The sequence below is a fragment of the Candidatus Zixiibacteriota bacterium genome (assembly GCA_035380245.1).
Classification (GTDB): Bacteria; Zixibacteria; MSB-5A5; order GN15; family FEB-12; genus DAOSXA01.
On sequence record DAOSXA010000002.1, the window covers coordinates 288358 to 346028 of the forward strand.

Genomic DNA, 57671 nt, shown 5'->3' on the forward strand with positions numbered 1-57671 from the left:
CAACCGCTCATCCCGATTGAACTTGATGGCATCCCGCTGCTTATCCAGCGTTATGTAGAGAGACTGGTAAAAAGAATACTCTTCCTTCAGGGTCAGAATTAGCTGTCGCTCAAGCTGCGTTATTGCGTTTTTATCCATCGCGTCCATATAATTATGCCGAAGTTGTAAAACTGCCTGTCAGAGCCATCTCCGATTCGGGAACGGCCTTGATCTGTTCAGCCTTCGCGGCCTTACCCTGCTCGCTGAGACCTTGCCAGCCTTCTCGCAGGTTTTTCAGTACAGTTAAAATATCGTCAATTATCGCCAAATCTTTGGTCGCTTCCAGAACCATTGTTTGACAAATCACATACGAGTAGAGTTTTCCGAGATTGGCGGCAATCTCTCCACCCTTCTCAACGTCCAGAGTCGTGTACAAATGGACTATGAAACGCTTGGCCTTTTCCAGCGTATCCCGAAGATCGTTGTATTTCTCCTCGCGGATCAGGTCAGCCGCTTGTCCATAGGTTTTAATTGCGCCGTTATAAACCTGCAGAACCAATTCTATCTGCGATTTACCAATGGTGTCCATGGTCTGATAGGTTTTCAGCGATTTGTTCATCATAACTCCTATTAGTCCGAACTGTTGAATGACCAGTTGCTGTTGAGGGCATCGATCTGCGTCTCCAGGTATTCCTGTTCCGCATCCAACTCCGAAAGAATCGTTTCCATCTCGGTAAATTCGTTCGTGAGCGTTTCACGACGAATCTCAAGACGTTCATCGATCTCCTCGATCCGTTCTTCCTTATCTTCGATCTCCGTCTGGAGAGCCGCCACCTTGCGAGCAAACACACCATCGGTGGAATCGGTCAGGCTGTCGATGAGATCGTCAAGCTTGGCCGCGACTCCCTTGGTCGGAGTAATCGTTCCCTCCGCACCGTCGACCAGATCTTCTTCCGTTAACGTTATCAGAAGCTTCAAACCGGAAGTAGTCTCATTGCTGTCGAGAGCGGTCAGGTATTGTCCTACGCCCTCGCATTCTTCGCCGTTGATCGTCCCCTCCACGTCGAGTCCGGCATCGCTCGTGGCTGAAGACCAGCCGAGTATCGAATAAGCATCGTTGGACACGTTGTCCAGAATACACGATACCGTTGAATTGCTGCCGTACGTTCCGCTGGTGACCTTGATGTACCCCTGATTACCTCCGGTATCGACCCATTCGACCTCGATACCGCGACCGCCGATGTTTTCGTCGGCATCGATACCGGCCTGGATCTCGTCGATCAGGGCACTGATCGAGTTGTAGGTGCCTTCCGTAAGAGTGATCTCTTCCGAGTTCAATCCGTCGACCTTCAATCGGAAGGTGTTGTAGCTGCTGGTTATTTCAATCGGGCTGATCGAGGGAGTTGTAAGGACCGACCCCGTCATACTTCCCTGGGTCGCAGCCTGGGTGATATCCACTTCCATCGGTTCGCCGGTTTGAGTCAGCGCCGTCGAACTCATGAATTCGATTCCGGTTTTGCTGGATTCGCCCGACCCGACAAAAAGGTTGATCACATCCTCGAGATTGTTATTCAGAGCCTCCTGCAGCTTGGATGAATCATCGATTTCAAGGGTACCGTCGGACTGCGTGTGAATACCGATCGTATAGAGCTGGTTGTATTTCGACGTTATCCCTTCTATCGTCCCGGAGATGATGCTACGCAGGGACATCTGCATTGACCAGACCGATGTTTCGCCGAACAAAATACCGGTAGTTTCTTCATCTTCATCGTAGGTATTCTGATCGTCAATGAACTCTACCACTTCGTTGTAGGCATCGATAAAAGATTCAATCGTATCTTCAATGGTAGAGATATCCAGCTCGGACTGAACCGTCACGCTGTCGTCGGTTCCGGTAACCTTCTTCGTGGTCAGCGTCACCCCGTCGATGACATTCTTGAAGGTGTTCGTGGTTGAGGTAACCGTAATCGGAGAACCCGTTCCGCCTGCAGAACCGAGCGTGATTTTAGCATCGGTGGCTTCCTGCAAAAGGGGCGTGAAGGTGGAGACTGTAAACTCATCACCGGCCGTCATGATACCGTCACTGAAAGATAACGTCAAGCCGTCGGCGCCGTCACCGGTCAGAGTCACCTCGGTGTCGCCCGCGCTCACTTCGAAAGAACCGCTATTCGTACCGTCAGTCCAGTTGATCGTAATCGTGTCGGTGCCGATCGTTTGTTCGCCGGTCCCGCCCACGGTAAAAGTATAAGTCTTATTCTCGGAGCCCGTATAGGACGCACTGGCTCCGAGCGAAACTTCCGCCGTCGTCCCCGTACCGCTCGAATACGTTTCAGGCACATCGAAACTGCCCGTATCGAAATTCAGATCGAGACCGCCGCTAAGATCGCACGTGATATCTATCTTGTTCTTTCTGCCGGTATTATCACCCGACAGCACCAGACGATAAGCGTTGCTGTCGGTACCGTCGTTCACGAGTGTTGCCGAAATCCCCATGTCGGCATCGTTGATAGCGTTCTTTATATCGGCCAGACTGTTGTTGGTCGAGTCTACGGTAATGGTCGTAACCGCGCCATCACCGATTTGAAGTGTAATCGTTCCGGTTCCTAAATCGTTGGAAGTGACGTCGTCAAAACCCTGACTGGCGATTTGATGGTTGCGGGCCAGTGACAACACCTGAATATCATAGGAACCTGAAGTGGTCCCGCTGGTGCTGGTGGCCGTAAGATAATCATCATCCGTAACCGTTACACTGTAGTCGTTGAAAGTGGATGAACGCGAAAGGCTGGATACCTGGGTGCTGAGTGAAAGAAAATACGCTTCGAGCGTATTGTAGGCCGTGATAACACTAGTCTTGTATTCGACTTCACTTTCGAGAAGAACGGCGTTTCCGCGTTCCAACTCGATCATCTGATCAACTATCTCATCTGTGTCGAGACCTGACGATAGACCAACGATTGTTTGTGTGCCTGACATGATTACCTCCTGTATTAGGCGACATCAATGTCTCGCTGAGCCCATTGTTGTTTATTTACCCTTCGGGAGAGCTTTTAGCTCTCCCGAAGGTATTTGCTCGGAAAGCTTAAGAGCTTTCTTACTTATTAACCGAACAGTGACAGAACCACCTGCGGAACCTGGTTGGCCTGAGCGAGCATAGCCGTACCGGCCTGCATCAGGATCTGGTTCTTGGTGAATTCCGACATTTCGGAGGCCATATCGGTGTCACGGATCGACGACTCAGAAGAAGTCAGGTTCTGAGCGGCGATACGGAGGTTCCGGAGGTTGGATTCCAGAGTGTTCTTCTGGAAGCTACCGAGAGTACCACGAGTCGTGGACACTTCATTAATGGCCTGGTCAATAATAGCCTGCGCATCCTGAGCGCCTTCGGCGGTGGTTACGTCAATCTCGGACAGCGATGAGAACATGTTGCCCGCGATGTTCATACCAAGAGCCGTAGCGGCCATGTTGCGCAGCGAAATGTTAGCCGTCTGACCAACGTTACCACCGATCTGGAAGACCAGTGACTGGTCAGTGTTGCTGATCGTCTCGTTGCCGCCTTCAGAGGTCAGGCCGTAGTTGACCGTGATCCACTCACTGCGATCCGCAGAGTAAACCACCGCATCCACGCCGGCTGTGGCCTCAACCGCGGTACCGCCATCGAGCTGGACGGCGAACTTGGTCGCGGTCGTGGTGAGCAGCATATTGCCGGTGTCGATACCGTTGGCCGCCGAAGCCAGGATGACATCCAGCGTTCCCTGATCGGCTTCACCGTAATCGGCTGTCCACAGCGTCGCCGTACCGGTCTGACCGTACTCGACGGACGTAATGGTGTTGGCATAACCGTTGAAGTCGATAATGGCATCGGTACCGGCGTTGGCCTGAGTATCCGCAGTCAGACCAAGCACATTACCCAGATCTTCGGAGTTGTTGCCGGCTTCGGCCTCGAACTTGATCGAGTAGTCCGAACCCTCGTCGAGGGTGCTGAACTGCAGACGGTTGTTGTTGGAAACCGCAACCGAAATATCATTCTCGCCCGAACCGTTGGCAACGGTTCCGAAAATAGCAAGCAACTGGGTGTTGATCTCATCGGCCAGATCGGACATGGTCGTATAAGTGCCGTTGGTCACGTCGATCTGCTGAGAGGTCTGGGTGCCGTTGGCTGTGACTGTCGTAAAGGTCAGGTGAGCGTCGGAAGCGCCGCGGTTGGACTGCTGAGCGAAGTTCAGAGTGGACGCGGTAGCGTCGGTGGATGAAGCCTCAGCGCGCAACGAATACTGGGCGCCCTCGTCGGCATAGCTGAACGAGAACTTGGTACCGCCGCTGGAAGCGTCGTAAGAAGTACCCACCTCGATATTGGAGAGTTCACTATTGGCACCGATGGCGCTCTCCAGCTTGGTCTTCACCGTTGAGGCGGTATCGGACGCGCCAATGGAGATCGTGAATGACTGATTGCCGATCGGCGTGGAGCCATTTTCCTGCACGTTCAGGATGAAGGTGTAGGTACCGGTATTGCCGGCGCCGGCGGTGAACTGACCGGTGGCACTGACGGTCGCCTTAGTGGCAGCACCGTCGATGACCTGCAGACCGTTGCCCCAGGCATCCGTGATGGACATAGCCGAGCCGGTTTTGCTCGCTACATCGGAGGACTGCACGACGTCAAGGTTGTGAACACCTTCATCGAGGTTGTACGGATCACCGTCGGTGTTAGCGAGGGAGATACCGTAGGAAGTGGTGTTCAACTCAGCGGTGGCATCGGCGGTCTTGACCGCGGACAGCGAGTAGGTACCATCACGCAGGTTGGAGTTGGTCAGGGTCACGTCCGAAATGTTCGGGCTGGTGATCGTGGCCACGTTCTCCTTCGAACCGTCGAGCAGGTTCTTGGTACCGAACTGGGTGTTGGCAGCAATACGATTGATCGTGGCAATCGCGTTGCGAATTTCTGCCTGGTCGGCAGCGAGCTGGTCAGCGTCGTTGAAGCCTTCGTTCGCGGCGTGAATAGCCAGTTCTCTCATCGAAGTCAACAGCGAGTTGATTTCGGTCAGAGCACCTTCAGCCGTCTGAATCATGCTGACGCTACCTTCCGAGTTGCTGATCGCGCGCTCGAGACCGGCGATCTGCGCCCGGAACTGTTCAGAAATTACCAAACCGGCCGGATCGTCCGAGCCTTTGTTGATCCGGTAACCGGATGACAGCTTCTGCATCGAATCGTTAAGATCGGAAGTAGTGTTGATCAGGTTCCGATGCGCGTTCAAAGCCGCCAGGTTGTGATTAATGCGAAGTGACATGTGTCAATCCTCCTTGAATGGTCCGGGGTATCCTTACCCCATTTTGTCTATTGGATTTCCTTGTTTTCATCACAACGTCACTTCCGATGACAAACGTGCCAGAGTTACAGTCCCATCGTACCCCGGTTTGACGGTAGTTAACCTGCGTCTGATCCTCCTTTCCAGGAATCATCGTGTTTATCCATAAAATGGTTCAATCGCTTTCTTAAGGTCATAAATCGGCAGAACCTTTAACAACTTTATGGGGTAAATCCTATTGATTGTGAAAAAAGCAGGCAGTTGACCTTCCAGATCGAAGAGCTGCTCCGGAGATCAGATCTTCGCTGCTTTAGCTATTTCAGTCAATCTTTGTCGAGCAGGTGCGAAATCAGGATTGATTTGAAGTGCCCGGCGGTACCCCATAGCCGCGGAGTCATTGTGCCCCATAGCTTTATAACACTCCGCCAGCTTAAATAAAGCTTCGGTATCGTTTGGATTCGCTTGTAAAAAGCGCTCAAAATGTACTAAGGCGTGCTCCGGTTGACCGGTGATTATGTAAAGCTCACCCAACGCACTAACCGCTTGCAAATCATCCGGTTCTACAGCCAGATAAGACTCCAGCGCCGCTATCGCCTGTTCGGGTTGCCCTTGCCGGAATCGAGCCAGACCAAGATTACGCAAGCTGTGGGCTGGAGCTTCTTCGGTCTCAGTCGCCTGAAGGTAGCACGCCACCGCATGGTCGTAATCCTCGAGGCGATAGTGGCAGTTGCCCAGATCGTTAATCAGCGCTGCATCCGACCAGTTACGCTCCACGAGACTCTGGTAAAGATCCCGCGCCCGTGCGAAGTCTCCGGCTTCGAAACAGACCTCGGCCAGTCGGCGCGTCAATTGCGGTTGATTTTCATCAATGGATATGACCTGCTCTAGCATTTGTCGCGCCCGATCTAGGTCGCCGCTTTCTGCAAAAAACAGTCCCGCATTGGTCAGCACCGTGAGGTCGTTCGGTTCCAGCTCAACCGCCTTGAGATAGTACGTCTCAGCCTCAGCAAGATTGTTCTGCAATGCACATATATAACCGATACCGGCCGCCGCCATACCGGCAGGTTGGCGACTCGCCAACTGCGCCTCAAATTGGGCCCTGGCTTCCGGTAATTTGTTCTCCTTCAGATAGATATTCCCAAGTCGCAAGGCCGCCTGCAAGTATCCCGGTGTATGTTCGAGAGCCCGGCGATAGAACTCGGCCGCATCCTCACGCCGGCCCAGTGATTCCGCGGCCAGTCCCTGTCCATACAGGGCGCCGCCCCGGCTGTCCGGATGATAGAGAATCACCGGTAACGTTTCTCGATGTTCATTATAAGTCGCCTGAGTATCGAGGTACTTCTGATAAGCGACAATGGCCTGCTCGTAGTTTTTCTTACGGCTCTCGACATTTCCCAGAAGGAGCAGCGGATCGAGATAATCCGGCTTGAAACTGAGAGCTCTCAGAGCATACTCCTCGGCCTCCTCCAGGTCACCGGCAACGATCGCAATCCAGCCAACATGGTTCAAAGACATGACATGCAGACCGAGCTCGCGCGAAACATCAGGATCGTTCAGACGCACCGCCTTGAGCGCCGCCTCGCGGGCCCGCTGCATGAGGGCCGGATCGTTTTCATCAAGTCTCCCCCGCAACGCCTGGGTCACATTGAACCAGGCAAAACCGTTGTCGGGATTTTTGGTAATTTGCTCTTCGAGCAACGCCATCGTGCGTTCGAATTTGGCCTGCATCTTTTCCGGTGACAGATCGTACCCCAAATGCTCCAGGCTGATCGGCGCTCGCGTTATGTGAGAGCCCTCCGGCACCTGCAGGCTGTTGTGGACAATCCCCTCATACCGGAAGTCCAACTTACGCCGCCACAGTCTCACCGAATTGGCACAGGTGATACGATGATCGGAACGACCGTACAAATTGAATACATTAATAGAGATGATTTCATGCTCGTCGCTGTTGATCAGGTCGAGCAGCAGCGGGACTTCTTTTTGGTTAACCCGCTCATCGGCATCTATAATGAAAACCCAATCGCTTGTAGCCAACTCCAACGTATAATTACGATGCTTCGAGAAATTATTCTCCCACGGCTGATGAAACAGTTTTGCTCCATAAGACTCGGCAATGGCGCAGGTGTTGTCGGTGGAACCGGTATCGACGACGATAATCTCATCAACCCAGTCCCGCACCGACTCCAGCGCTCCCGGCAGAAGTTCTTCCTCGTTCTTGACCATCATGCACGCTGAAACAGTTGCTTTCTGTTTCAACACTTTTTGGGTCATTCGCAGCTCTTCTACCGCGCTACATAGCTGCGTACCCACCTCAGCCACTTGTCCAGCGGCTTCAATATCTTCTCCATCGCGATAAAGTTGAATCAACTCCAGGTAAATGCGCTGATCAGTCGGGTTTAAAAGAACGCAACGTTCCAGATATTCTCGGGCTTTTTCCTGCCGTCCGATTTGAAGCGAAGCGCGTCCGGCGGTTAAACAGGCTTCAAAGGTTCTCCGGCATGCCGCTTGCGACGGAGCTTCTTCCCATCCGGATAAAAACAACTCTGCTTGTTGCAGAGCATTGGCCCAGTCGCGCATTTTCCAATAAGCCTTGGCCAGCGCCAGATTGAGCGGCCCGGGGTATTTATCGTTGACATAAGCAGCAAAACGATCGATCACATCGCCGTATTTCTTGTCGTAAAGCCAGCCCTCGCACAGCATTGCTTTCAGGCGTCCAGACTGCTCCGACTTATCGTCAAGGGCTATAATTCGCTCGCTATAAGGATCGAGGAGGTCATTGATTTTTACCAGTTCATCATTGACCAGATATCGCTCCGCGCGATCTATTAGCTCTTCGATATCAAACGGGATATCGCCGGAAGTTTTCGGCGGTGATGTTTTACTGCGTGTTTTACTCATTGTCTCTTCCTATGGGACAGCTCATTCGAGAGAAGTGCCGCATCCCGGACTCCACCCGAGTCAAAGCTCTGTTCTTTTCTTCAGACCAGCGCCGGTTCTCGACGTCGAACAGGTTCGGGTTTCCGGTCCGGAATGGCCTCGACCAGAGAATGCTTGACTTCGTAACGAGAGTTCACCAGGACCAACTGCTTGGCGAAACCATTCTCGGTATTAATGAGAATCGGCCCCTGCAGGTTGGCGGTGATGTTCTCCATACGATCCGCAAGCGTCACGATGACATAAGTCTCGACGGCGCGAACATCGTCTATTTCCAACTCAGCGATTTCATTGGGATTCACCTCGATACGATAATCGGGGTAAAATACCGCCGGGTTGACCACGACAAATGCCACACCTTCGTTTTCCGTCGAATGGAGCCAGAGAAACGGACTCAACTCCTCTCTCTCGATCAGACAAAAACCGGTCAGGTGTTCGAAACCGAGGATCGGCCGTTTCATTGCTATCAGCTTGTCCTCGGGGATATCGAGCTGACCGAATTTGATGCTTTTAATCAGCATGTTTCCTATCCTTGCTGCTTCGTCAATCCAGGAAGTTCAGAAGCGACGGTTGTATGATTTTGGCAGCCGCAGCGAGCGACGCCTGATAATTGTTTTCTTGTGTTGCTAAAGTCGTTACCAGTTCAGCGAGATCGGCATCCTCGACTTCGGAAAGACGTTCCGTGTAAGCCAAATCGAGTTCGGACAACCTGGAATCGGTTATCTCCAATCTCTTGGCCTTGGCCCCGACAGAGGAGCGCGCTGTCAGGAGATTCTCAATCGCGGCATCGAAGTCGTCGAGGAGCCCCTGTATAGCTTCCTCGTCGTTATTACGCAATGCGTTTTCGAGCAACTTCACCGTGCCAATCGTATCGGATGCTCCGTACAGTTCGAGGCCCTTGGCGGTTTCCGTATCATCGCCGTCCTCGATCGTAAATGAACGAGTGGTATCGTTGTTCACGATTTGAATCCCGGTACCGGCATCGTTTATGGAAGCAGTTACATCCATACCCGTAGCGTGAACAGCATCTATGAAGTCCTGTACCGTGATTATCGAGGGGTCGCTCAGATCGATAGTCCGCATCCGCTCACCCTGCCAGATCACAATCTCGCCTAGTTCCATACCGTTGCCGTTGACCGCATCAGCCAGACGACTGTCGGCAGTGAGACACGGATCGAGATCGGTCCCGGAGATGGTGTTATAATACTCACCGGCGATACCCAGATCGGCTGCTGTCGTTCCGGATGTATCGGCAATTTCGATACTGATCGACGGAGACAAATCCTCACCGGTAAGAGTCGGATTGATGTTTCCTAAAATACCCAGATCGGCCGCCAGGGTATCGGTCGAACTGCTTTCGACGATACTCAATCCCAGCGGTGTGCCGTTGGTATCGGTAATTTCCAATGCTGTACCGGCAGCATTGATTTGCATCGAGACATTAGCCAGATCAGGATTAGGATTGGAGGCCATGGCAGCGTTGAACTTGCTTACGATATCGCCGATTGTGGTCGAGCCTGAAAGATCCACTTCGATATTACTTCCGGAGCCATCGGAGATATTGAGGGTTGCCGGATTCATATCGACACCCTCACGATTGCGCAGTACCGACAACGCCGTATCGGATGTGATCTGCCCGCTCGGATTGGCTTCGAACATGATGTTGTTACCGGTAACTCCGATCTGAGCCGTGATATCAGTGATACCGTCGGCCGCCAGTTGGGCATTGATGGCGTCGATAGTATCCTGCACGGTTGTTGCGCCGGCGGTGGCTAAATCGATCGTCGAGGTGATATTCAGATTCCGATCGGTGATAGTAATCGTTCCGGGAGTAGCTCCCGACGTAAGATCGACACCGCTGCCGCCATTGAGATCAGCCAACAACGTATCGGAGACTACGCCGATGTTATAATCCGAATTCTCGCCCAGGGTGGTCAATTGCTTGAAGAATACATCGGAACCAAGGAGATTTACGCTCATCCGCGAGTCGCTTTCGATCTGCAATTCGACCACGCCGTCATCTCCCAGATAGCGAGCCCCATTGCCCGTAGCGACAACGGCGTCCGATCCGGTGCGATAACCGGCGAAAATCGACCGACCACCGTACTCGTTGTTGGCCAGTTGCAATATCCTCTCATATATATCGAGGATTTCGTTGGCTTCGGATTCACGCACCGTCCCGTCGTCATCAGCCTGGGGATTAGCCATCGAAATAGCTATCTCTTTAGCGCTGGTTACCATGTCTTTCAGGTCGGCCAGAACGCTGTCGTAGGTTTCCAGAAGATTGATGCCCTCGCTTACTGTCGTACGATACTGAGCTATCTGCGACAGTTCGGCCCGGTAGTCGAGATCTCGCATGGTTCCGACCGGATCATCGGAAGCCTTGTTAATCCGCTTCCCTGACGACATCTGCGTTTCCATATCGAGAAATTTCGCCAGCGCTCGCTGCACGTTGAAGACCACCTGGCCGGTGATCATGTTGCTGCTTACCCGCATAACCGAAGTCCTCAACCGTTCGTGGGATGATCTTCGCCGTTTTGGTGCGGTGTACGGCGACGTCCACGATCGTCTTTCTTGTAATCAATCTCCGGAGGCTTCGCTTTTTCAGCGCCCGTCCCGGATAGTTTTCCCTTGAGCATGCTGACCATACCCATTAAATCATCCTTGATCGACTTTGAAGCACGTCGGTTTTCAGCCTGTATTTTCACATAGACTTCTTCCCGATGCACTACAACATTCATGGGGGCGTCAATACCCAGCCGGACCTGGCGTCCATGAACACCCAGGACCGAAACTTTGATATTGTCACCGATTGTTATCGATTCCCCCAACTTCCTTGTCAGAATTAGCACGTAACCCTCCGTGGTGTTACTTTTTTATCTTCTTCTTATTCTCAACGTCCAACTATGCCCATGCCGCTAATTACCGTGTCAAGCGCTTCATCCATAGTCGTTATGACCCGGGCTGCGGCATCGTAGGCATGCTGGAATTTCACTAAATTCGTCATTTCTTCATCAAGAGAGACTCCCTCAACCGATTGTCGAGCATTCTCAACCTGATTGACCAGTAATTCATAATTTGAGGTGAAGCTCTGGGCTTCATAGGTCATAACGCCCAGTGAGCCTATCATACTGTTGTAATAATCACTGATTGAGCTGGCGCCGTTGTCGAGGACACGAGCATCAGCCAGATCAGCTATTTCGAGCGCGACGCGGTTATCTCCTTCCTCACCGCTGGTTCCCGACATAATTAAAGACTCATCGAGCGTGATTGCTGTATTGATGCGGATATCGGAAGCATTCGTATAATTGGGATCGAAGAACGAAACCGCCGTCTGACCGCTGGATGCAGTTCCGGTTTCGTGCAGTGCGTTGACTTGGGTCACTACAGCTTCGGCCAGAAGATTGAGTTCTTCCAGTTGTTCCGGGATAATATCATCCCGAGAATCGATAATCCCCTTGAGTTTCCCGTTAGTATTGCGAACCTCGATATCCGTTCCTTCCCATACGAGAATATGGCGAGGATTTCCATCGACATTCTCGGTCTGAGCCTCGATATAATGTGGTTCGTTGCCGTCGACAATTGCCATCGATCCGACATAAACGATCATATCGCCGTTGCTGCTCTCGTGGGTGTTGACATCCAGGTAACCCGACAGCTCATCGATAACCAGATCGCGAGCATCACGAAGGTCATTGGCATCAACACCTCCGACTTCAGCCACCTTTATTTCATGATTCAGACTGGCGATATCGGACAACATGAGATTGATCTCACTCACCGTTGCCACCAGATCGGAATCGATACTGCTCTGGAGGCGAGTTAACTGAGACGACATGTCGTGAAAACTGTTGATCAGCGTATTGGCCTGCGATAGAATCTCCGTCCTGACCGAAGAACTATCCGGATTGGCTGCCAGATCGGACCAGGCCGACCAGAACTCATTCAACCGATCGGACAGTGTGTCATCAGCCGGTTCGGAATAGAGCGCTTCGATCTGACTTAAGGTCTTTTCCTTGTATGACCATTGCCCGAGCGACTTGTTTTCCTGCCGGTATTGATCACCGAGGAAAAGATCCTTTACCTGGCGGATATCAGTCGCGGTCACTCCGGTTCCGACGGAGTAATTAGCCGACGTATCCGGTGTGGTCGTAGTGGTGATCACCCGCTGGCGCGTATACCCTTCGGTATCCACGTTGGCGATGTTGTGACTAATTGTCTGAAGACTGACCTGATGGGTCAGCAGGGCTCGCTTACCCAGTTCCAGTCCTTGAAATAATCCAGACATTACGCACTCCTATCCACGACGACATTGTCGCCTATTGCGGCATTGGCTCCATCGCGGGCATAAGTGGGACGCGGTCCGTTGACTCGTGACAACATTTCCATCATGCGGGCGATTGACTCACGGGAACGGTTTATCAGAAGTGCATTCTGATTTCGCGTCCGTGTGATTTTATTGTGAAGTGAATAGACTAAATCACGCAGGCGGGTTAACTGGTCCGCCCGAGTGCTGTCGATCAGTTCGAGCAAGCGAGTGACGTTCAGATCACCCTCGATCGCATTAACGACCTTAATCCGTTCGATCTCTTCCTCGCGCTGCCGGTTTAGCAGTTGGCTCTCGATCGTTTTCTCGCGGAGTGTCTCGGTCAAAGCGCTGAGTCCGTCCCGGTCGTTTGCCACCAGCAACTCTTGTTGTCGCTGGAGTAACGACAAGAAGGTCTCGAATAACTCGACTTCTTTGGAGAGTATTTTAACCAGGCGATCTGTCATAACATCCCATATTCCGTGATCGGGTTCTTGTATTCTTTATGTCGGTATTCCGTTACTGCACTTTAGCTTCACTGTGGGAAACGCTTTTTCGTATAGCACGAAATTCCGTCATTACTTTTTCCACATATTCCTGTGTTTCGCGATACGGCGGCACACCGCCGTATTTCTTGACATTCTCCGGACCCGCATTGTAAGCGGCCAGAGCCTGCTCGGTATCGCCGAAGCGATCTATCATTTTTTTCAGATAACGACTGCCGCCGGCGATATTTTCCTTTGGATCAAAAACTTCGGTCACATCCATATCGGTTGCCGTGCTGTCGACCAACTGCATCAGTCCTTTAGCGCCGGCCTTTGAAACAGCCGAGGCATCGCCGTTTGACTCAGCTTTGATGACCGCCGTAATGAGGGCCGGGTCGATCTCGTTTTCACGCGCCGCCGACCGAATGTGGCGGCCGTATTGTGATATTATCTCGGCTGTATCGAGCGGCCCCGAAGTCGTTTGTGGAGTTATCGAGATACTTGTTGAACTAGATTCAGGCAGTCCTATCGGCTGCTCCTCTGATTCAACATCTCTGAATTCATCTTGATTGAGCTCGATCGGGATTGACTCACTGCCGTTCAAGGGATTCAGTTCCGTGTTATCACTTCCCACTCCGTATTCGGCTTCGATCAGCGGCAGCATGGAATTGTACAACATATCCCCGATAGATCGACTCCCCCCTCCAGCCATCTGACGGGCTACCTCCATATCGAACAAGTCGGTAAAAATGTCCTTGCCGTTGGAACTAGACAGCATCCCTTCATCTTCGAATGGAGAATCCGGGATCGTTTCGCGCATCGTTTTCAACATGTAATGCGTGAAAAACGCCTCAAACTCCTGGGTAGCCTTTTTCAGCCGTTCCTTTTCCGCCTCGAGCGTCTTCCCTTTCGATGCGCCCAGACGTTCGATAACGCTGTTGGAGACGGCCGCCCCGGCCGCTGTCGGATCCATTGGAGTCATTACATAATCACCAACTCCGAACGCAATGCGCCGGCCTGCTTAAGAGCCTGGAAAATTGCGATAATGTCGCGGGGAGTAGCGCCAATCTTGTTGAGTGCCGCAGCTATATCCTTCAGATAAACCGCCCCCTGCATATGTGTCACACGCGCCTTTTCGGCTTCGACATTGAGTCGCGATTGCTGTGTGATCACCGTCTGACCAGAACTGAACGGTTCCGGTTGCGAAATCAGAGGAGTCGATTGAATACTGACCGTAATCGTGCCGTGGGCAATCGCCACCGGCTCGATCGTCACATGCTGACCGGCGACAATGGTTCCGGTCTTTTCATTTATCACTACCCGGGCAGTGTTATCCGGGACGATTTCCAATTGACCGATATCCGAAATGAACTTGATTCGTGTCGACGGATAAGCTAGTGAATCCGGCACCATGATTCGCACGGTACCGGCATCAACGGGATAAGCCGCCAGGCCATAGGTTATGTTGATCCGCTCCGAAACTCGGTAAGCGGTGGTAAAATCAGGATTATGGAGAGCCAGGCGAATTTCCCGGCCGTTCTCCTCGGTTGACGTCAGCTCGTTGGTTACTTTCGCTCCGTCCGGCACCCGGCCGACCAGAGTGTAGTTATTCACAATTTTATTGGCGTCGTCGACCTTGACGTTGAATCCGCCGATGGAAACCGGTCCCTGCGCCAGGGCATAAACAGAACCGTCAATTCCCGCCATGGGCGTCATAAGAAGTGTCCCACCCTGAAGACTGGAGGCATCTCCGACCGACGATACGGTTACATCGAAACGCGCCCCCTGAGTCATATGACTGGATACTTTTCCGGTCACCATTACCGCCGCGACGTTTTTCACTTTGAGTTTGTCCGGATCGACCGTCAGCCCCATACGCTCCATCATATTGGTCAACGACTGAACCGTGAATTGAGCACCGGTCCCGTCCCCGGTTCCGTCCAGACCGATCACCAGACCGTAACCGATCAGGTCCTGCTCTTCCATGTTCTGGAACGAACAGACATCCTTTATTCTGACCTTGGTGGCGTTGACATCAGGCACGAGCAACAACATGATCGACAGGAGCACGATCAGGCCGGTTGGAGTAGCCAGCCGATTCAATAATGTAGCAATCATCGCAGCCCCCTTAAAACAACCAGTTGATCAATCGCGTCACCAGCCCCGGACGAGCGGCCGTGTTGGCAGCTCCTTTGCCGGTGTAAGCGATTTTGGCGTCGGCGATCAGATAGCTGTCCACCGTGTTGTCCGGATTAACGTCTCTCTGGCGGACTACCCCGGAGAGGTTGAGAATTTCTTCATCACCCGACACGCCTACGGTACGTGAGCCCTCGACGATCAGATCACCGTTGGGTTTCAAACCGACAACGGTAACGGTCATCTTGGCTTTGAGACTCCCGTTGCGCGAATGCTCGCCCTTGCCGTCATGAGTGAGCGAGGCATCGCCGTCGACACTGAACAATGGAATGAAATCCAGGGGGCCGACACCGGGACCGCCCGAGGTCGAAGCCTGCGTCGTTTTTTCGGTCTTGGTCTCCGCGGTTTGTGAAGCCTGACTCGCCTCATAAATGAGAACGGTCAATATATCGCCCACGCGGTTGGCCTTGATATCCGTAAACAAAGACTGCCCCTGGCCAAATCCCTGACCGCGCACTTCCAGTGCAAACGGCAGCAACAACAACACGAACAAAATAATCACCATCTTTTTGAAGCTCATCATGTGCTCCTTTGCATCCATCCTATGGCTCTACCGCCACGGCGCTGTGATCAACGACCCTGGCGACAATGATCTTATTGGAAGAAGTGTTCTTGACTTTGACATACTCTCCGGCGATACCGGTCTGCATGACCTTGCCGGGAGCGGTAATGCGACAAAGACCGTCGCTGTAAACGATTTGCACATCGGAACCGGGTTCCACATCGGGAATCTGCTCCACATCGCCGCTGGTCAGTATGTCGCCGACCCGTAAGTTGCGACGGGCGCGGCATCCCTGCAGTTCCTCCATCGACATAATCGTTTTCTCTTGAAGGTTGGTTACTTCCATACGTCGATGCATGAGATCGTCGGGCTCGAACAGATCGCTCCGGCCGACTTTGTCGGTCAACACCAGCACATCGGCGTACTTCTTTATCTTTAGTCGAATCTGACCCGACTCAATCTCTTGACCGTCAACCGTAACGATCGCCTTCACGGCAAACAATCCCAGTGGATCCTTCTGCGTCAAAGGTCGTACCGACAACTCATCGAGCGTTACTTCGGCCATACGCAAAGGATTGTTCAGGATTTCGATTTCATAGACGGTAGAATCGAGCTGGTACATCTGAGCGATATGTCTGACAACCGCTTCATCGGTGGTCATAGCCCCCACGACTGTCCCCATCAGGAGCAGTATCGATAAAAACGTTATTCGCCGCATGATACTCATCCTATCGCTTCAGGCTGTTGGCCAGCGAAGCCATATCGTCGGCTGTTTGAATCGCCTTCGAGTTCATTTCGTAGGCGCGTTGGGCTACGATCATATTGACCATCTCGTCGACCACCTGCACGTTGGACATTTCGAGATACCCCTGGTCAACCTGCCCTAGTCCGGACTGGGTCGGGATATCCGTTATCGGGTCTCCTGAGGCGCTGGTGGCCCGGTAGAGATTCCGCCCGAGGGCTTCCAGACCGGCCGGATTAGTGAATCGTGCCAGTTCTATCTGTCCCACGTCGGTTGCCGTATCACTGCCGTATTGGATCACCTGCACCGAACCATCAGTCCCCACCGCGATGCTGGTAGTGTCTTCGGGAATCGTTACTTCCGGTAAAAGGTAATAGCCGTCCGAATTGACCAATCGTCCATCGGAGGACATCTTAAACCCGCCGTCACGAGTGTAAACGGTAGTCCCGTCCGGATGCTGTATCTGGAAAAAGCCGTCGCCCGAAATAGCCAGATCGAGCGCGTTGCCGGTCGAGCTCAAATCTCCACCAGTGAACTCTCGGACCGTTGACACCGCTTTGGTGCCGTATCCGATCGATAACTCGTTGGGAACCCGGGAGCCAACCGCCGAGGTTACCCCGGCCGTCCGATACTTCTGATAGAGTACATCCTGAAACTCTACTCGGCTTTTCTTGAAACCGGACGTGTTGATGTTGGCCAGGTTGTTGGCAATGTTGTCAACGTTCATCTGCTGTCCGAGCATTCCCGAAGCAGCCGTGCGCATGGCCTTTATCATCGCAAACTCCTATTTGTAGCGATCATTTACTGGTTACCACCCACCCGATTGAAAAGGTCGTCAAGAGATTTGTCCTGGGACTGCACCGACGCGGCGTTAGCCTCGTAAGAGCGATAAGAGATAATCATATCTACCATCTCCCGGACAATATCCACGTTGGATTCCTCGACATATCCCTGACGAATCTGGGCATTCTCGACCGGCGTGGTCGTTACCCCGTCAGGCACCACGAAGGAACCATTCCCGACCTTTTCCAGTTGAGTAAGGTCTTCCACCGTTTGCGGAATAATTCGTCCGACAGCTTGTCCGTTGACCTGGATCTCGCCGTCAGCGGAGACATCTACCTGACCGGACCCGACTGTTATCGGTCCCCCTTCTCCCATCACCAGAGCTCCTCCCGGGAAAGCCAAAAAGCCGTCGCCGTCCACGGTGAAACTGCCGGAGCGAGTCAAAACGGTGCTGCCGTCTTCGAATTGAAGGGTGAAAAAGCCGTCGCCGTCGATTGCCATATCGAGCGACGCACCGGTCTTGTTGAATGTCCCCTGGGTGAAGTCGACATAGACTTCGTCGACCATGGGTTGTTCCCAATCAGTTATCTTAGCCGCCTGTCGTCTGGTGGCCTTGGACAACTCCTGGGTAAACACGCCGTCTTTTTTGTATCCGACGGTACCGACATTGGCCAGGTTGTTGGCCGAAGCTTCCTGCTTCCTTAGGTGCGGTATCATACCGGATGCGGATGTATAAAGTCCCTTTATCATACAAACCTCCGCTTTACCTATAGCGAAGACTGTGCCAAACGCTGGATCGCACAGCTAAGCGGCTGATATGCAGGACTTTACGCAACCGCCCGACAAGTCCGAAGGGACTCGGAACGGAAACATGATCGGTGCTTACCCGGAAAATTTTATCTAGCTGAGTGTCACGACATTAGTCTTGTGGCAGACCATACTTGGCGAGTGTTTTATTAATCAGTCGATCCATTGCCTCGTTAAAACGTTCTTCATCAAAATAGGTACCGGTTGTTTTTTGATAAAGCGGGCAATCGGTTTTATAACCGAAACACTTCAATTCTTCGGCCATGTAGCAAGCCTTGAGATAGGCACAGCGGACTAGTTTGCGGGAAGTTTGATTGGTATTCATAGACTGTCAGTCGGCACAATTCGGGTAAACTTGAATCGCCGCTCAATCTTTGAACAGAGACGTCTCTGCAGTGTATACCATACATGTGAAGCGGCTTGCAGGAGCACGGAAACAAGCAAGAAACCGGTTGCCAGATCGGCGCCGAGCAGCTATATTTGAAATGCTTGAAGATATAGACTGACAGTTACTTACAGCGTACACACTTAGCAGCGACGAAATTTCACAGATGTAGCACTGTTTTTGCTTGACCAGAGATCAAAGCAAAGGGAAAAGCATATGACCAAGTGCGTTAGACTAGTTACCACCATTCTGGCTTTATTCGTTATTTGTTGCGGGAGTTCAGCCCTGGCTCAAGGAACTGATCCCGGCACACCTGACACACTCAGGATCGAATCGATTACCGCCTATCAGGGTTCTCCGGCTGAAGTGCCCGTTTATTTCTATAACGATGAGAATCTGGGCGGTGTCGAGATAACCCTGGAATTCAATTCATCCGACATTTACATCGATTCCGTATCGTTTGTCGGTAGTCGTGTCGAGACCATGTCGTCGACCGGCTACACCGCCGGCGGCACTACGGTTACATTCTACGTGATTGGATTCTCCGATGTTATCGAACCGGGCTCGGGACTTCTGGCCACCCTGCACTGCGGTTACCCCTCCACTATCACGCCTCAGATCGTTTCCTTCGACACCACTACGATCATTTCGGGAGACGTAGAATACTCAACGACTTTTTCCGATGAATTGGCTCAGTATTACATCCCCGAGTTCGTGTCCGGACAGATCGACATTCAAGAATCAGGCTGTTGTATTGGCGATCGCGGGAATATCAACAATAGTGAAGACGACGTTCTGGACATATCCGATGTTGTTTACCTGGTCAATTATATGTTTCAACAGGGGCCTGCCCCGGTTTGTATGGATGAAGCCAACGTCAACGGCAGTGAATTACCGGAGCCTGATATTTCCGACCTCGTTTATCTTGCGTCTTATATGTTCAACCAGGGACCGCCGCCGGTGCCTTGTCATTAGTACCGACTGTCGCAGACAACAAATACATGAAACGGCTCGTCACAAGACGAGCCGTTTCTATTGTGGGAATAGGACTGGGTCAGAGAACTTATTCTTTACGCCGGAAACTCACTACCGCGGTTTCGTCGTCTTCTTTCGTCTCAAGTCGATGGACTTCCTTGTTGAACTTCTTCTGCTGGCGCTCCTTGAGTTTTTCGAACACCTTCTTTTCACGCGAGGCTTCTACCAGTTTCATCCGTTTTTCTTCTGCTTCATGATCGAGTGCCTGCAGAAGCTGTTTTCCCACGAGTTGATCGCGCTTGAGTTTCATCAAATACCTGGAATAAACCAGCATTTCCGCTACTGACATCTTGCCAATCAGGACATCACGCTGTTCATCGTAGGTTGTCAGCCGCTTCTTTTCGATATCGGTCAACTGATCCCGCTGGCGCATGACTTTTCGAACCGCCTCACCATGATCCTTCTGACGTTCCCGTTCGAGATGCTCTTTTACTTTCAGCAAGGCTTCCAAGCGATATTTGAACTTCTTCATTTACTTACTCTTTCCATCGACCAGGATTTCTCCCAGCCGCTTGACAGATTCCTCGTGGTCAACCTCTTCCATGATCGCCTGTCGAAACAATCCGTTCAACTCATCCATTTTGGTGATCGCTCGATCTATCCGTGGGTTTGATCCTTTGGCGTAGGCTCCGATATTGATCAGGTCTTCAGCCTCGCGATAAACCGACATTATCTCGCGTGCTTCAGCCGCCAGGGCAGCTTCTTCCGGCTTACTGATATCCTTCATCAATCGTGAGATAGAATCCAGGACATCCACCGCCGGATACTGATTCAACGAAGCCAGACGACGCGAAAGAGCAACATGGCCATCGAGAATCGAGCGGACGGCATCGGAGATCGGTTCGTTGAAATCATCTCCTTCCACCAACACCGTATAAAGACCGGTGATCGAGCCCTTGTCGTTCAAGCCGGCTCGTTCCAGAAGGTTCGGCAGGAGCGCAAACACCGAGGGTGTATACCCCTTGGTCGTTGGCGGTTCACCAATCGCAATGCCGATTTCGCGTTGCGCCATGGCGATTCGCGTCAGGGAATCCATCATCAACATGACGTCCATTCCCAGATCACGGAAGTATTCCGCTATCGTAGTCGCCAGCATGGCCCCCTTGATTCTTATCAGGGCCGGTTCATCCGAGGTTACCGCGACTACCACCGTATTTTTCATTCCTTCGGGCCCCAGGTCACGCTCGATAAACTCGCGCACCTCACGACCGCGCTCACCGATTAAAGCTACCACGTTGACATCGGCGCTCGAACCCCGGGCTATCATCCCCAGTGTGACCGATTTACCCACACCGCTGCCGGAGAAGATTCCCATACGCTGACCCTTCCCCACTGTACAGGTCAGATCAATCACCCTGATACCTGTCCTGACCGGTTCTGCGATACGGCGACGTTTCAACGGTGAAATCGGACGGCCGTTGATCGGTCGAGTCGCTGTCGTGGCAATCGGTCCGTGCCCGTCAATCGGCTGACCGAGCCCGCCTAGAATGCGCCCGATCAACTCCTTCCCTACCGGCAGGCGCAGTTGTTCGAAAGTTGAGGTAACGATGGCTCCCGGACTGATGCCGGAAATCGGCCCTAACGGCATCAGCAAAATGCGATCATCACGAAAACCGACCACTTCAGCCAGCACCCGCGTATCGGAATCGTAGTTTTCTATCTGGCACAGCCGGCCTATCGAAACCGCCGGTCCCGCCGACTCGATTACCAGCCCAATCACCTGCGTAACCTTACCGAAATGCTTGACCGTGCGAGTATTGGCGATTCGCTCGGAATACATGTCATAGGCGACATCGATCATTGTTCCGACTCGCTTCGGCTAATTACTTCTTCGATTACATCCATCTGCGATTCAAGCCGTGCATCCACGTCGCCGGTAGGTGTTTCGATGAAACAACCGCCGAACTTCACACGCGGATCAGCCTGGAAGGTAATTTCCTTAATTGTTGCATTCCCCTTGAGGAATTCGTTCAGATGCTGTTCCACCAGCGGCAGATGGTCGGGATTGACTTTGATTTTGAGACGGCTGCGATCGATAAGAGTGTCGATCACTCCGGATATCATCCCGATAGTGGTTTCGGGATCGACTTCCACGGCTTCGAACGTCACTTTGCGGCTGATTTGAATTACCAGATCGAAAATCTTCTGCTTGGCTTGTTGGAGCATACTTTCGCGTTGATTCACGGCAGCTTTGATCGCTGCTTCGAAATTCTGCACCACTTCACCGGATTTGGTCAGTCCCTCACTCTTACCGCGGCTGTAACCGTCCTGATACCCTTCCTCACGTCCTCTACGGAAGGCTCCATCTCGTTCACTGTCGATAAAACGACTGATCCGTTCGATCTCCTGGATCGGGATCAACTTGGCTCCGTGAATATCGGTGAGCACTTCGATCTCCGGCAGGATGTGGCGAAGCTGTTGCTCCGCCTTATCCTGACGCGAGAGATTGATCTGACTCTCACCGATCGAAACGCTGCTCTGCGCTTCGATAACATGACGCAGTACTCTAGACAATGATATCCTCTTTGCCGCCGCGGCCGGAGATGATAATCTGGCCTTCTTCTTCGAGTCGCCTGACGGCTTCGACAATTCTTCCCTGGGCCGCTTCGACATCGGACAGACGCGTCGGCCCCATGAACTCCATCTCTTCCTTGATCATGACCGACACACGTTCGGAAACGTTGCTGAAGATCTTGTCGCGGACCTCTTCGCTGGCCGCCTTGAGCGCCAGTGACAGATCCTTGGTCTCAACCTCCTTAAGCAGACGCTGGACGGAGCGGTCATCGAGAAGAACGATATCGTCAAAGACGAACATCATATTTTTGATCTCAGCCGCCAGATCGGGGTCTTCCGCTTCGAGCGACTGGAGAATGTTCTTTTCTGCGGAGCTGTCGATCAGATTGAGGATTTCGGCAATAGCCTTGGCGCCGCCGGAGATCGACATTTCTCCGGTTCCGGTGCGTTCGAAATGTCCTTCCAGGGTTTGTTCTATCTCGCGTAGAATCTCCGGAGCGATCTTTTCCATAGTCGCCACTCTCAGGGCAACTTCCGACTGCAACTCAGGACTTAATTCGGAAAGAACCGCCGCCGCATGTTGAGGATTCAGTTGCGTGATGATAAGCGAAATGGTTTGCGGATGCTCGTTTTGCAGGAAACCGGTCAACTGCTTGGCATCGATGTCCTTCAGTAATGAGAATCCGGTCGTGGTGATCGATGACTCAAGGCGCTTCATGATCTCCTGCGCCTTGTTCATCCCTACCGCCTTCTCCAGAATCGACTGGGCGAAATCGACACCACCCTGAGAAATGTACTGCCGAGCCATGAAGATCTGATGACATTCTTCCATCACCTTCTCTTCGATCTCGGGCGGGACATCGCGCAGATTGGCGATTTCAACCGTGATCTGTTCCAGGTCGGCTTCCGGCATACCCTGAAGCACCAGCGCCGAGACTTCCGATCCAAACGCCACCAGGGCAACCGCCGCCTTTTGCAGACTTGTCATGTCTTCATAGTTCATGAATCAAATCTCCTCAGTCGGCCATCATGGTCTTGATGACTCGGGCTATTTCCTCAGGCTGCTCCTTGGCCGCTTCCTGCATACGGTCGACCAATCTCGGCTGCCGTTTTCTCATATCGAATTTGTCTTCTATCGATTCCGCTTCGGTCTGCTCGGCTGACGGTTCCGGCGAAACTATCGTTCGCGGCGCCTGATTGGCAATACGACCGATACCGGCCCAGAATTTCTTGAGCTTCTTCCTCGCCCAAAGAAGAGCGATGGCCAGCAACAAGAAATAACCTACCTTGCGGGCAATGTCGTAATAGAACTCGCGGGTGTACATCGAATCGAGCGCCTGACGGTCTTGATCCAGATTTTGACGGTCGAAAGCGATGTTGACCATTTCGATCTGGTCATTACGTTCCTGGCTGAATCCCACCGCATTCTTAACGATCGATTGCAGTCGATCCAGTTCCTCGGGCGAACGCGGCTGGTAAACCATTTCTCCGCTTTCATCCGCAGCCGGCGTATAGACACCGTCGACCAAAACCGCGATGGACATCCGGTCTAGCGTTCCCATCGCGTCGATGACATGCTCAACCGTTTTGTTCAACTCGTAATTGGTAATGGTCGTTTCCGACTCGTCCTCCGAAGAACTTTCCTGATCCTCGGGGGCTTTGTCGGAATCGGCGCTGCTGGTCTTGGTGCGTTCTTCCGACCGTACTGACGGGTTGTTCGCATCGAACAACTCCGAGGTTCGTTCGAGTTGCTTGAAATTCAACTCGGCCGCGATTCGCACCACCGACTTGCCCGTACCGAGCACCTCGTCAAGCATCGACTGGGCTTTGCTGGCCAGGTGCTTCTCCACTTCCTGAGTCAGCTCCAACTGCGAGGCGCTGAGCCCGACCACCGGATCGGAATCGGTTCCTGACGAAAGCATATTACCACCGTAATCAACGATAGTGATATTATCCGGTGTCAGTCCCTCAACCGATGATGCTACCAGATGTGAAATCCCCGCTACCTGGTGTTTGGTTATTCCGCCGGGGCTTTTCAGTTTGAGCACCACGGAAGCGGTCGCCGCCTTTTGATCCTCACGGAACAACCGTTCCTTGGGCATCACGATATGCACCCGGGCCGCTTGAACCTCATCCAACTGCATGATCGTCTTGGTTAACTCGCCCTCCAAGGCCCTGCGAAAATTCAGGTTTTGCAGAAAGTCGGTCATGCCGAGGTTGTTCTTGTCAAAGATCGAATAACCCATCGAACCGTTGCGCGGGAGCCCTTCGGTTGCCAATGCGATACGAGTCTTGTAGACATCGGACGAAGGCACCTCAATCGTGCGTCCTCCGTTCGTCAACTGATACTCGATCTTGTTGTCGTTAAGCCAGGCGGCGATTTCTCCCGCTTCCTGTTCGTCCAGATCGGAGTACAGGCGGGTATAGGTCACGGTATTCAACCAGCCTACCAGAAAAACCACACCTACCAGCGTCCCGGCAATAACACCCAATAGCATCATTACCTGACTGGCGGACAATCGCCCGACAAAATCGGTTAAGTTCTTAAGAAGTTTTTTAGTCCCTTCCATACCAAATCCTATTTATTCCCGATCAGCGACCTGTCCATGGCCGCTAAAACCAGCCGCTAGCCTACATCGGCATTTGCGACAGTTCGTTATATGCGCTAACCAATTTATCCCGAATTTCCAGAAGCAGCTCCATGGCTACTCCCGCTTCCTCGGCCTTGATCATCACCTGATGCAGCTCTACCGGATCCCCGTTCAAGAACGCTTCCTGCATCTTGTTGGAATCCATTTGCAGATCGTTGACCGAATCGATCAGCTTCGACAATTCTTTGGCGAAGCCGCCGCCGTCCGTTATCTCGGAACCGCTGCCGGTCTTCTGCGTCGGGTTTAATTTCTCGATCAGACCGGGAACGACCCGGTTGATATTGATTGCGCCCGGTTTCATGGTTAGGCCTTTACGTCAATCCAGGCGCCTACACTATTGGAAGCGCCGGAATCATCGGCCGTCTCGGTCACAAAACGCTCATGCCCGCGGAATCGCGAGAAGAGCAAATCGAGCGCCTGGCGCTCTTCGACCGAAAGGAACTCATCATAGGAACCTTTTTCAGCCTTTACAGCTATGCGAGAACTGCCGGTGGAGTCCGACGCATCGATCGCAACCTTGTCGGTCGTTTGCGTTGTCTCCGTTGCCGTCTGCTGCTGCTGGGCCGCCGGATTATCCCGGCGTATCAGTTCCTGGTAAGACTGAATGCCAAGAGGGTTGATCTTCATCTTTCTGTCCTATTCCTATTAGATATCCAAAGCATCTTTTGCCATATTCTTCGCCGCCGAAATCGCTACCGTATTGGCTTCATAAGCCCTTGAGGCGGCCATCATGTCCACCATCTCGGTTACGATTTCGACATCCGGCATCTGAACGTAGCCGTCCTCATCGGCGTCCGGATGCGACGGATCATAGACCAGTCTGAATTTTGCATCGGGGTCGACGACCGCGTCTCCCTCGACTGTAGGCAAATCCACGCCATCGGTTGAACGATAGCCATGACTGGTCATGTGGCGGTCGGAAGTACGCGCCAGTTTGACTGAAGCGGTGTTGAGCATTGAATTGAAAGTACCCTTAACCTCATCCTGTTCCACTACCACCCTTTGGCGACGGTAGGGACCACCTTCGGGCGTTCGCGTCGTTTCCGCGTTGGCCATATTTTCGGCCACCACGTTCATCTTTTTGCGCTGAACCGAAAGGCCCTGCGATGAGATTTCAATCGCTCCAAGTATTCCCGACATAACCTATACCCAGTCTACGGTGTCTCGATTGCCTTCCTAAGGCTATCGAATTTATCCTTGAGCAAACGCGCTCCGACGGTGTAGATCAACTCATTCTGAGCCAGACCGGAGATTTCCTTGTCGGCATCGACTGAGTTCATTTCTCCGTCGGTCACTTTGGCTTCGTTGACTTCCGGAGCCTTGCTCGCATGATTTCCCAGCGGTATGTGATTCTCGTGAGTCATGGTTCCACTTAGCTCATCCGAGGATTCGGTTACACGGCGGAACTCCTCAAAAAAGTTGATATCCTTACTCTGATAGCCGGGCGTTGAGGCATTGGCAATGTTCCCGCTAATCAATTTGTGGCGAAACGAAGCCACATCCATGAACTTGCCGAGGTTGCTCACTCCGGACTTTTGAAACATGAAATCAGCAATTTTATCAGCCATACAGAATCACTCATCCACAGTTTTTCTCGCTCGAACCTATTGCAAGGTCCGTGCCAAACACTTCCCCAATGCGATAACATACTGGTTTACAAGATATTACGAGCAACAGAAAGCACCCGAGCTATGTTTATTGGCTCGCTGCGAAGGCTCCTGTTTCCAATGCGATGGGAAAAGATTACTCACCTGATGCGAGATTATAGATATTTGCGGTCGGTTCCTTCATGGATAACTCCATAGTAAGAATGACCACATCCACTCGCCGGTTAACCGCTCGATTTTCAATTGAATTGTTGGGACGAATCGGTCGGTACTCACCATACCCCAGGGCCGATACGCGCCAGGGATCGATACCGTAGTTCTCGATGAAGAACTTAACCACTTCCGTCGCGCGTGAGGACGACAATTCCCAGTTCGACGGAAACCGTACCGTATGGATATCGCGATCGTCGGTGTGCCCCTCCACCCGGACATGGTTGGGAATATCGACAATTTCTTCTGCGACCATATCAAGAATATCGAGAGCCCGCCCTTGCAAATCGGCCGAACCCTCTTCGAACAAGGCCGACTCCATTATATGTACCACCAGACCGCGTTCGGTAATCTCGGTCTTGAGTTCCTGATCACGACCGAGCTTATCGAAACGTTTCTCAATTTTGTTCTGAATCATCCGCAGGTTGCCCAGCTTAAGCAAGCCGTGTCCTTTGCTGGGATCCGGTTCGTCGAATTTGGATACGACATTGTCGCCGCCCCGCAGAACGCCGTTGAGCGCCTCGGCCATTTTGCCGAATTTCTTGGCGTCAACCGCGGACATTGAATACATAACGATAAAAAACGCCAGCAACAACGTGATCATATCGGCATAGGTCAGCAGCCAGCGCTCCTGGTTTTCTTTGGGATCAGCTTTGGAACGGTGTCGGGGCATCTTACAGCTCGTTGCGTCGTTTTTGCGGAGCCACGAACGAGATCAGTCTGGTGCGGATATTTCTCGGCGTTTCACCGGACTGTAACGCGATTACACCTTCCATTATCAGCTCCAGGTGAGTCACTTCTTCTTCATGGCGAAGTTTCAGCTTGTCTGAAATCGGCAAAAAGAACAGGTTAGCCAGACCTACACCCCAGAGCGTGGCAATAAACGCGCTGGCTATCGAAGCGGCCATGCGGTCGGCTTCGGTGGCATTGGCCAGGGTATGAACCAGCCCCAGAACTGTTCCGAGGATACCCATCGTGGGGGCAAATCCGCCGGCTTTGTTGAACAAATAGATCCCGACCTTATGACGTTCTTCTTTATAGGCGATCTCCGTTTCGAGAATCTCCCGCAACGCCGTCACCTCCGTGCCGTCAATCACCAACTGCATCGCTTTTTTGAAAAACTTGTCACGCATACCGCGCGTTAGCGTCTCGAGACCAAGAATGCCGTCGCGACGGGCTTTCTCGGCCAGATGAACGATCAGGTCGATAGTGCGGTTGGCATCGAAGCGCCGACGAAAAGCCGCAATCCTCAGATAAGTCGGAATCTTAAGAACGGCTGTCATCGAGGTTGTGATCGTCGTCGCCCCGAGTGTTCCGCCGACCACTATTAATATAGGGGCGGTTAAAAAGATGGCATCAAGCGAGCCGCCTTCCAGCACAAAAGCGCCGGTAATAGCTCCTATAGCGGTGATGATGCCGAGAATCGTAGCTAGATCCATGCTATCCGTTCCTTAATGCGAACATGTTCCATAACGTTGGGCAGATTTCTGCCTCATGTAAGGAGTTATCGGCAGGGCTTTAGCTTTTTGAAGCGGAAATGATCAAAAAACGAACAGAATTTTCGTATCACATTCCATGAAAAAACCCCGGACAAGCCGGGGTCGTTTTCTATGCGATGACCGCAACGGTCATTTGAAGGCATCCTTCATATTATATTCCGCCAGTTTGTTGCGGATAGTGCGCGTAGTAATCCCGAGTGCTTCGGCCGCTCGTGTTTTGTTGCCGTTATACTTCTCGAGCGTCTTGAGAATCAGATACTTACTGCCTTCTTCGAGCTTCATCGGCACTTTCAGGGCCGGAACGTCATCGGCAATCGGACCAAGCGCCAGATCGGCCGGGAAGTCATCATCGGTTAACATGTTGGTTTTCGAGGTAACCACCGCCCGCTCCACCAGATTTTCCAGTTCGCGGACATTACCGGGCCAATGGTAACTCATGAACAAACGCAGGGCATCCGGTTCGATTCCCCGAATCTCCTTGTCGTTCTCAGTGTTGTATTTATCGATGAAATGCTGTACCAGCAGCGGGATATCCTCAGCTCGCTCTTCGAGCGGACAAAGATGGATCGGGATTACGTTCAGACGATAGAAAAGATCCTCACGGAATTTGCCCGCAGCGATATACTCTTTGAGGTTGCGATTGGAAGTGGCAATCAGGCGCACATCAACCTGGATCGTTTCACTCGAGCCAACCCGTTCGAACTCGCGCTCCTGAATAACGCGCAACAACTTGGATTGCAGATTCAAGGGCATCTCGGAGATTTCATCGAGCAACAATGTCCCGCCGTCGGCCAGTTCAAAACGACCTCGACGCGTCTTCTTGGCATCGGTAAAAGCTCCCTTTTCAAATCCGAAAAGCTCTGCCTCAACCAGATTCTCCGGCAAAGCGGCACAGTTAAGCTTGATAAAGGGTGCTTCGGACCGATTGGAGGTCTGGTGAATCGCCCGTGCCACCAATTCCTTTCCGGTACCGGAAGGACCGGTAATCATAACCGTCGAGCGAGCCGAGGCAACCGATTCGATCAGGTCAAACACCTCTTTCATCACTTTTGACTTACCGACGATATTCTGATACTTGGAAGCTAAATCACGACGCAACGAGGCATTTTCCGAGCGGAGAGTGAGTGTCTCGGTGATGCGATTCATCATATTTTCGAGCGGCTCGGGCATAACCGGCTTGAGCAGGAAATCATACGCCCCAAGCTTGATTGCCCTGACTGCGGTCTCGATCGTTCCGAACGCGGTCATCATAACCACGGCCGTTTCGGGAGAACGCTCCTTGATTGCCTCAATCACCTCCAGACCGTCCATTCCATCCATTTTATAGTCAGTCAGGACTATGTCCGTCGGGCGTTGTTCGAACTCCTCAATGGCCTCTTCCCCGGAATAGACACCGCGACAGTCGTAATCTGCCCGCTGCAGCGTTTCGATGAGGAAGTCATGCACCAGCCTGTCGTCGTCTACCACCAACACTGAGTATTTCATTTAGTTTGCTCCATGCTTACTGAATCGCATCGGGCCGGCAGCAACAGGTGAAAAGCTGCCCCTCCCAACGGTCCGTCGTCGACAAAAACCTCGCCTCCATGAGCTTTGACAACTTTCCAGACAACGGCCAATCCCAGGCCGTTGCCGCCTTTTCTAATCGAGAAAAAGGGCGAGAATACTCGCTCCCGGTATTCGCGTTTTATTCCCGGGCCGGAATCGTGAACAATCACCTCGACTACGGTTTCGTCGTTGTCAAGCAGCAGCCGCTCACCTAGCTCACGGCGTGCTTCGATCACCGACCAGCGTTTGACTTCCAGACCCACAACGCCTTCCCCTTTGATCGCCTGGACTGCGTTTTGAAGAAGATTAATCACAGCCTGCTTGATCAGAATGGGATCAAATTGCAACGACAACGACTCATTATTAACTGAACGATCGACCTCAAAACTGACATCACCGATTTTCCCTCGATTTTCAGCGGTATACCGATCAACCGTATCCACCAGGAATTTTCGCATATCGAGGTAAGTCTTATTAATTTCTTCGAAACGTGTATAATTTAAAAGGGTCGACACCGTTTTATTCAGTGTCTCTACCCCCTTCACTATCTTGGTCGCGGTTTTGTGACGGCTATCCTCCTCATCCAGATCCCGCTGGAGCAACGCCGCAAATCCGGCTATCCCGTTTAGAGGATTGCGGACCTCATGGGCAATCGTGGCCGCCATTTCACCCAGCGCCGCCAGGGTATTCAGGCGCGCCAGCTCACTCTCCATTCGCTTTACCCGAGTCAGGTCGTGAAGGACCTCAACCGCACCCGACAACTGACCCTCAGCATCACGCATGAGAGTCGTTGAAACCGATAGATGCACCGACCGACCGTTCGTCAGCACCACCTGCCGCTCGACAGAATCTACCGTCTCACCCGTTTCAGTTGCTCGTAAGGCGCTGGCTTTGGGGGCATTTCCCAGGGGAATAGTCTTGCGGTATGACTTCCCCAGCACTGCCGCCTGTCCTATTTGCAGAATCGCAGCCGCGGCCGGATTAAAATGAGTGATACAACCGTCACGATCAACTGCGATCACACCGGCCGACAACGAGTTAAGAATTCCATTCAGAAACTCCGTGGCAACCAGGTTGCGCTCGCTCAATTCCACCAGGCGTTGATTAGCGCGTGCCAACTGCTCGTTTTGAGCACTAAACTCATCCTTGAGTTCAATATACTGACGCTGGAGTGAGTTGATTACTCGATTGAAAGCAGCATAGGAATCTGTAAAACGGGAAATATCTTCCGTGTTCTCGGGGCGTGTTAACGTTACTTTTTTTGTGTTGTCCATCTACCTTCCCAACCTCTTATCAGGGGGCACGAAGCGCACTTATGGGAAAGCAATCAACAAAAACTTGATCAGAAGTAAGAGAGTAATTCGTCCGCGATCTCATCAATGGGAACAATATGATCAGCTAGACCGGCGTTGATCGCCGCTTTTGGCATGCCATAAACCACGCAGGTAGCCTCGTTTTGTGCTATTACGATGCCTCCCTTGTTTTTGACATCCTTAAGACCATCCAGACCATTACTCCCCATTCCGGTCAGGATAGCGGCCATCGTAAACTTACCGTAGCGCTCGGCTACCGACTTTAAGGTATTGTCAATACATGGCTTATAGATCGCTGATGGCGGATAATCGCTGACTACTACATGTTGCCCCGTACTGGAGCGTGCCAGCGCCATCTGCTTACCACCGGGTGCTATCAGGACTGTTCCCGGACTTACCGGATCGCCGCTGATTGCCAGCCGAACCGTTACCTTTGAAACCCGGTCCAACCGATCAGCCAGCGGCTGAGAAAAAGCAGCCGGCATGTGTTGAACGACAATTACTCCCACCGGAAGATTCCGCGGCAACCGGGCAATCACGGCTTCCAGAGCTGGCGGGCCACCGGTAGATGCGCCAATAACTATCACGTTGATATGATGATAGCGGTGCTGGTGTCTCCTGCGAGGTTTCCATTCCGGCGCTGCCGCTTGTCCTGAAATCAGTTTTGCCGACTCGTCGTGTGCTTTCTTCAATTGCAGTATCTGACGACTGCGATACATTGCCATCAGGAGGCTTTTACGACGGCCGATATCCTTAATTTTGGCCAGTAATTCATCCTTAATTTTGACAATGTCAATGCTGACAAACGACTGCCCTTTAGCAATATAGTCTATTGCCCCCATCGCCAGGGCATCCAGGGTGGCGCCGGCGCCTTCCGTAGTCATGGAAGAAACCATTAATACCGGAGTAGGATTGTGTTGCATGATTTGTCGAAGAGCGGCGATACCGTCCATGCGTGGCATCTCCACATCCATCGTGACCAGGTCAGGCTTCAGACGTTTGGTTTTCTCCACTGCCTCTTCCCCGTCACGGGCCGTGCCGATCACCTTAATCGCCGGATCGGATTCCAGCATTATCGTTAAGGCCTTCCGCATGAAAGCGGAGTCATCGACTACGAGAACACTTACTTGTCCGGCTGTTTGTTGCATGTTTTCAGGCTGGAACGTGTGAGGTTTGCTTTTTAACGAGATTGAACAGCCCCACCAAATCAACGATCAAGCGAACTCGGCCATCCCCCATAATGGTGGCGCCGGTTATCCCGGAGTCATTCCCGATGAGATCACCCATCGACTTGATTACGACCTCTTCCTGTCCCTGAAAGCGGTCTATCATAATTCCCATCTTTTTATCGGCTAATCCGACCACTACCACATACGGCTTCTCAGTGAGTACGTTGTTTGAAGATACTTTGCCGTAAACCGAGGCGAGGTTGACAATCGGGATTACTTCATCGCGAAGCCTCAATACCGGTCGACGGTTCATCTGGTGCACGGCGGATGCTTCCATCCGGATCGTTTCAATCACCGATGCCAGCGGCAATACATACACTTCCCCGTCAGTCTCCACCAGCAATCCCCTGATAATCGCCAGTGTCAGCGGCAGTTTTATTGTCATCGTGGTTCCCACGAACGGCTCTGACTGAAGCTCGATAATCCCGTTCAGCTTCTCGATATTGGTCCGCACCACATCCATCCCTACCCCTCGTCCGGATATCCCGGTGACGGCTCTGGCGGTAGAGAATCCCGCTTGAAACACGAAATCGAATACCTGTCGCTCGGTGAGTTTCTCCGACTCGATCGGATCGATCATACCGCGCTCTATCGCTTTCAGACGTACCGCCTCGTGATTTATCCCCCGCCCGTCATCTCGCACGGTCACGACGATGTTGGAACCTTCTTGTCGGGCATCGAGCCAGATATTCCCGACTTCGGATTTCCCATGCTTCAAGCGCATCTCGGGTGATTCGATACCATGATCGCAGGCATTACGAATGACATGCATCAGCGGATCACTGATTTCCTCGATGACGGTTTTATCCAGCTCCGTCTCCTGTCCCGAGATATGAAGATCGATTTGCTTTCCGACTTCCCTTGAAAGGTCACGCACCTGGCGCGGGAAACGAGCGAATACCCGACCGATCGGCAACATACGCATCTTCATGACCGCCATCTGTATTTCAGTAGTCAGGAAACTGACTGTGGTCGAGGCTTGCCCTACGGCTTCGAGACGATGTTGATTTGGCATCTCAACCGAAGCCTGTGAAACGCTCTGTACCAGGCTGTTTCGTCCGAGAACCAGTTCTCCGATCAGGTTTATCAGATGATCCAGACGATCGACATCCACCCGTATGGTATGATCGGCAGATTTACTGCGCCCGGCTGTTTCTTCTTTCGACTGCCTGGCTTCTTCTACATCCGATTCGGATTGGACCGTTTCGGCAACTGCCGCGTCATTCGGTTCGACCGGATCGGGCTCCGATCTTTCGCTCTGGTAAATCGCATCCAGACGTTTCAGGATATTATCCTGGTCAGGAGGAGAAAGCGATTCGTCTCTTATCGAATCGAGCGTGACCTTAAGTAAATCAAGCCCTTCAAGCAGAGTATCCATTATTATGGGAGTAAGACTCAGGCTATGCTTGCGCAACCGATTCAGAACATCTTCCATTTTGTGGGTTAGCCCGGTAACGGCTTCAAGACCAAGAAAACTGGAAGTGCCTTTGATAGTATGAACTGCGCGGAATATCTCGTTAAGCAGATCGGGATTATCGGGTGATGCTTCGAGGTCAACGAACCTGCTGTCCAGCGTTTCGGCCAATTCATCCGCTTCGATCAGGAAATCACCGATAATTTCCTGCATTTGCTCCATGTCAAGATCGGTATTGTTTCCCATACGCCCGCTGTCCCGGCGCTACGATTCGTCCTTGGGTGAGAACAGGTTGTCGATATCCTCCTGTGCGGTGCGCTTGGTCACCAGATCGGCATTGGGATCGAACACTCGTTCGCGGTGGCGATCATTATCCTCACCCTGGTCATCGTAACCCTGCATCACCGTTAGAATACGGCGCAACTTGTTCTCGATATCTTCAAGCAACCAGGCGGCATGGTTCATTTGTTGAGCGGTAATATCCTGAAACTGGAGGTTGTCGACCAACGTGTAAGTATCATCGAGATTATGATTGGCATGTTCGATGAGTCTGTCAATCAGATCTCGGAAATGGGTCATATCTTTTCCTTCGATCTGTGGTCTCAAATGACTTAGCCCATCGATCGTAGCCTCTTCGCGTGCTTGAATCTGTTCGATCATATCCAACATTCGCTGGGTCGCGGCTTCCGTCTGTTCGTTGATCTTGTCCAGTTGTCTGGTTGCTTTGGGGACTTTGGCCTGACTTTCAGCCAACGGTCGCTGGATATCACGAAACTGACCAACCACGTTGTTAATCGACTTGGCCAGTTCGAACACCTCGTTTTGTATCTGGTTCTGCAGATTACTGGAATCCGACATCTTTATCTCCTTACCTGCCCTAAGCCTCAGTCGGCCAGGATCTGCTCTATTTTTTGTTTCAGGGTATCCGGCGTGAACGGTTTTACGATATAGTTGTTCACTCCGGCTTTCAGGGCCTGCACGATGTCATCCTTGACCGAACGCGTCGTCACCATCAGGATCGGCAAGGTTTTATACTCTTCGGTTGCACGAAGCGTATGAACAAAAGTCAGGCCGTCCATTTCCGGCATATTCCAGTCGGTAATAATAAAATCGTAATTATCTATCTTCATCTTGGCCAGGGCATCCTTGCCGTCGGTGGCTTCTTTGATATCGTTGTAGCCGGCTCGTCTGAGCGTGTTGATAATTATGCGCCGCATCGTCGGGCTGTCATCCACGGCTAGTATTTTTATATCGTGCACCATACCTCCTATTGTGCTTCATCTGCCTGCTTCAGGAATTTGGACACTTCCTCCAGGAGCAACGAGCTCTTGAATGGTTTGACCAGATAAGATGTCGCTCCGACTTCCATGCCGCGATCGATATCCGAGTCCTCGGATTCCGAACTGAGAATGATAATCGGTGTTTCCCGATGCATTTCATTGGCGCGAAGAGTGGAGATTAGGCCGTAGCCGTCAAGGTTCGGCATATTGAGATCGGTTATGACGAGATCAACCCGCCCCCCCTGATTCGAGAGCTTCTCGACCGCATCCATTCCATCACAGGCAGTGATAACCTCGTACCCACTTTGTTTGAGCGAAAACGCTACGAACTTCACCAAAGTAGGAGAGTCATCGACAATCATGATTGTCTGTGACATCGCATTTCGTCCTGTATCTGCGTTGTTCATTTTGTTCCTGCTGTTACCGGCTTGACTTTACTCAAGAGGTCCAAGGCGCGAGAGGCTCCGCTGGTTGTCCCGATCGAGGTTGTCGTATTCATGCCTCTCAAACCATTGGAACGATTTTCGACCTTCAGGTTTTCTTTGTGGTAAACCAACGAGTTTTTCAGATAGACCAGCTTGAATGCCTTCGTCAAACCGTGTAAGGTCTCCGAATGGCCTATATAGAAATGACCGCCGGGGCGTAATGAATTGTAAAAGCCTCTGACGATTTGACTTTTCATCTGATCCGAGAAATAGATCATCACATTCCGACAGAAGATAATATCGATATCGGAATGCCTGGCAACCTGACGCTGGTCGGCGAGATTGATATGCGAGAATCTGACCATCGAGCGCACCTCGGGCTTGATCAGATACACTTCACTGTTTTCCTTGCGAGTGAAATGCTTTGCCAACACATTGGGCTTGACATAACGTAAAGTCTGACCGGTATATTCCCCCACTCGGGCTTTCTTGAGAACCTGTTCGGAAATATCATTGGCAATTATTTCGAACTGCAGGTTGTTCCTGGGGCCGAGTTTGTCCAGAATAAGCATCGCCAGCGTATATGGTTCTTCACCCGTAGAACAACCGGCCGACCATATTTTAATCGGTCGCTTAAAGCGACTACCTTCAGCTTGTTTTACCAATTGCGGCAGCAGCTCTTCTGAGAACGAGCGAAGTTGGGGTTCGTTACGGAAGAAATAGGTCTCGTTGGTCGTCACCAAATTGATCAACTGACCGAACTCGGTATTAGACGAGTCATACTTAACGGCGTAGAAATAATCACGATAAGTCTTGATATTCAACTCGGACATACGCGTGATCAAACGGTTCTTGAGCAAATACATTTTGCTCTCGGCGAAATAGATGCCGCACCGCTGATGAATGAAATCGCGAATCATCACGAATTCTTCCGGCGTCATATCCGGGGTCATATCGGGATTATTCAGCATTGCCGTTACTCCGCAACATTTCCCTGCAATCTGTCTTAAAGACCGTCATTACGTATCCCAACACTCCTGTCAATCAACTCTAAGATCATCCCCGACCGGATGACGTGATACCGACGGATTAATCGTACGCTGATAACGCCGCACTCCGCGCTGAACAGCTCCAATCAATTCCTGGAGATCGAATGGTTTTGTTAATAGATCACATGCTCCATGACGCATCGCTTCCACTACCCCATCCAGAGTCGGACAACCTGAAAGAAGGATAACCGATGACTCCGGGCAGTATTCCTGTAAGCGGACAAGGAGCTCAGTATTGCTCATCCCCGGAAGGTCGACATCGATCATTATGACCGACCAGCCGTCGGTAGCCGTCCGTTCGAGCACATGCCCGCAATTGGCAGCCGTCTCGGCATGATAACCGGACTCGATCAAAGCCTCGAGTACATTATCGCAGACCTCAGGATTGGCGTCAGCCACCAGAATGCGATCGGCTTCTGTGATATTGTTGCTTTTCACTGCTGCGGTACGTCCTTGTCAATATGCGATTTAATGATCCTGAACAGCTCATTGATATTGAACGGCTTGGTAACATAATCAGAGATCTTGCTTCGTAACGCGGCAACGGCCGACTCCACCGATGGAAATCCCGTCATGATAACCACCGGCATGTCCGGATGCTCTTCTCGAACCAGACGAGCCAGATCAAGTCCGTCCATTTGAGGCATTCTGAGATCGGTCAAAACCAGATCTATTTCCTTTTCCTTGAGTATCCCGAGCGCTTTCTCTCCGGTGTCGGCAATGGCGATTTGCCAACCCTGTCCCGCGAAGAAATCGTAAAGCAGATCGCGGATCAGAAGCTCATCGTCCACCACCAGAATCGAGGGTTGCTCGTGCATCATCGTCCTCCTAGTTCCGCGAGGGCCAGTTCGGCTGCCTGCGCCACATCCTTGTTCTTATCGCTGGTCATGTCCTGTATCTGGAGACGATACTCGGCGGCCGTCATGGCAGCCAGCGCCTTGACCGCTGCTATACGCAGGACATCTTCTCGAACTGAAAGCATGGGAGCGATTAAATCGGCATACTCCCGTTGACCCAGTTCACCGATACAATTCACGGTGTGATACCGGACCCAGATGTCGTCATCATCCAGCATGAAACGGATATCAGGAACAGCCGCCGTACCTTTGATAGAGATCAAGGCTGAAACGGCGGCCTTGCGGACGGATGAATCCTCGTCCGAAAGCGACACCAGGAGGGGTTTTTCATCGATAATCTGCCCGATACGACCCAGCGAGCGGATAGCCAGCTTACGCACGGTCGCATCAGGATGATTGAGAGCTTCCGAAAGCGGGGCCACTACCGATGAATCGCCGATCATTCCTAAAGCCTTCACGGCCAGGCGCTGCCTCTCCAATCCGGCGCTATGTAATTCCTGGGTGAATCTATCTACCGCTTTCATGCCGCCGACGACTATTAGCGCCCCCATCACCGCCTCTCGCACGTCCGGGTACGGATCCGCGAGCCCTTCGAAAAGGAAATCAACGTCCTCTTCTCGACAAAGCCAACCAAGAGCCGCATAGGCTGCTCGACGAACATGTCCGTTGTCGTCCCGAGTCATGCGACGCAGATGACCAACAGCCTCTTCCCATCCGGAGATTCCCATAATATGAGCTATCCGCTGCTTGATACCCGGATTGTCGATATTGATATATTTAACCAATCCCCGGGCTACACCGGGATCGATATTCTGACGCAGGACATCCAGAATCAGCAGTTTCGTCTCGTCATCGGTGGTTTCAAACCGGTCGAGAAGACAACCGACCGCTATCGGTCCGGCATCTTCCAGGATATCCATGATACGTCGTCGTTCCGTGTCGCCGACAACCGGCAGGACATCGACGAGCGAATAGAGTACATCCCGGCCGTACCAGTGCTTCAGACGCGTCAGCGTGAAATCGGTAATCCTTTTATTGCCGGCGCGAATTCCCTCAAAGAGAAAATCCTTGAATCTATCCAACGGCAAATCGTAGTCGATACGGCCGCGGTTAGCCAGCGCTATATTGATCACTGACATCATAGCCGTCTCGGCAATGGTTCGGTCCCGGTTATCGAGAAACGGCATTAACCTCTCGATTGCAGCGACATTCCCGATATACCCAATCGCCTCCAGGGCAGCGAAAACCACCATCGGATCATCAGCCTGCAAATGCTCATAGAGATGCTCCAGGGTTTGTTCACCTCCGCACTTCCCGAGCGCTTCGATCAACGGCAGGAGGGCATCATCGCCCCGACTCATAGCCGCCTGCAACGCAGGAACGGCCTCGGCATTGCCTATCTCACCGAGCGCCTCGGCCGCGGAGCAAACCACGTTGAGATTCTCATCATCGAGCATTCCACAAAGCGTCAGGACTGCTCGTGGATCCTTGATCATACCCAGCACATCAGCCACGAATTTCCGTACATCCGCATCGGCGTTCCGACACTCCTCCACCAGCGGTATGACGGCATCATCGCCGATTTTAACCAGGATCTCAGCCGCCAGATTGCGTGCCCCGATTTCGTCATGACCAAGGAATCGGATGAGCAGCCGACAGGCCAGCTCCCCTTTCCTCTCGGTTAGCTGATGAGCCGCCAGTTCACGAATTCCAAGATCGGGATCTTCGATAGCCAGGACCAACCCGGCCACCGCTTCATCCTCACTGAAATTGCCCAGCTCACGCACGGCCTCCTCCCGCTCGTAGAAGTCGGGAGACTGCAACTGCGAAAGCAACTCGCTGATCTTATCAACGACCGTAGTTATCATCACTCGATAGCCCCGTTCCAGCCGGGACATCTATCCCTAACCGGCCTGCACTGTTTGATATGAGTTGACCGCTTCTTCTTCGGTGTTGAAAATCTCGAAGATGTGCGACAACTGCGTTATATCAAAAATCTCCTGGACATAGGAAGCCAGATCAGAGAGCGTCAACCGCCCTTTACGCAAACGGACTTCCTTCATGATCGATACAAGCGCCCCCAAACCGGAGCTGTTGATAAACTCCACCCGGGACAGGTTGAGATGGATCGAGGTTCGTTCTTTTTCGAACAGATTCTTGATCTCTTCTTTCAGCGTAGCACCACTGGCGAGGTCAAGACGACCACGTAGTTCCATGACACTCACTTCACCGGATTCTTTGGTAACGATCTCCATTACATCCTCCGTCTCTCATCGTTTATTCGCATATTTCTTTCATTTTCTCACTTATATCCAAACTCACCGATACAATGAGTCCGCCATGTTCAGCTTCGGCGAACTCAACGTTACTGGCACAATGGCATACGATATCGATCCCACGGCCTCCTTCGGACATCGAATCGGCCTGTGGACGCCGTTGGATACGTTCAAGGCCGCCATGCCCTTGATCAATTATATCGGCCGTAATGCGCTCCTCATTAATAGCGAACCTGACTTCAATCTTGCGATTTGCATCTGATTTGTTGCCGTGGATCACGGCATTGGTGAACACTTCCGAGACAATTAAGAGGAACCGCCGCGTAGTGGTATCGTCGACTCCGGCTGCCTCCAGGCGTTCGGTAAGAACCTGGACAAGCTCTCGCTCAGCTTCTAAAGTTGATGGATATGTGAATCGCTCTATCACGGAATCACTCAACCTTCGTCAACAGAATAGTGAAATCATCATGGCTGTCCTCCGTCGAGCCTTCCTGAAACTTATCAACCCATTCTTTAACTCTCAGGCAGAACTCCTTGGGCGCCAACATGCCTTCGACTACGAATACTTGCTCCGCCCGCTCTCGGCCGAATAAATTGCCGTCGGAATCTTCAGCTTCAGTCAACCCATCGGTAAACAAGAAAAGCCTGTCACCCGGTCTGAGCGGCCTCCGTCCCTGGACAAATTTAAGCCCTTCAAACTGCCCCACGATCGGTCCCCCCTCGGCTAATTGCACCACTGTACGATCCTGCGAATCCCAGAATAGGCCAGGCAAATGTCCGGCATTGCAAAAATCCAGATAGCCCTGTTCGAAATCGAACTTGGCAAAGAAAAGAGTCGCAAACATTTCCCGCTCACGAACGATTTCTCGAACCAGCAGATCATTGAGGGTTGCCGCCAGATCCGAGACCGAGATGTCGGGACGGTGATATAGCGTCGACTTGATAATACCCGAAGCGGCCGACATGATCAGAGCCGCCGGGACGCCTTTGTTTGAGACATCACCGATCACCACCAGGTACTGCCGCTCGGCGATCTTGATTACATCGTAAAAATCACCACCGACTTCACGCGCCGGGAAATAGGCCGCTCCGATCTCCAGACCCGGTAACTTCTCGAATCCGCGCGGCAGAATCGTTTCTTGAATTTGCCCGGCTATCGCCATTTCCTGCTTGATCTTCTGTTGCTTCAGGCGCTCTTTCATCAGCCGCGAATTATCGATTGCCACAGCTAAGAAATCTAGCAACATCTCCAGGCCGGAGCGATCGGCAACGGTGAATCCACCCTCTCCTCTCTTGTTGATAATCATTATCACCCCCAGGGATGCTTTCTGGGTGCGGATGGGCAGACAAATAATCTCATTGATCCGGGTGCCGTTATCGTCGACGATCCCGACCTCGTTTAAAACCACTATCTCTTTATTGGCATGGCAATAAGTAGGAAGATCCTGCTGATCGACATATTTGAGACTTCGGGCAAAAGTCTCATCGACCCCCCAGGCTACTTCCATGGTTAACTCCCCGTTCTTTTCGAGCATGATCAGGCCGACTTCACCCTGGACCAGACGAACCGCCATATCCATAACGAGAGGCAGGACGGTATTCAGATCGAGCACCGAAGTAATCGCGGCTCCCATCGTGGCCAGGTCGGCGAGTTGATTACGAGTGATTTCAAGTTCTCGTTCCAACTCGCGGCAGGTCACGGATGTATTGGTCGTAATTCCGTCCATATCGGTATTTATCGGCCGACCAGGCCGATTTCTTACCGATTTCACCGGATACGGCGATTGTAAACAGTGGGATTATCTACGGAATTTGAGTCGGATCGGCACGCCGGCAAAGCCGTAAGTCTGCCGCAATTGGTTGGTCAGATAGCCGATATATGATTTATCGATAAGCTCCGGGTGATTTACGAAAAACACGAAAGTTGGGGGTTCTATCTCACTCTGAGTAAGATACCTGATTTTAATATATTTCCCACGGCGTGCCGGCGGGTGTTTACGTTCGATTGTCCGCTCCAAAAACTCGTTCAGATCAGGCGTTGAGATACGTTTACGGTTCTCTTCGTACACCTGCCGCACCAGCGTCAACACTTTCGGCACACGTTGGCCGGTCAGCGCTGAAATGTAGATAACGGGTAAAAAAGCAACACGGGCCAGCACATCGGTTATTTCTCGGGTGAATCCATCGGCCGTATTGCTGTCCTTCTCAATCAGATCCCACTTGTTCACCGCCAGCACGGCCGGGCGACGAGCCGTTACGACCTGTTCGAGCACTTTTTGATCCTGAGCGGTTACACCGTCCTTGGCATCGATCAACACGATCGCGACATTGCAGTTATCGATCGCTTTGGAAGCCCGAAGCGTGGTGTAAAACTCGATATCTTCATATACTCGGAATTTTTTACGCAATCCGGCGGTATCGACCAAAATATACTTCTGACCGTCATGTTCGAACGGCGTATCGACCGAATCCCTGGTCGTACCCGCCACAGGTGACACGATATGCCGCTCCCGACCGATCAGTTTATTGATAAACGATGACTTGCCCACATTGGGACGACCAACCAGGGCAACTCGGATAACATCCGCTTCCTCGGTCGGCTCCGCTTCCGGCTCCGGCAACAAAGCCACAAGCGCATCGAGTAACTCGCCCATCCCGCGTCCGGCTGTTACCGAGACAGCCATCGGCTCCCCCATCCCTAACTTGAGAAATTCGAAGCGATCGCGTTCGAATTCTTCGTTATCGGATTTGTTAGCCGTCAACAGGCAACTCTTCCCGGATCGATTCAAAGACCGGGCAATAGCCAGATCGGTCGGGTCCACTCCGACCTGAGCATCGACCACGAACAACACGACATCGGACTCTTCAATGGCGATATTGGCGTGGTTGACAATCTGCGACTCCATCGCATCGGGACGAGCGTCCACTATTCCCCCGGTGTCGACCAGTCGAAATTGCCGTCCCGCCCATTCGGCAACGGCGTAGTTGCGATCACGCGTCACGCCCGGTTGTTCCGCCACTACCGCAAGTCGCTTTTGAAGAATACGGTTGAACAGCGATGATTTGCCGACATTGGGTCGGCCCACAATGGCAACTGTCGGGATGCTCATGAATACACCTCAAGCAGAGTATCGACCAAATCGTAACTCCCCACCAGCACCGGACGGTTCACCTGGCGGGCAAATTCATCAAGAGAGAGATCATCCAGAAAAAGATCGTCATGGTTCAGACAATTGGGTGGAAGAACCACGGTGTCCTGTTTCCGGGTATTTTTCTTAATTGCCTTGACCAGATCCTGTCCGGTAAGAAGGCCCGAAACTGTTACCGATTGACCCCAGAAATCGTTTGCCACCGGTCGAACAACAACCTCCAGCCCGAGCTTATCTCGCAGAAACGGCTCGATCTGCCCTTTCATAAAACTTCCGGCCGATTGCCCTGTCAGCAACACCGCCCGCTTACCGGATTTTATCTTTTTCAACGTATTACGACGACGGTTGAAGTCGGTTATGAATTGCCGCGCCATCCCCACGCCGTTCTCGAACTGCGGCATCTCTTCATAGGATGACAACGACGGTAATTGCCTTCCAGCGACAATATAGAACTCATCCGCCGCCCAGACAAACCGACTACCGATCTTTTTGATGTTTACTCGCTGCATCTTCTCGATGAACTCCACCACTTCGCTGGCCTCCTCAGGGGTATGTAACCGGAGCTTGGGAAGATGTTCGCGATAGCGAGTCAGACCAACCGGTACTACCGCCAGCGATGAAACTCCCGGAAACAGCGGTGTCAGATCCTCAATCGTTTTCTTTAACGCCGGGCCGTTGTTCAGATCGGGACACAACACTACCTGGGTATGGACGGTGATGCCGTTTTCTACCAGAAACCGTAAATGAGGCAGAATCGGAGTCAGTTTCTCGTTACGCAGCATACAGCGACGCAGACGATCGTCGGTGGTATGAACTGAAATATAGATAGGAGAGAGCCGTTGTTCTACAATTCGTTGAAGGTCTTCCTCGGTGATATTTGACAGCGTAATGAAATTCCCATGAGTGAAGGAGAGCCGAAAATCTTCATCTTTTACATATAATGCCCGACGCATCCCCTTCGGCTGTTGATGGATAAAGCAAAATACGCAGTTACATTTACAACGCTTGATCTTATCATCTTCGAACGTGATTCCGAGAGAACCGGGATAAAGCTCGTTGAAACTATAATCGAGACGATGGCCGTGGGCGTCATCGAACACCAGTTCGAGTCGTTCATCGGACGACTTGAACTGAAAGTCCAGATTATCAACCACCTCTCGCCCGTTGATTGCAATCAGCCGGTATCCCGGACGAATCTGCCCGAACAACGGAGAGTCGGGGTCTACGGCTCTAATCTTCAGCATTTTCTACCCATAAAAAAGAGCGGGCGATGGGGCTCGAACCCACGACGTCCAGCTTGGGAAGCTGACATTCTACCACTGAATTACGCCCGCTTGAATCTCTGTTCAGCGCCGTAAAGGTAGTCTTCGCCCGGTCGCTTGTCAAGAACGACAATTTGGGACGGGGATCATAAGCCGGATTTTGGCCAACGTCCGGTGCCAATTAGGCTGTAGGCGGGCCCCCTTCGAATCCACCCTTGACATACCCCGGTAATTGCAGGTCGAAATCCCCTTGTCGCCGAAGGCGACACGCGAAGCGAGGTTTCGACAATACGAATCGTTGTTATCGTCACAGATCGGGGTCCGGATTGAGCGAGGGCATCGCTCCCCCGCCCGGTTAGTCCTTCTTCTTGGGATAAGTAACTCGAGCTACGATAATCGAGACTTCGTAGAGCAAATAGACCGGTCCGGCCAGCAGAAGCTGTGTGAACACATCCGGGGGAGTTAGAATAGCCCCAATAATCAAAATGCCGACAATTGCATAGCGTCTGGCTTTAGCCAGCGCCTGCGGTGAGACAATTCCCATCTTCGCCAGTACATAGGCTGCCACCGGCAATTCGAATCCCAGTCCGAAAGCAACCAGCAACATCCCGGCAAAACTGATATAGCTGCTGACGGTAATAATCGGACTGAGCAAATCATCACCGAAACCGATCAGGAACTTCAGAGCAATCGGGAGTACCCCGTAATAGCAGAAAGCAGCTCCTACGATAAAAAGCACCGTCGAGCTGAACACCAGAGGCAGAATCATCGCTTTCTCCCGCTTGTACAGGCCGGGCGAAACAAAAGCCCAGAGCTGATAGAAAATAATCGGGAGAGCAGCAAAAAGACCGACGATTAGCGAAACCTTCAGATAGGCGTAAAACGAACCGGTCACCTCGGTGAAATGCAATTTAACATTGCCCAGCGGAGCGATTATGAAGCGGAATAATTCGTTGGAGAAATAGAACGACGCCATAGCCATTACGATAATGGCCGCCAGTGATTTAAGAATACGCCAACGCAATTCCTCGAGATGATCCAGGAAGGGCATTCCGGATCCTGACGATTCCTCGTTATTCTTTTTCTCCACAGGATAAGTCATAGTCCATAAGAAAGACCAAACCTCACCGGAAAGTCAATATGAGATTATCTCGTTGCACGTTATGGGCGTCCACGACTTCGCCGCAAAGCCTTTCAATGACCGATACTTCCGTCCCGTTAAACGTAGGTCGGCGTTCCGGAATGAGCGTGGGCAGCGTCCTGCTCACGCAGAAACCCGACACGATCCGTTTCGTTGATAATGTCCCTGATTTACGTCTTTGCGAAGAGCACAGCGACGAAGCAATCTCTCCCCTACTCCAGCAGCTTTTTCATTTCATCGAGGAATTCAGATTTGTCTTTGAACTTGCGGTAAACGGAAGCAAAACGTACATAGGCGATCTCATCCAGCTCGCGAAGTTGTTCCATGACGATCTCGCCGATCTGCTTGGAAGTCACCTCACTCCCTGAGAGGGTGTGCAAAGCCGCCTCGACCTGTTCGGTAATCGACTCCATTTGCTTGGATGAAACCGGCCGTTTGTTGCAGGCCAGCTTGATCCCATGGAGGATCTTGCGGCGGTCAAACGCCTCGCGGCGGCCGTCACTTTTAAGTACGGACAGCGAAACCTGCTCGACATACTCGTAGGTGGTGAATCGTTCGTTACATTTGAGGCATTGCCGACGACGCCTGACGGCATGGCCATCCTGAGAGGGACGACTGTCAACCACCCGATCCTCTTCATGTCCACAATGCGGGCATTTCATAGGGTGTCGTTACTCCCTACTCCACCTCTCGCTCGATCCATTCGAGGTATTCTTCAAGCCCCTCGGTGATGGTTATCGCGACACATTCCGGCAACTCGTACGGATGGTTCTCGGCGACATATTCCTCCAGCGCCTCCATCCGGTCTGCCGAGGTCTTGCACAACAGCAACGCCTCGGAGTCGGTCAGCACCTCTCCCTCCCAGCGATAAAACGACTCCATCTTCGGAATGATGTTCACGCAGGCTGCCAGTCGTTCCTCGACCAGCGCCCGGGCGAACTTCGAAGCCTCGTCGCGCGGGATAGAGATATAGACGATACGGGTATGGTCGTTCACTTGCTCACCTCTCGTTTGAGACGTTTTTCGATCGACGCGATCTTGCCGGTCAGGCGGCCTTTGACCCCTTTGCGGTCATCGATCGTAATACTGATATATATACGGCTGTGATTGCGCCGCAACGCCAGCCGGGCTTTGTTGATCGTTGCCATGACGGGTTCCCAGGCCCCCTCAATCGTGGTCGACATCGGCCCTAACTTATACGGCAACCCGCTGCGGTCGATAATGTCGATCACCTTTGCCACATCGGCTGAAGCCGAGCCGGTCGCACTCGTCTTGGTGGTCGGAAACATCGTAATTTGAAACAGCATCGTTCGTTCTCCTCCTTTCGGGAGTGAATCGTACGGCGGCAATATAGAGCGTCCCCTTGCTCGGGGCAAGCGACAGTGACGAGAAAAGGTGACTGTTCCGACGAATTCGTCCGGTGGCCCACCCGTCCACGGGTGGGATTAAAATCATATCTACTTGTACAACCGCGGCGCCTTTCATATATGACTCCGGTAAATAACTCGCGAATAATCCAACCATGTTGGTGGGCGGCAGACGTCTCGTCTGCCCCTGCAGCACCACCTCCCGGAATACGTCCTTCCCGGCAGACTTTGTGTCTTATCCTTTGCAACCGCGGAATCTGTCCTCTCTGAATCCTGCAAAATAACTCGCGAAGAATCCAACCGCGTTGGTGGGCGGCAGACGTCTCGTCTGCCCCTGCAGCACCACCTCCCGGAATACGTCCTTCCCGGCAGACTTTGTGTCTTATCCTTTGCAACCGCGGAATCTGTCCTCTCTGAATCCTGCAAAATAACTCGCGAAGAATCCAACCGTGTTGGTGGGCGGCAGACGTCTCGTCTGCCCCTCCAGCACCACCTCCCGGAATACGTCCTTCCCCGCGAAAGAGGTTGTTGAGAAACCTCATCTGCGACTGAGACAAGCCCTCCTGCTACTATATGTTAGAGCTCTTCAACACGTACCCCAAACATACCCTGTTTATTGTAGGTCGGCGTTCCGGAGTGAGTGTGGGCAACACCCCGCGAACGAAGAAACCCGATGCTTGCAAATCATCCGAGGACATAAAAATGGCGTCAGGCAGAAATACCTGACGCCATACAACCTAGATATTTAAACCCGAACGGTCGGGATCCTACGCCTGTCGTTCCGGATAAAGCGGGAATCGCGAACAAAGCGTAGCGACTTCTTCGGCAATCTTTGCCAGTTCCTCATCATTGCGACGATTGGCAATAGCCCGATCGATGAAATCAGCGATCTTATTCATCTCGGTCGCCCCCATACCGCGCGTCGTAATCGCCGGTGTTCCGATACGAATCCCCGAGGTCACAAACGGTTTCTCCGGATCGAACGGCACCGTATTTTTATTGACCGTCATCCCGGCCTTATCGAGCGCAATCTCGACCTTCTTGCCGGTGACTTTCGGAACATCGACAAACGACATCAGCATCAAATGAGTGTCGGTGCCGCCCGAAACGAGACGATGCCCCTTCGCCTTGAGCGCTTCAGCCAGCGTCGCGGCATTGGCTACGATCCGCTTCTGATAAGCCTTGAACTCATCGGTCAGAGCCTCTTTAAAGGCAACGGCCTTGGCCGCGATCACATGCATCAAAGGCCCGCCTTGAATGCCCGGCATAACCGTACGATCCAGATCGGCGGCGTATTTTTCTTTGCACATCACCACTCCGCCACGCGGTCCGCGCAACGTTTTATGGGTGGTCGATGTTACGAAATCGGCAAACGGCACCGGCGAAGGATGCACTCCCGCCGCGACCAGACCGGCGATGTGAGCGATATCGACCATCATGTACGCCTCGACCTCATCGCAGATCGCTCGAATTTTCTCGAAATCAATAAAGCGCGGGTAAGCTGAAGCTCCCGAAACGATCATCTTGGGACGCACCTTCTTGGCTTCTTCCATAAGCACGTCGTAATCGATCATTTCAGTCTCTTTGTCGACCATGTAACCGGTAAATTTGTAAAGTTTACCTGAGAAATTGAGTGGGTGTCCGTGGGTGAGATGTCCGCCGCAGGTCAGATCCAGCCCCATTACCTTATCACCCGGTTCCAGCACTGTGAAATAAGCGGCCATGTTGGCCTGCGATCCGGAGTGCGGTTGCACATTTGCATGTTCACAGTTGAAGAGCTGTTTGAGACGGTCGCGGGCGAGGTCCTCGGCTACATCGACGAACTCACATCCACCGTAGTAACGTTTTCCGGGGTATCCCTCCGCATACTTGTTGGTCATGACACCGCCCATTGCTTCCAGAATCGCTTCAGAAACGAAGTTTTCCGACGCAATGAGCTCGAGTTTCGTGGCCTGACGGCCGGCTTCCCGGATAATCGCGTTGTAGATTTCCGGGTCGGTATTCTTTAGATATGACATATCGTTCTCTCCGGTTTGTTCAGAACCTTTCGGCTAATGTACACATTTCATTCTGAACGGTCAACCGAAGAGAACGATTGCCAGTGGGGTATTAACCTTCGTTTGGATTGGCTTGTTCGACCGCCGGTACTGCTAACTTGGCTTTCAACCAAAGCTCCTGCTTTTCCGGCATCTCGCGACCACCGCCGCCACCGGGACCGCCGCCGCCTGGGCCACCGCCCATGCCGCCGCCGCTACCGCCACCGGGCGGGCCACCACCCATGCCGCCGCCGCTGCCGCCACCGGGGGGGCCACCGCCCATGCCGCCGCCGCTACCACCACCGGGGCCGCCGCCACCGGGGCCGCTACCTTGTTCCACGTCGCCCCACATGAGACCGACTGCGAATTTATCACCTAAAGTGCCTCCCAGGCCGTAATCCCTCACGTCCGCTTCCTTGATCGGAATCGAGAACTCATAGGCGATCAAGCCGTGCGATGTATCAATCGCCACCGCCGGTCCTTCTCCGCCGTCAACGGGAATCTCCTTTTCCTCCACCCGGTCTTTTATATAGCAGGTGAACTGCATTTTAGCGCTGCCCCGATCATCCACCTTACGGTCCATGCCGCCTCGGAATCCCTCGTTGGGGCCGCCCATCATCTGTGGTCGCATTCCTCCTTTAACACAGAGCTTGAAATCCTTTTTCTTCTTCCCTTGTCCGTTGAGATAAACATTCAAGCCGCTCATGCTCATGAAACCGGCTACTTCCTGTTTGCCGGTACGAACGAGAATATACAGTCGATTGGAATCGTTGGTCATACCAACCGACACCTCCTCGTCCTTGTAGTAGGTCATAGGAACATCCGACCAATCGGAAGTATTGCCGTCAATCTTGATTTTAGTCGGAGCCCAGAGGAGATCGGGATCTCCTGCTCGGCTGTCGGACACTGTCAGCAACAGCGGCGCCATTATCACAATTGCCGCTATAAGAACCTTTGTTCTTTTGTCCACGCTTGGTAACTCCTGTTGCGGTTAGCTTACCGATAGACTATTTTCCGAGACAACTGCCCGGACGGATATTATGACAAGCTGCTTGTCGTGACGGATTAATCTTTTCCGGGGCTTTTCTGAATAATACAAACCATATCAAGAGATAGAGAGGTTCCTGATGAGGTTTTTTGTCTCCATTGCGATCATTTTTGCGATCACCACAAACGTTGCCGCAAGCGATCCCCCCGCCTATCAACCTTACGGCTTCCAGATGCCGTTTCTGAGCGCTCGTCAGTTCGTTTGCGCTCTCAGCTACACTCAAAACGACACCGAAACCCACCTGAATCGATCTGATCCCGATACTAATCAAGAATACGACTACAGCCTTGGCTATTTCCTCTTTGACGGTGCCCTGGCGCTGACCGATAAGTTCCTGGTAGGAACGAAGCTATGGTTTTACCCCGGTCAGACATATCAGAAATACTACTATCGGGACTATTACCAACGTACGCAAACCGACCTTAACGCCACCATGGCCCCGGAGATAACAATTGCCTTCCGACCACAACCCGGACTGGAAATATCCGGATCTTATTTATACGAAATTCATAAATTGGACTACATATATCCTGAAGATACGGAGTTTCAATCCAGCTATCAGATTGGCCAAAAACAGACCACTCATGAATTTCGTATTGGTATCACTTATTTCGGCTCGCTGTAGAACCAGATTCCACCGAAAATGCCCACGCTCAAAAAATACGAACGGCGTCGGAAAAATCCGACGCCGCTACGGTATTTGACTGACAGAATAACTTACTGCTCAACAGCCATCATCTTATCGATCCGCCGCTGGTGTCGCCCGCCTTCGAATTCGGTCGTTAGAAACTTTTCCAAAATCTCTTCCAACTGGTTTTCCGGAGTATATTTCTGCGACAGGGTAAGGACATTGGCATCATTGTGGGACCGCGTTAAAAAGGCCATCTCTGGGTTAAGCGCCAGTCCCGCCCGGATCCCCTTCACCTTGTTGGCTACCATGTTCATTCCGTTGCCGGTCCAGCAGATTGTTACGGCGCGGTCGGCCTCACCCCGAGCAACCATGCGAGCAGCAGCAAGACCGAAATCGGGATAGTCGCAGGAGTCCTTGGTATAGGTGCCGACATCAATGACTTCATGCCCCATACGTTCAAGTATTCCTTTAACTTCCTCCTTGAACTCCAAGCCGGCATGATCGCTGGCAACTGCTATCTTCATAATGCTCAAGCTCCCTTATATTTCGGAACGATTGTTAACCAACCATGCTTATCTTCGGAGCGGCCTTCGACCAGGTCGAAAAACGCTTGCTGTAGCTTGCGGGTGATCGGCCCGGCGACACCCTCGCCGATCGTTATCTGGTCGATCTGTGAAATCGGCGTAATCTCAACCGCCGAACCGGTGAAGAAGGTCTCATCAGCCATATAGCATTGTTCCCGAGCGATATTGGTCTCAACCACTTCATAGTCCAGATCGCGAGCTATCGTGATCACCGAGTCACGGGTGATCCCCCCCAGAATCGCAGCGGTCAGCGGCGGCGTGTAGATTACCCCATCACGAACCAGGAAGAAGTTTTGTGCCGAACCTTCGGAAACATAGCCGTGCACATCCAGCGCCAGCCCTTCGGAATACCCGTGCCGAATCGCTTCGAGCTTGATAAGCTGGCTGTTCATATAATTCGCGCCGCATTTAGCCAGAGTAGGCATGGTGTTCGGCGCCAGACGGTGCCAGGTCGAAAAGCAGATCGAAACACCCTTTTCGAGCGCTTCCGGACCCAGATAAGCCCCCCAGGGCCAGGCGGCGATAGCAAGGTCCACCGGGCAGGGAGTCGGGTCGACGCCGAGCGATTCATAACCGCGATAGGCCACCGGACGGACATAGCAACTGTCGATTTCATTGACTCCGATTAGGTCCAGAATCGCCTGATCGATCTGGTCGGCCGTGAACGGAATATCCATCCGGTAGATCTTGGCCGAGTTGATCAAACGTTTGGAATGATCCCGCAGCCGGAAACATGCCGTTCCCTTTGGCGTGATGTAGGTTCTCATCCCCTCAAACACCGATGAACCGTAATGGACGACATGCGAAAGCACATGTATTTTTGCATCGTCCCAGGCTACCAGCTTCCCGTTCATCCAAATATATTTAGTCTTGGTAAATGCCATAAATCCTCCTCTGTTTCAAGGGTTCACGGCATTCAACATACGAGAAAACAGAGATGACTTCAAGGATTTCCCAACCTCGGTTTACGATTTCCCCTGCATTGCCTTGTAAGCAGACATCTCACCTGCTCCGCTCCCTTTCGTTCCGTCGCTCTGCTATAATACGTCGCACCTGCGAAAGGGAGTGTTGAATAAGTCCTATGCTCGGACATTCGCACAAATCACGGCGGAAGTGCGGGCGACGCAAGGCCGCCCGCTACGCGAGGTGACGGCTCTTCATCGCGTAACCGGGGGCTTGTCTCCCCGGCTATGAGAGATCGGTCGAGTTTTTTCAACAGGCTCGAAAGGAGGTGCCTATCTTATTCTCGTTCCGATACTCTGCTTCGGATATTTAGTAAACCACAACCGTAATGCGGACGACGCAAAACCGCGCCTCCTGATCCCGGTTAATGATTGGAGACATTATCTTCTCAAAAAAAAGCCGGGATAAAAATCCCGGCCTTTGATCAATCAGCTCATGAAGATCAGCGTTTATTTTCCACTATAATCGGCGCCCGATTCGCCACGCGATTGACTCCCGGGTCACCCATACCGGAAACCGTAGGCGGCTCGGTGATGCTCCAGTTCGTCGGATTCGCCGGATCGCCGCTGACATACTTCATGCGCCAGTAGAACTCCAGCGGGTAGAACGAATCCCACTCCTCGGTCCAATAATCGATTTGCCCGTAGATATCGTAGGTATAGGTAGCCGGATATTCGATATCGCATTCATAAATCGACTGATAAAGCACCCAGCCGCCCGATACTTCGAAATTCTCATAGATAACATCGAACACGGCATCATCGGTGTAGTATTGAAGAGCCGTATAGGCCAGGTAAGCGTTCGGTGTACCGCTGCCGCTGACCGTCACCGTGTCATGCACCGTCACCACCACCGTAGTAGTATCGTGGACTGTCTGGACTATCGTTGTCGTATCGTGAATAGTCTGAACTATTGTCACCGTGTCAACACTTCCGTAATTCACGAAAACGGTGTCATGGATGTAATAAGTGTTACTGATCGTATCATGGAGATAAACGGTAGTGGTATCGTAATGATTATGAACCTGAACGACGGTATCGTATACGATCTGTCCCGCAACCGTATCTACCCGGTAGATAGTGTCCGTGTCGAATACTGTCACGGTATCATGATGATAAACGGTATTGTTAATCATCACCGTATCCGGCGGAAGCTGGACGTATTCGATATCATGGACATACTCGGTCTCGGTCGACTCGAGCACCTTCTCCTTGTCGCAACCTCCGAACGCCGCAATCAGGGCGGCTGCGAGAAACATCGTGCCTAAGAATATCTTTCGGTGCATAGGTACTCCTAACAAGGGGTGCGCTTTTTCCTGCCCGACTCAATGCAAAAGCCGGGCCGACTCGACTGATACAATTCGAGTCAGGTTATCACCTTGCACCTCTTGCGTTTACCCTGTCCTACCCCCCTTATGAAGGGCGTAATCCGACCTCTCTTTTCGGCATATAATTGCATGATTGGCAGTCAGTTTCGGGACCGGAGCCACCTGACCGGACATCCTCGTCGGCCTTTTTCCTCTTCTCGTTCCGTCGCGCGGCTGGAGTACGTCGCACATGTAAAAGGCAGCATCATAGCTATGCTGCCTTAAAGATCAGATTGGACGTCTCACAAAAGCCTGCCTCAGGAAGACACGCTCTTCGTTGAGTCAGCCGATGACTACCAGGCGATTAAGCGTCAACACCATTGTGGTACCACCAATGGTCTGCGACAAGGTCAGAGTCGATTGGTTGACCGACCAGGTGCCATTAAATGTCTGCTCCGGCGTCACTGAAGAGCCATTCTCCGCCGTCATAGTCAAAATCACCCAGTTATCGTCGATTTCGATTGTCCCGGTCTCCCGGTAAAGAACGGACGATGAAGCATCCAACTCGACAGCCTCGTAGGTATAGTCGTCGCTAAGAGTGATACGTCCCGAGACAGTCCCTTCGGTCCATTCGAGGACATCCGCCAGGTCAGCGGCGCTGCCGTTAATCGTTACCGAGGACTCACCCCAAATTCCGAACAGCGCGGAAACATCAGGACCCGTGACCGTGTTGTTGTCATCGTCATCGTCGCCGCACGAGGCCGACAAGAGACATACTGCAATAAGTAAGAATGCCAATATCAACCGTGACCAAATGCTTTTCATTGTCTACTCCTGTTGAAGTTCTTGTAGTTAGTGGCCATGATCTACATAGGGAGGCATCGGAAGATCGACAAGTTTGTTTATAATTTTTCTGCATAGCGCACTCGGGTAGGTGTCTCATAGGAACAGGTGCCCCACCTCTCGGGTGGGATTTTTCATGTGCCGGCTGGTGGCCCACCCGTTTCTCGGGTGGGGTATTCTCAGCCGATTCTCGTTCCGTCGCTCGGTGCCCCACGGGCTTGCCCTGCATTTCGTGGGGGGCAGACGTCTGCCCCTGCAGCAGCACACCCCAGAGAATGTCTTTCCCGCAAAAGGGACTGTTGAAAAAGTCATACATTCGGATATTCAGTAAAACACAACTGTAATGCGGGCGACACAAGGCCGCCCGCTACGCGAAGTCAGGGTCCTTCAACGCGTAGCGGCGGGGCTTGTCTCCGCGGCGAATGTGTTCTTATGGAGGATTTTCAACACTCCCGAAAGCAAGTACCCATCTTCTCCCCTCGTTCCGTCGCTCCGCGGCGGAACGCCGGCATGGCCGGTTTCTGGGACGCTCCGCGTCCGTCCTTTGTGTCAGGGTTCAAGAAACTTGACCTACATGTGGGGAGGTTGGTCTCGTCACGGTCAATCGTAGGTCGGTGTTCCGGAGCGAGCGCGGGTACAACCCCGCTCGCGCAGAAACCCGACGCCCTTCCAATCATCCGTCAACGTCCCAACCGCGTAGAATCCGGTAAAACCCTCAGAAGAAAATAGAAATCCCGGTCAACACTCCGTAAGTATCTACTCCGCCATGGCTGTACTCATATCGCGAGTAATATGGTTGTAGCGTAATTGCCGCTCCCGTCGACACGAATATCTTAGTGCCGCAATATGCCCCATGTATGGTCGGGCTATCCCCCATGCCGTAGGCGTGCCCGTATTGAACACCAATGAAATGAGCAATCTTGTCTGATTTTTCGATCTTTGGATAGAGAGACAGAAATCCCGATACGGTTCCAAAGGCATCCACGCCTTCATACTTAGTCAACGAGAAATTGGCTCCGATCTCCACCCACTCGACAAAGAAATGACCGCCTCCTGCAACAAGCTGGAATGCCGTAGCACTTGTTTCATCACCACCGCTTATATGGTTGAGACTCCCTACAAAATCTATTTCGCTGTCACCCTTCTTAATCTGCCCGGAAGCAGCCGCGCCGAGAATGAATGTGGACAACATAATTAAAAGGCATATTCCGTTCTTCATATTCCAATCTCCTGTTTTATCACGGACGATAGATTATATCAGGGTGCTGCATACTATTCACATTATGGCACTTCAAACAGCACGGATTCTTCATAGCTTCCAGCCTTTATGTATATGCCGTACAGGCCGCCACCGACCGTCTGACCGTCCTCATTCTTCCTGTCCCACACTACTGTGTAGCAACCGGCCTCACACCTACTGCTAACCAGAGCTCGTATCTCCACTCCGCCGTCAGCAGATAGAAGACCGTTCAAATCACTCGCCCCCGCACCTACCTGACTACCGTACAAGGGGCTGAAGATCGACACCTTGACATCGCTTCGCCCCTTGAGACTGTAAGCTATGATCAGGCAATCTCGTGATGCGTCCGTCCAATATACGGAGCCACTTGGATCGTCATTTCCGACGGGAACATCTATGACCGTTGTAGAGCCGGGCACTACCGGCAGGTTGTCCCCACAACTCAACAGCAGGACGATACAAAGCAACAGAAGCGGTTTCACGCTATTCACTCGCACACTCCTCAATCCTTATAAGGTTGTTCCTGCAACAAAGACTTGGCTTCATTCGCTGAAGGTCGATTGATATGTTCCCAATAAACGGCCTTCGTCTCGACAATGCAAGCCGTGAATCGTCCGACGCCTCTCGCTACAGTATTACGTCTCCTCACCCTAGACTCCATGTCGCACCTGCGAAAGGGCGTGTTGCTGCAGGGGCAGACGAGACGTCTGCCGCCCACGAAGCGCGTTGGGGTATCTGATGTACGCGGGTTCGAAGACGGACCCGCGCTACGTAGCTTCAACGCGTAGCGGCGGGGCTTGTCTCCACCGCAAAAGAGGTTTTTCAACACGCCCCAAGCCTCGGGCCACCCATCCGTTCGACCCTGGCCCCGCCGGCTGCTCAAGTCTTTAGAACAAGGTCTGGCCGGGGCTGTTCCCAGCCTATGAAGGGGCGGCAGCCGGGGGCAAAGTCGCCAGTTTCATCTTTGAAAATGGCGTAAATCGGTTATCTTTTGGTTACGGTCGATTTAACGGACAAGAGTACTTACCTAACTCTCCGGGGAGTCGGCAATTCAGCCTGCGCGGCTGATTCAAGCATTGAGAATAAGTAGGTTTCCACTCGGTTGTTCCAACCGATATAAACTCCATTCGGGAGAGGCGAAAATGCGTGCTCTTGTGCTCCTCTTTGCGGTTCTGGCGGTGTCGTCTGCCTGGGCCGATGTTCCCCAAGTTATGACCTATCAGGGACGTTTGACCGACGCCGACGGCGCTCCAATCAACGATACGGTCCAGATTCTATTCGTCATTTACGAGGATCCTGGCGCCGTTGAGAAGATGTGGAATGAACTTCACTCCGAAGTGCCGGTGGTTGACGGAATGTTCAACGTAATGCTCGGGTCCAGTATTCCTATTTATCCTTCCGTGTTCGATGGCTCCACCCGCTATCTCCGGCTGAGCATCGACGGCACTTATGTCGATAGCCTTATCCCGCTGGTCACGGTCCCGAACGCCTTCAAATCGCTGCGAGCCGATACCGCTCAATATGCGGTCATGGCGGCCGGGGTGACCGACGACAACTGGACCAAGTCCGGTCATCGAGTTTCCCTTACCGACAACTCCGACAGCCTGGCCATCGGCACGCACGTGCCGCTCCAGAAGTTCCATGTTCAGGGCAACATCTTCATTCCCAGCGGGGCCGCGGTCAAACTTGGCAGTAGTCTTAATGAGATTCGAGGATACGGGACCGAGGTTGTGCTGGCGGCTGAGCAGGATATATTCATTGAGCCAGGGGGCTATCTATCCATCACCGACGCCCACGACATCGAACGGCTGAGATTCCTTCCCAACAGTCTCAAACTGGGGCTGGGAACTATCGACCCGGAAGACATGCTCCACCTCCAGAACAGCAACGCCAACGGTACGGCCTTCTTGAAGCTACAGACCTCGAACGCCAGCGCATGGGGTGAAACCGGCATCCGTATCGAAACACCTGAGAACCGCTGGCATTGGCGTATGGACGATTACACCAACAACAACCTACCGGACGGCGCGCTCGGTCTTCGCAGCCAGAATCTGGGCGCTGAAGTGATGGTCTGGACCCTGGACGGTAAGATCGGCATCGGGACCACCTCGCCGGCTCAGAAGCTGCACGTCGTTGGCAACGCCGCCGTGTCGGGAAAGATAGGTGTCGGCACCGATAATCCGGTGCAGACGCTCGATGTCAACGGCAACGCCGACGTGAGCGGTACCTTGAGCGCCGGCCTGTTTTCCGGCAACTTCGAGGCAAACGCCATCAGCTCGGCCAACATCAGCAACGAGCCCGGCTTGTCCAGCGCCTCCAGCACCTCCTGGACGGGCCTGTCGACCAGTTGGACCAGCTATCTTCAGCGGCAAATCACCGTGCCGGCGGCCGGGTGGGTTATGGCGATCGGTCAGGCGAGCGTCTACTTCGATCATGGTGTTACCGGACGCTCGGGGTTCTCCCTGGCCATCTCAGACGTCCCCGACGCTGCCTCCGGTATGGAAAGCAGCTTCGGTCTGGACGGAGCTCTCGGCTCGGGAGTGTATTTTTTCACTGTGGGCGCTCAGCAGGTGTTCTATTGCCCTTCGGCCGGTACCTATACCTACTACATGGTGGCACAACGCGATGCCGATAACCCGGCTTCCATCTACGACCGCTATCTCAATCTGATTTACCTCCCAACTTCCTATTCCAGCTCCAGTGCGGAGATGACCGAGGCCCTCGGCGGCAGCGCTGCGACCGATCGGGCCATAAAAGAGGAGATAATTCGCTCCCACC

At 52.4% G+C, this 57671-nt stretch carries 58 protein-coding genes, 1 tRNA gene and 1 pseudogene (2 of these 60 only partly in view); 3 read left to right on the plus strand and 57 right to left on the minus strand.

Annotated elements, in window-relative coordinates; all coding sequences use genetic code 11:
- From PLF13_06400 to PLF13_06480, 17 genes and pseudogenes are all read right to left on the minus strand, one after another.
- Nucleotides 1–138, minus strand: partial view of a hypothetical protein gene (locus PLF13_06400; protein ID HOP06906.1) — the start only. 315 nt of this gene lie to the left of the window's left edge; the window shows 138 of its 453 coding nt (coding positions 1–138); it begins with the start codon at nucleotides 136–138; its stop codon lies beyond the left edge, outside the window.
- A gap of 13 nt (nucleotides 139–151) precedes the next feature.
- Nucleotides 152–601, minus strand: coding sequence for a flagellar export chaperone FliS (fliS, locus tag PLF13_06405; protein HOP06907.1), 450 nt, complete (start codon nucleotides 599–601; stop codon nucleotides 152–154).
- Between the two features lie 8 nt (nucleotides 602–609).
- On the minus strand, nucleotides 610–2952 hold the full coding sequence (gene fliD, locus PLF13_06410; protein ID HOP06908.1) for a flagellar filament capping protein FliD: 2343 nt from the start codon (nucleotides 2950–2952) through the stop codon (nucleotides 610–612).
- A gap of 125 nt (nucleotides 2953–3077) precedes the next feature.
- Nucleotides 3078–5261, minus strand: a complete 2184-nt coding sequence (locus tag PLF13_06415; protein ID HOP06909.1) for a flagellin — start codon at nucleotides 5259–5261, stop codon at nucleotides 3078–3080.
- Between the two features lie 312 nt (nucleotides 5262–5573).
- Entirely contained in the window at nucleotides 5574–8177 is a 2604-nt protein-coding gene (locus tag PLF13_06420; protein ID HOP06910.1) for a tetratricopeptide repeat protein, read from the minus strand.
- Nucleotides 8178–8257: 80 nt separating this feature from the next.
- Nucleotides 8258–8734, minus strand: a complete 477-nt coding sequence (gene fliW, locus PLF13_06425; GenBank protein HOP06911.1) for a flagellar assembly protein FliW — start codon at nucleotides 8732–8734, stop codon at nucleotides 8258–8260.
- A gap of 22 nt (nucleotides 8735–8756) precedes the next feature.
- Entirely contained in the window at nucleotides 8757–10709 is a 1953-nt protein-coding gene (gene flgL, locus PLF13_06430) for a flagellar hook-associated protein FlgL (GenBank protein ID HOP06912.1), read from the minus strand.
- Nucleotides 10710–10882: 173 nt separating this feature from the next.
- Nucleotides 10883–11065: pseudogene (gene csrA, locus PLF13_06435) on the minus strand (carbon storage regulator CsrA).
- Nucleotides 11066–11106: 41 nt separating this feature from the next.
- On the minus strand, nucleotides 11107–12501 hold the full coding sequence (gene flgK, locus PLF13_06440; protein HOP06913.1) for a flagellar hook-associated protein FlgK: 1395 nt from the start codon (nucleotides 12499–12501) through the stop codon (nucleotides 11107–11109).
- Complete coding sequence (locus PLF13_06445) at nucleotides 12501–12986, minus strand: flagellar protein FlgN (protein ID HOP06914.1); 486 nt, start codon at nucleotides 12984–12986, stop codon at nucleotides 12501–12503. The genes flgK and PLF13_06445 overlap by 1 nt, the downstream gene beginning before the upstream one ends.
- A gap of 52 nt (nucleotides 12987–13038) precedes the next feature.
- The gene (locus PLF13_06450) at nucleotides 13039–13986 is read right to left on the minus strand and encodes a transglycosylase SLT domain-containing protein (GenBank protein HOP06915.1); all 948 of its coding nucleotides are present in this window, start codon (nucleotides 13984–13986) and stop codon (nucleotides 13039–13041) included.
- Nucleotides 13986–15122 carry a flagellar basal body P-ring protein FlgI gene (locus PLF13_06455; GenBank protein HOP06916.1) on the minus strand — a complete coding sequence of 379 codons (1137 nt, stop codon included), beginning with the start codon at nucleotides 15120–15122 and terminating at the stop codon, nucleotides 13986–13988. The genes PLF13_06450 and PLF13_06455 overlap by 1 nt, the downstream gene beginning before the upstream one ends.
- A gap of 10 nt (nucleotides 15123–15132) precedes the next feature.
- Complete coding sequence (locus PLF13_06460) at nucleotides 15133–15720, minus strand: flagellar basal body L-ring protein FlgH (protein ID HOP06917.1); 588 nt, start codon at nucleotides 15718–15720, stop codon at nucleotides 15133–15135.
- 22 nt (nucleotides 15721–15742) lie between these two features.
- Nucleotides 15743–16420: a flagellar basal body P-ring formation chaperone FlgA gene (flgA, locus tag PLF13_06465; GenBank protein HOP06918.1), complete on the minus strand. Its 678-nt coding sequence runs from the start codon at nucleotides 16418–16420 to the stop codon at nucleotides 15743–15745.
- A 10-nt stretch (nucleotides 16421–16430) separates the two neighbouring features.
- A complete protein-coding gene (flgG, locus tag PLF13_06470; protein HOP06919.1) occupies nucleotides 16431–17219 on the minus strand; it encodes a flagellar basal-body rod protein FlgG in 789 nt (262 codons plus the stop codon).
- Between the two features lie 26 nt (nucleotides 17220–17245).
- A complete protein-coding gene (gene flgF / locus PLF13_06475) occupies nucleotides 17246–17977 on the minus strand; it encodes a flagellar basal-body rod protein FlgF (protein HOP06920.1) in 732 nt (243 codons plus the stop codon).
- A gap of 169 nt (nucleotides 17978–18146) precedes the next feature.
- Nucleotides 18147–18359: a hypothetical protein gene (locus PLF13_06480; protein ID HOP06921.1), complete on the minus strand. Its 213-nt coding sequence runs from the start codon at nucleotides 18357–18359 to the stop codon at nucleotides 18147–18149.
- Nucleotides 18360–18635: 276 nt separating this feature from the next.
- Between PLF13_06480 and PLF13_06485 the strand changes: the two genes are divergently transcribed.
- On the plus strand, nucleotides 18636–19394 hold the full coding sequence (locus tag PLF13_06485; GenBank protein ID HOP06922.1) for a hypothetical protein: 759 nt from the start codon (nucleotides 18636–18638) through the stop codon (nucleotides 19392–19394).
- Between the two features lie 88 nt (nucleotides 19395–19482).
- Here the strand turns inward: PLF13_06485 and fliJ are convergent, their stop codons facing one another.
- From fliJ to PLF13_06655, 34 genes are all read right to left on the minus strand, one after another.
- Complete coding sequence (gene fliJ, locus PLF13_06490; protein HOP06923.1) at nucleotides 19483–19926, minus strand: flagellar export protein FliJ; 444 nt, start codon at nucleotides 19924–19926, stop codon at nucleotides 19483–19485.
- Nucleotides 19927–21255 carry a FliI/YscN family ATPase gene (locus tag PLF13_06495; protein ID HOP06924.1) on the minus strand — a complete coding sequence of 443 codons (1329 nt, stop codon included), beginning with the start codon at nucleotides 21253–21255 and terminating at the stop codon, nucleotides 19927–19929.
- Nucleotides 21252–21968, minus strand: coding sequence for a FliH/SctL family protein (locus PLF13_06500; protein ID HOP06925.1), 717 nt, complete (start codon nucleotides 21966–21968; stop codon nucleotides 21252–21254). The genes PLF13_06495 and PLF13_06500 overlap by 4 nt, the downstream gene beginning before the upstream one ends.
- Nucleotides 21961–22971: a flagellar motor switch protein FliG gene (fliG, locus tag PLF13_06505; GenBank protein ID HOP06926.1), complete on the minus strand. Its 1011-nt coding sequence runs from the start codon at nucleotides 22969–22971 to the stop codon at nucleotides 21961–21963. Before fliG ends, PLF13_06500 begins: the two co-directional genes overlap by 8 nt.
- 13 nt (nucleotides 22972–22984) lie before the next feature.
- A complete protein-coding gene (gene fliF / locus PLF13_06510) occupies nucleotides 22985–24538 on the minus strand; it encodes a flagellar basal-body MS-ring/collar protein FliF (protein ID HOP06927.1) in 1554 nt (517 codons plus the stop codon).
- 61 nt (nucleotides 24539–24599) lie between these two features.
- Complete coding sequence (fliE, locus tag PLF13_06515; GenBank protein HOP06928.1) at nucleotides 24600–24920, minus strand: flagellar hook-basal body complex protein FliE; 321 nt, start codon at nucleotides 24918–24920, stop codon at nucleotides 24600–24602.
- A gap of 2 nt (nucleotides 24921–24922) precedes the next feature.
- Nucleotides 24923–25246: a hypothetical protein gene (locus PLF13_06520; protein HOP06929.1), complete on the minus strand. Its 324-nt coding sequence runs from the start codon at nucleotides 25244–25246 to the stop codon at nucleotides 24923–24925.
- Nucleotides 25247–25264: 18 nt separating this feature from the next.
- Complete coding sequence (flgC, locus tag PLF13_06525) at nucleotides 25265–25759, minus strand: flagellar basal body rod protein FlgC (GenBank protein HOP06930.1); 495 nt, start codon at nucleotides 25757–25759, stop codon at nucleotides 25265–25267.
- Between the two features lie 14 nt (nucleotides 25760–25773).
- Nucleotides 25774–26187, minus strand: a complete 414-nt coding sequence (gene flgB, locus PLF13_06530) for a flagellar basal body rod protein FlgB (GenBank protein HOP06931.1) — start codon at nucleotides 26185–26187, stop codon at nucleotides 25774–25776.
- Between the two features lie 175 nt (nucleotides 26188–26362).
- Nucleotides 26363–27109 (minus strand): flagellar motor protein MotB, encoded by a 747-nt coding sequence (locus PLF13_06535; protein HOP06932.1) that lies wholly within the window; start codon nucleotides 27107–27109, stop codon nucleotides 26363–26365.
- A 1-nt stretch (nucleotide 27110) separates the two neighbouring features.
- Nucleotides 27111–27875, minus strand: coding sequence for a MotA/TolQ/ExbB proton channel family protein (locus PLF13_06540; protein ID HOP06933.1), 765 nt, complete (start codon nucleotides 27873–27875; stop codon nucleotides 27111–27113).
- Nucleotides 27876–28064: 189 nt separating this feature from the next.
- Nucleotides 28065–29420, minus strand: a complete 1356-nt coding sequence (locus PLF13_06545) for a sigma-54 dependent transcriptional regulator (protein ID HOP06934.1) — start codon at nucleotides 29418–29420, stop codon at nucleotides 28065–28067.
- Nucleotides 29417–30754, minus strand: coding sequence for a PAS domain-containing protein (locus tag PLF13_06550; GenBank protein HOP06935.1), 1338 nt, complete (start codon nucleotides 30752–30754; stop codon nucleotides 29417–29419). Before PLF13_06550 ends, PLF13_06545 begins: the two co-directional genes overlap by 4 nt.
- Before the next feature lie 68 nt (nucleotides 30755–30822).
- Nucleotides 30823–31941: a chemotaxis response regulator protein-glutamate methylesterase gene (locus tag PLF13_06555; GenBank protein HOP06936.1), complete on the minus strand. Its 1119-nt coding sequence runs from the start codon at nucleotides 31939–31941 to the stop codon at nucleotides 30823–30825.
- A gap of 4 nt (nucleotides 31942–31945) precedes the next feature.
- The gene (locus tag PLF13_06560) at nucleotides 31946–33682 is read right to left on the minus strand and encodes a chemotaxis protein CheA (GenBank protein HOP06937.1); all 1737 of its coding nucleotides are present in this window, start codon (nucleotides 33680–33682) and stop codon (nucleotides 31946–31948) included.
- A gap of 18 nt (nucleotides 33683–33700) precedes the next feature.
- Complete coding sequence (locus PLF13_06565) at nucleotides 33701–34294, minus strand: protein phosphatase CheZ (GenBank protein HOP06938.1); 594 nt, start codon at nucleotides 34292–34294, stop codon at nucleotides 33701–33703.
- 26 nt (nucleotides 34295–34320) lie between these two features.
- On the minus strand, nucleotides 34321–34698 hold the full coding sequence (locus PLF13_06570) for a chemotaxis response regulator CheY (GenBank protein HOP06939.1): 378 nt from the start codon (nucleotides 34696–34698) through the stop codon (nucleotides 34321–34323).
- A gap of 5 nt (nucleotides 34699–34703) precedes the next feature.
- Nucleotides 34704–35093, minus strand: a complete 390-nt coding sequence (locus PLF13_06575; protein ID HOP06940.1) for a response regulator — start codon at nucleotides 35091–35093, stop codon at nucleotides 34704–34706.
- A gap of 26 nt (nucleotides 35094–35119) precedes the next feature.
- Entirely contained in the window at nucleotides 35120–36112 is a 993-nt protein-coding gene (locus PLF13_06580) for a protein-glutamate O-methyltransferase CheR (GenBank protein ID HOP06941.1), read from the minus strand.
- Between the two features lie 69 nt (nucleotides 36113–36181).
- The gene (locus PLF13_06585) at nucleotides 36182–36628 is read right to left on the minus strand and encodes a response regulator (protein HOP06942.1); all 447 of its coding nucleotides are present in this window, start codon (nucleotides 36626–36628) and stop codon (nucleotides 36182–36184) included.
- Nucleotides 36625–37011, minus strand: a complete 387-nt coding sequence (locus tag PLF13_06590; protein HOP06943.1) for a response regulator — start codon at nucleotides 37009–37011, stop codon at nucleotides 36625–36627. Before PLF13_06590 ends, PLF13_06585 begins: the two co-directional genes overlap by 4 nt.
- Complete coding sequence (locus PLF13_06595; GenBank protein ID HOP06944.1) at nucleotides 37008–38945, minus strand: HEAT repeat domain-containing protein; 1938 nt, start codon at nucleotides 38943–38945, stop codon at nucleotides 37008–37010. The genes PLF13_06590 and PLF13_06595 overlap by 4 nt, the downstream gene beginning before the upstream one ends.
- 6 nt (nucleotides 38946–38951) lie before the next feature.
- On the minus strand, nucleotides 38952–39302 hold the full coding sequence (locus PLF13_06600; GenBank protein HOP06945.1) for an STAS domain-containing protein: 351 nt from the start codon (nucleotides 39300–39302) through the stop codon (nucleotides 38952–38954).
- Between the two features lie 22 nt (nucleotides 39303–39324).
- Complete coding sequence (locus tag PLF13_06605) at nucleotides 39325–39750, minus strand: ATP-binding protein (protein ID HOP06946.1); 426 nt, start codon at nucleotides 39748–39750, stop codon at nucleotides 39325–39327.
- 4 nt (nucleotides 39751–39754) lie between these two features.
- Nucleotides 39755–41050 carry a SpoIIE family protein phosphatase gene (locus tag PLF13_06610; protein ID HOP06947.1) on the minus strand — a complete coding sequence of 432 codons (1296 nt, stop codon included), beginning with the start codon at nucleotides 41048–41050 and terminating at the stop codon, nucleotides 39755–39757.
- A 72-nt stretch (nucleotides 41051–41122) separates the two neighbouring features.
- The gene (gene der, locus PLF13_06615; protein ID HOP06948.1) at nucleotides 41123–42433 is read right to left on the minus strand and encodes a ribosome biogenesis GTPase Der; all 1311 of its coding nucleotides are present in this window, start codon (nucleotides 42431–42433) and stop codon (nucleotides 41123–41125) included.
- Nucleotides 42430–43716, minus strand: a complete 1287-nt coding sequence (locus PLF13_06620; protein HOP06949.1) for a DUF512 domain-containing protein — start codon at nucleotides 43714–43716, stop codon at nucleotides 42430–42432. The genes der and PLF13_06620 overlap by 4 nt, the downstream gene beginning before the upstream one ends.
- 18 nt (nucleotides 43717–43734) lie before the next feature.
- Nucleotides 43735–43806, minus strand: a tRNA-Gly gene (locus tag PLF13_06625).
- Between the two features lie 283 nt (nucleotides 43807–44089).
- The gene (gene tatC, locus PLF13_06630) at nucleotides 44090–44785 is read right to left on the minus strand and encodes a twin-arginine translocase subunit TatC (GenBank protein HOP06950.1); all 696 of its coding nucleotides are present in this window, start codon (nucleotides 44783–44785) and stop codon (nucleotides 44090–44092) included.
- Nucleotides 44786–45087: 302 nt separating this feature from the next.
- A complete protein-coding gene (gene nrdR / locus PLF13_06635) occupies nucleotides 45088–45537 on the minus strand; it encodes a transcriptional regulator NrdR (GenBank protein ID HOP06951.1) in 450 nt (149 codons plus the stop codon).
- A 16-nt stretch (nucleotides 45538–45553) separates the two neighbouring features.
- Nucleotides 45554–45871, minus strand: a complete 318-nt coding sequence (gene cutA, locus PLF13_06640) for a divalent-cation tolerance protein CutA (protein ID HOP06952.1) — start codon at nucleotides 45869–45871, stop codon at nucleotides 45554–45556.
- Nucleotides 45868–46182 carry a thiamine-binding protein gene (locus PLF13_06645; protein ID HOP06953.1) on the minus strand — a complete coding sequence of 105 codons (315 nt, stop codon included), beginning with the start codon at nucleotides 46180–46182 and terminating at the stop codon, nucleotides 45868–45870. The genes cutA and PLF13_06645 overlap by 4 nt, the downstream gene beginning before the upstream one ends.
- Nucleotides 46183–47009: 827 nt before the next feature.
- Entirely contained in the window at nucleotides 47010–48260 is a 1251-nt protein-coding gene (gene glyA, locus PLF13_06650) for a serine hydroxymethyltransferase (GenBank protein ID HOP06954.1), read from the minus strand.
- 91 nt (nucleotides 48261–48351) lie between these two features.
- Nucleotides 48352–49248, minus strand: coding sequence for a hypothetical protein (locus PLF13_06655; protein HOP06955.1), 897 nt, complete (start codon nucleotides 49246–49248; stop codon nucleotides 48352–48354).
- A gap of 157 nt (nucleotides 49249–49405) precedes the next feature.
- On the opposite strand from PLF13_06655, the gene PLF13_06660 reads away from it, so the two are divergent.
- Nucleotides 49406–49951, plus strand: coding sequence for a hypothetical protein (locus tag PLF13_06660; protein HOP06956.1), 546 nt, complete (start codon nucleotides 49406–49408; stop codon nucleotides 49949–49951).
- Nucleotides 49952–50043: 92 nt separating this feature from the next.
- On the opposite strand, the gene rpiB is transcribed toward PLF13_06660, so the two are convergent.
- From rpiB to PLF13_06690, 6 genes are all read right to left on the minus strand, one after another.
- Nucleotides 50044–50481, minus strand: coding sequence for a ribose 5-phosphate isomerase B (rpiB, locus tag PLF13_06665; GenBank protein HOP06957.1), 438 nt, complete (start codon nucleotides 50479–50481; stop codon nucleotides 50044–50046).
- A 5-nt stretch (nucleotides 50482–50486) separates the two neighbouring features.
- Complete coding sequence (locus PLF13_06670; protein ID HOP06958.1) at nucleotides 50487–51425, minus strand: branched-chain amino acid transaminase; 939 nt, start codon at nucleotides 51423–51425, stop codon at nucleotides 50487–50489.
- A 521-nt stretch (nucleotides 51426–51946) separates the two neighbouring features.
- Nucleotides 51947–52789: a hypothetical protein gene (locus PLF13_06675; GenBank protein ID HOP06959.1), complete on the minus strand. Its 843-nt coding sequence runs from the start codon at nucleotides 52787–52789 to the stop codon at nucleotides 51947–51949.
- Nucleotides 52790–53152: 363 nt separating this feature from the next.
- Entirely contained in the window at nucleotides 53153–53635 is a 483-nt protein-coding gene (locus PLF13_06680) for a hypothetical protein (protein HOP06960.1), read from the minus strand.
- A gap of 733 nt (nucleotides 53636–54368) precedes the next feature.
- Nucleotides 54369–54872: a hypothetical protein gene (locus PLF13_06685; GenBank protein HOP06961.1), complete on the minus strand. Its 504-nt coding sequence runs from the start codon at nucleotides 54870–54872 to the stop codon at nucleotides 54369–54371.
- Nucleotides 54873–54934: 62 nt separating this feature from the next.
- Nucleotides 54935–55384, minus strand: a complete 450-nt coding sequence (locus PLF13_06690) for a hypothetical protein (protein ID HOP06962.1) — start codon at nucleotides 55382–55384, stop codon at nucleotides 54935–54937.
- Nucleotides 55385–56035: 651 nt separating this feature from the next.
- On the opposite strand from PLF13_06690, the gene PLF13_06695 reads away from it, so the two are divergent.
- Nucleotides 56036–57671, plus strand: the 5' portion of a protein-coding gene (locus PLF13_06695) for a hypothetical protein (protein ID HOP06963.1). Its footprint extends 113 nt past the window's final position; 1636 of the gene's 1749 nt are visible here — the first part of the coding sequence; its start codon is at nucleotides 56036–56038; the stop codon falls past the right edge of the window.

Coding starts and splice junctions, on each gene's coding strand:
- flgG (HOP06919.1), bottom strand. CDS start 17,219: ATGATAAAGGCCATGCGCACGGCTGCTTCGGGAATGCTCGGACAGCAG.
- PLF13_06445 (HOP06914.1), bottom strand. CDS start 12,986: ATGACAGATCGCCTGGTTAAAATACTCTCCAAAGAAGTCGAGTTATTC.
- PLF13_06570 (HOP06939.1), bottom strand. CDS start 34,698: ATGGTGCACGATATAAAAATACTAGCCGTGGATGACAGCCCGACGATG.
- flgB (HOP06931.1), bottom strand. CDS start 26,187: ATGGCTGATAAAATTGCTGATTTCATGTTTCAAAAGTCCGGAGTGAGC.
- PLF13_06545 (HOP06934.1), bottom strand. CDS start 29,420: ATGAAATACTCAGTGTTGGTGGTAGACGACGACAGGCTGGTGCATGAC.
- PLF13_06560 (HOP06937.1), bottom strand. CDS start 33,682: ATGGGAAACAATACCGATCTTGACATGGAGCAAATGCAGGAAATTATC.
- PLF13_06460 (HOP06917.1), bottom strand. CDS start 15,720: ATGAGCTTCAAAAAGATGGTGATTATTTTGTTCGTGTTGTTGTTGCTG.
- glyA (HOP06954.1), bottom strand. CDS start 48,260: ATGTCATATCTAAAGAATACCGACCCGGAAATCTACAACGCGATTATC.
- PLF13_06565 (HOP06938.1), bottom strand. CDS start 34,294: ATGTCGGATTCCAGTAATCTGCAGAACCAGATACAAAACGAGGTGTTC.
- nrdR (HOP06951.1), bottom strand. CDS start 45,537: ATGAAATGCCCGCATTGTGGACATGAAGAGGATCGGGTGGTTGACAGT.
- fliG (HOP06926.1), bottom strand. CDS start 22,971: ATGAACTATGAAGACATGACAAGTCTGCAAAAGGCGGCGGTTGCCCTG.
- PLF13_06670 (HOP06958.1), bottom strand. CDS start 51,425: ATGGCATTTACCAAGACTAAATATATTTGGATGAACGGGAAGCTGGTA.
- PLF13_06595 (HOP06944.1), bottom strand. CDS start 38,945: ATGTCCCGGCTGGAACGGGGCTATCGAGTGATGATAACTACGGTCGTT.
- flgK (HOP06913.1), bottom strand. CDS start 12,501: ATGTCTGGATTATTTCAAGGACTGGAACTGGGTAAGCGAGCCCTGCTG.
- PLF13_06420 (HOP06910.1), bottom strand. CDS start 8,177: ATGAGTAAAACACGCAGTAAAACATCACCGCCGAAAACTTCCGGCGAT.
- PLF13_06620 (HOP06949.1), bottom strand. CDS start 43,716: ATGCTGAAGATTAGAGCCGTAGACCCCGACTCTCCGTTGTTCGGGCAG.
- PLF13_06485 (HOP06922.1), top strand. CDS start 18,636: ATGACCAAGTGCGTTAGACTAGTTACCACCATTCTGGCTTTATTCGTT.
- fliE (HOP06928.1), bottom strand. CDS start 24,920: ATGAAACCGGGCGCAATCAATATCAACCGGGTCGTTCCCGGTCTGATC.
- PLF13_06540 (HOP06933.1), bottom strand. CDS start 27,875: ATGGATCTAGCTACGATTCTCGGCATCATCACCGCTATAGGAGCTATT.
- PLF13_06520 (HOP06929.1), bottom strand. CDS start 25,246: ATGAAGATCAACCCTCTTGGCATTCAGTCTTACCAGGAACTGATACGC.
- PLF13_06580 (HOP06941.1), bottom strand. CDS start 36,112: ATGCTGAATAATCCCGATATGACCCCGGATATGACGCCGGAAGAATTC.
- fliW (HOP06911.1), bottom strand. CDS start 8,734: ATGCTGATTAAAAGCATCAAATTCGGTCAGCTCGATATCCCCGAGGAC.
- flgL (HOP06912.1), bottom strand. CDS start 10,709: ATGCGGGTAAGCAGCAACATGATCACCGGCCAGGTGGTCTTCAACGTG.
- PLF13_06660 (HOP06956.1), top strand. CDS start 49,406: ATGAGGTTTTTTGTCTCCATTGCGATCATTTTTGCGATCACCACAAAC.
- PLF13_06590 (HOP06943.1), bottom strand. CDS start 37,011: ATGATGCACGAGCAACCCTCGATTCTGGTGGTGGACGATGAGCTTCTG.
- PLF13_06600 (HOP06945.1), bottom strand. CDS start 39,302: ATGGAGATCGTTACCAAAGAATCCGGTGAAGTGAGTGTCATGGAACTA.
- flgC (HOP06930.1), bottom strand. CDS start 25,759: ATGTCGGGAATACTTGGAGCGATTGAAATCTCATCGCAGGGCCTTTCG.
- PLF13_06535 (HOP06932.1), bottom strand. CDS start 27,109: ATGCCCCGACACCGTTCCAAAGCTGATCCCAAAGAAAACCAGGAGCGC.
- fliS (HOP06907.1), bottom strand. CDS start 601: ATGATGAACAAATCGCTGAAAACCTATCAGACCATGGACACCATTGGT.
- PLF13_06680 (HOP06960.1), bottom strand. CDS start 53,635: ATGAAAAGCATTTGGTCACGGTTGATATTGGCATTCTTACTTATTGCA.
- PLF13_06610 (HOP06947.1), bottom strand. CDS start 41,050: ATGGACGGAATTACGACCAATACATCCGTGACCTGCCGCGAGTTGGAA.
- PLF13_06645 (HOP06953.1), bottom strand. CDS start 46,182: ATGCTGTTTCAAATTACGATGTTTCCGACCACCAAGACGAGTGCGACC.
- fliJ (HOP06923.1), bottom strand. CDS start 19,926: ATGAAGAAGTTCAAATATCGCTTGGAAGCCTTGCTGAAAGTAAAAGAG.
- flgF (HOP06920.1), bottom strand. CDS start 17,977: ATGATAAAGGGACTTTATACATCCGCATCCGGTATGATACCGCACCTA.
- PLF13_06455 (HOP06916.1), bottom strand. CDS start 15,122: ATGATTGCTACATTATTGAATCGGCTGGCTACTCCAACCGGCCTGATC.
- tatC (HOP06950.1), bottom strand. CDS start 44,785: ATGCCCTTCCTGGATCATCTCGAGGAATTGCGTTGGCGTATTCTTAAA.
- PLF13_06575 (HOP06940.1), bottom strand. CDS start 35,093: ATGTCACAGACAATCATGATTGTCGATGACTCTCCTACTTTGGTGAAG.
- PLF13_06550 (HOP06935.1), bottom strand. CDS start 30,754: ATGGACAACACAAAAAAAGTAACGTTAACACGCCCCGAGAACACGGAA.
- fliF (HOP06927.1), bottom strand. CDS start 24,538: ATGGAAGGGACTAAAAAACTTCTTAAGAACTTAACCGATTTTGTCGGG.
- rpiB (HOP06957.1), bottom strand. CDS start 50,481: ATGAAGATAGCAGTTGCCAGCGATCATGCCGGCTTGGAGTTCAAGGAG.
- PLF13_06480 (HOP06921.1), bottom strand. CDS start 18,359: ATGAATACCAATCAAACTTCCCGCAAACTAGTCCGCTGTGCCTATCTC.
- PLF13_06675 (HOP06959.1), bottom strand. CDS start 52,789: ATGCACCGAAAGATATTCTTAGGCACGATGTTTCTCGCAGCCGCCCTG.
- PLF13_06555 (HOP06936.1), bottom strand. CDS start 31,941: ATGCAACAAACAGCCGGACAAGTAAGTGTTCTCGTAGTCGATGACTCC.
- der (HOP06948.1), bottom strand. CDS start 42,433: ATGAGCATCCCGACAGTTGCCATTGTGGGCCGACCCAATGTCGGCAAA.
- PLF13_06415 (HOP06909.1), bottom strand. CDS start 5,261: ATGTCACTTCGCATTAATCACAACCTGGCGGCTTTGAACGCGCATCGG.
- fliD (HOP06908.1), bottom strand. CDS start 2,952: ATGTCAGGCACACAAACAATCGTTGGTCTATCGTCAGGTCTCGACACA.
- flgA (HOP06918.1), bottom strand. CDS start 16,420: ATGCGGCGAATAACGTTTTTATCGATACTGCTCCTGATGGGGACAGTC.
- PLF13_06450 (HOP06915.1), bottom strand. CDS start 13,986: ATGACTCCAATGGATCCGACAGCGGCCGGGGCGGCCGTCTCCAACAGC.
- PLF13_06495 (HOP06924.1), bottom strand. CDS start 21,255: ATGATCGATGTCGCCTATGACATGTATTCCGAGCGAATCGCCAATACT.
- PLF13_06685 (HOP06961.1), bottom strand. CDS start 54,872: ATGAAGAACGGAATATGCCTTTTAATTATGTTGTCCACATTCATTCTC.